Raw genomic sequence first — 57,319 nt, forward strand, 5'->3', positions numbered from 1 at the left:
CCTGATTTAATGCTTTCCATGGTTCAAATAAGTTATTAATCACGATTAATGATTTATTTGAGCTGTGGAAGGTAAACGCGGTTCTGAATGTCTCTTAAAACCTGTCTCAAATATTGACTTCAATCCAAAATAGTTCAGTTAGAGAACTATAACAGCACTACTGTAATTTTTTGCGGGTGTAGTTCAGTGGTAAAACCACAGCCTTCCAAGCTGTTGTCGCGAGTTCGATTCTCGTCACCCGCTTAGTTATCAAAAAGAAAAAAACAAAGAACATCTAACCAAAAAGTTTCGTCAATGATTGTTTTAAATTCGATTAATGGGTAAATTGGCATTGATTTTGATCATTATATGAAACTTCAAAAAGATCTGATGATTCATTAATGAAAGAGTGCTAAAACTACGTAAAAAAACAGGTTCACACAATGTGAGCCTGTCTTTATTTTTATAATCTAATGCGTTGACCAACGCGAATTAAATTTGGATTGGAAATTTGATTGAGCTGCACTAGCTGTTCTACGGAAGTATGATATCGTAGTGCGATTTCTGATAACGTATCTCCCGCTTTGACGGTGTAGACCTTCGGAATGGCGGCATGTGTCACTACAGGTTTTTGAGTAACGGTAAACAGACCGCTAAAATCGTAACTAATATCCTGATTCAATCCGTGCCACCGATCAGAAAATTGCCAGGCAATTGCATCATTAATGCCCAGATCAGTCACACCGAAACCAGCCACCCATTTATTAGTGAACTGTTTCGGATCCAAAACATTTGTGGTGAAAAACGACTTCATTGCATAGATTCCAGTCGTTGAAAAACCGAGTTGGTGAACACGTTGAATCAATGCTTTGGTGGCCGCCGTGTAGTCAGGCGCACTATGGACTTCTGCATCAATAATCATCGGCGTGGTTTTAGGCAGTTTTAATTGCCGCGTGACCTTGATGAACCAGTCAGCTTCGGCCTGCGCATCAGCAACGCTCGTGTAACGGGCAAAGTGATACGCACTGACTTTCATACCGGCTTGCTGAGCGTGTGACAGTTGATTAGCAGCTTTGGGATTTTGGTAGGCGCTGCCTGGATTTGAACCCTCAGTTAATTTGACTACGGCGCCTTTGACACCGAGATGGGCAAGTTTGGTAAACATCACCAAGTTATCTGGCTGGTGACTTGAAACATCAATAAATAAATTTCTCATGATTAATTCTCCTTTAAACATTCAGTAGTTGGGCTTTCCGACGAACTTGTTGTTGCCACTTATAGACAGCCTGGCGCGTCACACCATAATCAGCAGCAATTTCCGTCAAGGATTGCTGCTTGCAGACGACACCGAGCAAGTAGCGTTGTTCATTTTTGGAACATTGTTTAAATAGACGTTGAAAAAAATCGTCACTAATAATTTGAAATTCAATGCTGCATTGATCATGTGCGTCAAAGACAATTGCTTCTTTAACCTCATCAGGTAGTAGTTCATTATCTAATGAAAACTCGTGATGGCTATTTTGACGTGTACGGCGGCGTAGCTGATCCATCAAGCGCCAGTAAATAAACCAGTAAGTTCGGCGCAGAAATTTCTGCGGATCAGCATCGATATCTTCTGAATACTGTTGATAGGATTGGACAAATAGTAACCGTCCTTCCTGGACAAAATCATCGTAATAATCTAATTGTTGGGTCACATTAAGCCGTTTCAACACACCATAAATCACTAATTCATGGTCGTCTGCAGCTAAAAAAGTAAATGCGGCTGAATTCGTTTGGTTCAAAAAATCACTCCTAGAATTTTCAGCCAAGGCCTTGGTTGTGTCCCTAGATTAAAAAATAATCGGCATTGGTGCGAATTGGGAATTTAATCAAATTTCGACAAATTAATGGTTTTCAGGATATTAATAAAAAATAATCGACATGATAAAAATAATAGTTGAAATTTATCTCAATTTTCGGTAATTTATTATTTGACGAATTTTAAAACGGTCGTCGCAAAATAATAAATATCGGAGGAATTTGATGTCATACTCATCTAATGGTCAAACGATCATCAATCTTGAGCAATTCAAACTAGAACAGGCAGACGCAATTTGTAACGGGGCAGAAATTTGCTGGAAAGACACGTTATTTTTTCGGCAGTATGTAGAAAACGATGAACCTTTCACATTAATTGTCTATGCCGATGGCAGAAAAATTGTGACGCACAAGCCGGTGCGCCAGGTCATGTCCAAGTTTATGAAAGAACATCGAATTTATGATTATGATATTAGGTGCCAATTTGCGTATTTAGAATTAAGTGGGTCATTACCCTGTGTAGCTGGCAGATATCGTTTGTTTTCTGCACTGGGTGCCAGTAATCTTCAGTCCACTTGGATTAATGATCAATTTGTCTTTTCCTATGATGAAAAAGCAGGTCAACAAATGTTGCAGGTGGTCTTTAAGACGGATGATCACCTTACAATTTGTTTTGATGCTTCATTGGCGACTTTTAAGCGCAATCAACAAACAGCACGAGCAATGAGTAGTTTTCAATTAGTGATTGATCGCCAGGTCAATATTTTGCATGGCAGTGTTGATGAGCTTTGCAAACAAAACGGTCATATTGCTGAAGATGAAGCTAGTGCAGGAGCATCTAAATACAATTTAGATTTTTATGATGATTTTCGCGTCCGTTTCTACTATAAATGTGGGTATGAACAGGAATATGCGGTGGATGCACCACCTGAAGATATTCAGCGTTTTATTGCGGGATGCCATCGTCCGGTTAATTATTGGTAATGTGTGGGTTATTGAATAAAGTGATGAATTAAATTAAGCCGTTGGGAGTAAAAAAATTAATAGTAATTATCCTACCATTAAGCCATTATAATTTTGTCATTATATTTTAACTTGACTCACAAGGGCTGACGTATGAAAATGAGACAGGTAGTGTTTTAAAAAATTAATTAGCGATTGGAGCTAAATGCATGAGTAGCAAAAGAAGACATCACCAAAGTCGCGGCAAGAAATTTGGCAAGATCGTCCTCGCACTAGTGGGCGTCTTGGTGCTCGTCGGTTTGGTGTTCGCAGGAATTGCTTGGCATAACTTAAGTGTCACAACTGGTGATATGTATCAAACATCGGGAGCCACGAAGAAGCGAAATGCCAGCAACGTGTTGAAACAAAAAAAGCCCGTATCGATTCTGTTATTAGGAACCGATACCGGTGATCTTGGTCGAAGTGATAAAGGTCGAACAGATACGATGATTTTAATGACCATCAATCCAAAGACCAAAAAAACCACAATGACTAGTATTCCGCGGGATATGAAAGTTAATTTGCCAGATTATCCACAGTACTCACCTGCTAAAATCAACGCGGCGTACGCGTTTGGTGGTGTGAAAGAAACGATTAATACAATTCAGGATTATTTCAAAGTACCAATCGACTATTACCTGTTAGTCAATATGGGTGGTTTGAAAAAAGCCATTAACCAAGTTGGCGGGGTTGATGTGACTTCACCACTAACCTTTAGTTATAATGGCTCCAGTTTTACTGAAGGCCAATCAGAACATATGAATGGTCAAACAGCCTTGAACTTCTCACGGATGCGTCATGAAGATCCACAAGGAGATTATGGACGTCAGACACGCCAACGGTTAGTAATTACGGCGTTATTAAGAAAGTCGATTTCTTATAAGACAGTTTTGAACCGCTCGTTTTTGAAGTCTGTTAGTTCACAGTCACGAACTGACATGAAACAATCGCAAATGACAAGTTTGGCATTGAACTATCGTGATGCTACCAAGACTGTGAAATCTAACCACGCGCAAGGAACTGGTAAAAATATCGGCGGCCAAGCGTTTGAATTAGTTGGTAATGATCAACGTCAACTGGTATCAAATACCGTTCGCGATAATCTCGGCTTAAAGCGGGTTGATTTAACCAATTAGCCGCTCGTCAGCACATTAGTTTCACGACTAATGTGTTGGTATAAGGCAGGAAACAAATTTTTGCCTGAATGATCGGTTGGTTGTTAAAGAATCGAAAATATCAGGGAATTAGCCGGTTTTTATTTTTTATGAAATTCGTAAAAAATAGAAACCCCCTTTTGTGTGAAACACGTAGTTCCAGTATTTTATTAATGATAATATGATGTAGATACCGTTGGGTTTTGGAGGTAAAAATGGACAGTATGTTAGATATCCGACAAATGTTTGGCATTTTACGCAAGCACTTGTTGTTGATTGTGTTAAGTATGATTGGCGTGGCTGTAGTTGCGTTTGGGGTGGCTGAATTTGTGATGACCCCTAAGTATGAATCGACAGCTCAAATTCTAGTTAACCAAAAACACGATGAAGCAAATTCTGCAGCAGCATTACAAACGCAGCAAGCAGATGTACAAATGATTAGTACCTATAAAGATATCATCACCAACCAAGTGGTGCTAAAAAAGGTCAGTCATAACCTGAAAAATCCAACCAAAGTGATTACACCGGCTAAAAAAGCCAAGTATAAGACCTTGGCAGATGGCACAAAACGGCTCGTTCGTGCAGCAAAGCCCGCGGTGACCGAAAACTCAGGCAAAAAGTATGATATGTCAGTGACAGATTTAAAAGATGCAATTTCAATTACCAATCAACAAAATTCTCAGGTTTTTGCTTTAAATATTAAAACCGATGATCCTGACAAGTCGGCAGCAGTTGCCAATGAAATTGCAGCTGTCTTTAAAAGTAAAATTAAAAGTATTATGAGCGTTAACAACGTGACAATTGTTTCAAAAGCCACGGCAGATACGCAAAAAGCATCACCAAACGTGAAATTGTTTGTGGCCGCAGGGGCAATCATTGGACTGTTACTCAGTGTCGCCTATGCCTTTGCAGTGGAATTAACCGATACAACCGTTCGTGATGACGAATTTCTTGTTCGCGAACTCGGGTTGATTAACCTGGGTCAAGTGGCTGAAATTCACTTATCAAACAAAGAACAAAAGAGTGTTGTTTCATCACAAAGTTCACATAGTCGTAGCGGTAGCCGCCGTGTCCGTGTCTAGGGGAGGAAAATTAGATGTCATTATTCCATCGCGCTAAAAAACCGTCAACAGACACCATGGAAAACGGGGTCAAGTTGATTACAGTTGCACGTCCAAAAGACGTTGTTTCAGAGCAATTTAGAACCATCCGCACCAACATTGATTTTTCGTCCGTTGACAAAAAATTGCATACATTGTTATTTACTTCATCTGATATTAGTGAAGGTAAATCAACGGTTTCAGCTAATACGGCCGTTACTTTTGCAGAACAAGGCAAACGTGTTTTATTCGTCGATGCCGATTTAAGACGACCAACGCTTCATTCGACATTCGGCTTACCAAATATTCAAGGATTAACCACTATTTTGGCTAACCATGATGCTGATTTTCATGAATTAATTCATGCTTCAAGTGTGGAAAATCTATTTGTGTTAACCAGTGGTCCAGTGCCACCTAATCCAGCGGAACTATTGAGTTCATCACGTATGTTACATTTCTTAGAATTGTTCCAACAAGAATATGACATGGTAATTTTTGATGTCCCACCAATGCTGCAAGTGACTGATACCCAAATCTTATCAGCGCACGTGGACGGCGTGGTACTCGTCATTCGCCAAGGTGTGGCGCAACGACTTGCTGTGAAACGAACAGTGGAACTATTAAAGCTTAGTCATGCACATCTTTTAGGATATGTTCTCAACGATGTGGCACCTAAAAATGGCTACGGATACGGTTATGGATATGGTTACGGTTATGGGTATGGTGAATCGTAACAAATAGTACCGATTTTGTTTGAAGGGGGATGGGTAAGCATGATTGATTTACATTGTCATTTACTACCAGGTGTTGACGACGGCTCTAAAAGCTTACGCGTCTCACTTCGGTTAGCAAGAGAAGCCGTTGAAAACGGCATTGAATATGCATTATTAACGCCACATCATATGAATGGTGTCTTTGTTAATCACAAACAAGATGTCATTGAAAAGACGCAGGCGTTTCAGGCTGAACTTGATGCTGCAGACATTGCATTAACCGTTTTTCCCGGGCAAGAAGTGAGGATTAACGGTAACTTACTACAAGCGCTGGATGAAGACGATATATTGTTTGCTGATGAAGGTGGCCGTTACCTTATGTTGGAATTTCCCGACGATGACGTGCCGAACTATACCAGTGAAATGATTTTTGAAATCGAACAACGGGGCATTATTCCGGTGATTGTGCATCCAGAGCGCAACACCAAAATTATGAAGTATCCAGACATCTTACTACGATTGCTTGAAAAGGGGTGTCTCACTCAAATTACGGCAAGTAGTTATGTGGGAACCTTTGGTGATAAAGTTAAGAACTTTAGTCACCAGTTGATTGAAGCAAAACAAGGATATGTTTTTTCATCTGATGCACATGATCTGGCAAATCGTTCTTATGAAATGCGACAGGCTTTTGACCTATTAGAAAAAGAATTTGGCGAAAGTATAAGCCAGGAATTCGCTGAAAATGCTAGAGCCATGGTCAATGGCGATGACATTGTACCCCATCAACCTTGTCCGATCAAAGAAAAAAAGAGGAAACGGTTCGGACTGTTTTAAGAAATTAAAATATAAAAATCACAAATGTTCAGTTACTATGGTTGGTTAATACACGAGAGGAGGAAAATATTATGTATGTTAATGTATTCAAACGGATTTTTGATTTCATCACAGCTATGTGTGCATTAATCATTTTATTTATTCCCTTCTGTATCATTGCCATTATCATTAAAGTAGATTCGCACGGAGCTATTTTTTTCAAACAAGACCGTGTTGGAAAAAATGGTGTAACATTTAAAATCTATAAATTCCGTTCTATGTACGAAGAAGCACCTCATGAAAAGGCCACAGCAGAGCTGGAAAACGCCCATGAACAAATTACTAGTGTGGGTAAGATTTTACGCAAAACAAGTATTGATGAATTACCACAATTCATTAACGTTTTGCGTGGTGAAATGAGTATGGTGGGACCACGACCAGTTATTTGTAAAGAAGTAGAGTTAATCGAGATGCGTCATAATAATGGTGCTGAACGAGTTTTACCTGGTTTAACTGGACTGGCACAGGTTCATGGACGTGATAATGTGCCTAATATTAAAAAAGCAAGTTATGATGGTGTCTATGCGATGTCAATAGGTTTTCGAACAGATGTTAAAGTTGTTTTGCGAACGATTTGGTATGTGATTTTACACGTAGGAGTGCACGAGGGTAAGAGAAGTGAAAAAAGAGCTACGAATGATTTCACTATTCAAAATAAAAGCCAAATAGAAAATAGATCCAAGTAATAAAGTAAAACAGATGATGCTCTGGCTTGCTAAGTAGAAAGGACAAATATGAGCAAAAAAGAACTACCTAATTTCTCCGTTTTAATGTCGGTTTATTTTAGAGAAAAACCAGAATATTTAAAACAAGCAATAGATAGTATTTATACTCAATCGATTCATCCAAAAGAAACGGTTATCGTTAAGGATGGACCTTTAACTGTTGATTTGAATAAAACTTTAAACAGGCTACAACAAGATCACGATGGTATTATTGTAGTCACATTGAAAAAAAATCAGGGGCTAGGAGAATCTTTAAAAGTAGGAACACAATTTATAACGACAGATTACATAGCTCGTATGGATTCTGACGATATTTCTACCAAGAACAGATTTGAAGTTCAATTAACAGAACTTCAAAATAAGCCTGATGTATCAGTATTAGGCGGTCAACTTCTTGAATTCGTGGATGATACAAAAAATGTTGTTGGTGAAAGAAATGTTCCAGTTGAATATTCAGAAGTGAAAACGTTTTTTAAATATCGAAGTCCAGTAAATCACCCTACAGCTATGATAAGAAAAAAGGATTTATTAACAGTCGGAGGATATGAATCGTTTGAAAAACTAGAAGATTATTTTTTATGGGGTAAATTTTTGGCTAAAGGTTATAAAATTGAAAATAGTCAAAATGTGCTTTTGTATATGAGGGTGGACAAAGGTATGTATTCTAGACGAGGTGGATATCGTTATTTCTTTAATTACTGTAAATTAAAGAACTTATTTTATAGATGGGGACTGATAAATCGCTTTGAACTTATTGTTGGGAACTTTTTGATGTTTTTAAACACTGTAATCCCAAATCAACTACGAAAATTCGTGTATTCCGAAGTAATACATAAAAAGAAATGATGAAATAATTTATGAACAAGATTTTTTACAAGAGAACCACAAGGCACATTTCATATAGAACTATTGTATAATTCAATGGTTGAATTTTACTTCAGAATGCAAATGTTTAGATTCAAATAATATAAAATTAGATAATTTTTTGAAAGTAGTTTTGAAATATAGACTAACAATTGTTTTAAAGAATTTAAAACTTTCAATAAAATCTAGATACGATCACTGTGGGGGACATCAAGAATGCCAAAAAAAGAGTTTTTAATTGATTTTGTTGTTTCATGGGTAGATGGATCCGATCAAAATTGGTTAAAAAAAATGCAAAGTTATTCAGACGAAAATATTGATGACAAAAAGCGAATACGTTTTAGGGACTACGGAACTTTGAAATATCTATTCAGATCGATTGAAAAAAATGCGCCTTGGGTAAATAAAGTGTATCTAGTAACTGATAATCAAATACCAGAATGGTTTAATGAAACACAGAATAAATTAGTCCTAATAAACCATGAAGATATTATTGACGACAAATATTTACCTACATTTAATTCAAATGTAATTGATTTTAATTTACACAAGATTAAAGGGTTAAGTGAATATTTTGTATATTTTAATGATGACATGTTTTTAAACAAAAAAGTGAAAAAAGAAGATTTTTTTGATCATAATGGAAATTCAAGAGATACATTAGGTTTAAATGCAATTATGCCAATTGAAGATTTTGATCATATTCATGTAAATAATTTAAGCATCGTGAATAAAGAATTTCATAAAAGAAACACTCTAATTAAGAAAAATTTTTTAAAATTATTTAATTTAAAAAATTATGAATGGAACCTTTTTAGTTTACTTTTGTTACCTTGGCCAAGATTTACGCGTTTTTATGATCCGCACACTCCGGTATCATATAGAAAATCAACTATAAAATATGTTTTAAAGAAATATCCGAACGTTTTGGAAGATACAGGTCAGAATAAGTTCAGGTCCGCGAATGATTATTCATTATGGATTGCTAGATATTTTCAAATGTTAACTGGTGATTTTTCAGTTCGTTCAGCACATTTCGGTAAAAGATATAACCTAGATCAGTATGTAAAAATTGGTCATGATATTGATAACTCTACACATAAAGTGATCTGTATTAATGATACTGTGGATTTAAGTGATGATGAATTAATAAAAGCTGAAAGGCAAATAAATTCAAAATTTGAGGCAAAGTATCCTAACAAATCGAGTTTTGAAAAATAACAAATGGAGAATACAAGTGATTGAAAAAAATGAAAACAAAAAATATAACAACATTCTCTATCTTTTAAATATAGTTTTTTTTTGCGTGAACATTGGGTACTTAGTTATTTATAACAGCAATCTTAAAATTAGCTATCCTAGCCCTACACTGAAATATATAAGTTATGGGCTATTGTTTTTAAATTTAAGCAGTGGATTATTTTATATTGTTTTTTCAAAAATCAAACTTTTAAGATTAATATTTTTGATTTGTCTCCTCATGATAAGCACCGTACTAATTATTAAGGGACAATTGGCAGTTGCAATGGTGTTCATCTATGCTGTCTGTGCACAATATTTTTCATTTCATGATGTTGTGAAAATTTATTTTGTTGGCACATTAATCGGTTTTTTATCTGTTGTTGGATTAGCAACTTTAGGGTTTATATCAATGAGAGATCCTCGGCAAGGTTTGTTAACATTTGGATTTCAAAATCCAAACACTACAGGTCTCTATGTTGCATTAATGTTAATGTATTTGATCATTCTAAAGAATAAAAATATACTTTTAAAATTTTTATTTGTTTTGGGAATGATGGTTAACATCTTTATATTGAATGATAGTACGGCTACATTGATGATGACTATATTTGTTGTGTTAGCAATTGGGTATAAATTAGTAGATAAAATGTTCCATTTAAAAGTTATCGCTTTTTTTTCTAGTCTCATACCATTCTTATTATGGATTGCGTCTATTGGAATTGCCAAAAATTATGGTTATTCGAATTTTTTCATGAAATTAAACGAACTTTTAACCAACAGGCCATATCTGTGGAATTTTTATTATACGAATTTTCCCCCGAAGGCATTTTTGCAAAACATTAATCCAAACGACATTTATTTAAGTCAATTACCAAGCAACGGTGCATTTGATGGTGCGTATATTTCGTTTACAGTTAATTATGGTTATGTGTTGGCTTTAATGCTTACTTTTTTACTTTGTTTGTTGATATGGAGATCAATTAAAAATGAAAATAAATGGTTGGTAATTTTGACCCTTTCTCTTGTATTTACAGGATTCACTGAAGGAATATTGTTTTCAGCATTTCAAAATCCAATAATTGTTTTAGCAGTGGCTATTTACGCAAAAGAATGGTTTATTGACTCAAAGGAGATTAAAAGTTGAAAAAAAGAATTTTATTAACAGGGGTTGGTGACAAAATTGGTGGAATTGAATCTTTTGTCTCTTTAATTTTGAAAAACCTTCATGATGACTTTGATTTTTCAATTTTAGCTGCGACAGAAAACCATGTGGCAAAAGAAGACTTGTTTCACAAATACAATATAAAGGTCTACTACGTTAACAATATATTTGGCATGAAAAACGTGCTAAATAGAAAAGAAACGATGATTAAATTTTTGCAGATGAATAAATTTGATATAATTCATATCAATGCAACTACACTGAATACGGAATTTATTGCTGAGGCTGCGGATTGTTTAAATATTCCGAGTGTATACCATGTGCATAATGCCTCTCCATCAGGACATAGTAAGTTAAGTAAATTAATCACTTCAATTATGTCAATCTTTTTTAAAAGAAGATTAAATAAAATTGACAAAATTAAATTTGTTTCTGTTAGTAAAGAGGCTGCTGATAAAGTGTTTGGACCGCGTATTGAAAGCGAAATAATTGTAAACGGAATAGATACTGAAGAATTAAAATTTAACGAACAAAACAGAAAAAATTATAGAGAGAAATTATCTATCAAGGATGATGATAAAGTTCTGATCATGGTAGCGAGATTAATGCCCATTAAAAATTATCACAAAGCCGTAAATGTGGCTCGAATGATGATAACTAACAAAGAATTGAACCATTTCTTTATTGTAGGCGACGGTCCTGAATATAATCAAATCAATAACGAAATTCGCGGAATGCGAAATTCAATACACATGCTTGGCGAGAGAACTGATATTGCAGAGTTATTATCAATGAGCGATGTGATGATATTATCATCATTTTCTGAAGGACTATCAATAAGTGTCATTGAGGGCCAGGCTGCGGGACTTCCCGTCGTTGCATCTAGAGGAGTGCCTGAAGTTACAAATGTTACTAATGAAGTTGCATTTTTGAATGTAACAGAAAAAGATGAAATTTGGTCAAAAGCAATTGAGAATTATTTACATATGAGTGTTGATAGGGATGACATGAACGAAATTGTAAAAAATTCAAAATTTTCAAAAAAGAAATTTATTCAATCAATTATTGAGTTGTACAAATAGCGAGGAAAGTTAATGAATTCAAGAACAAGTAATTCAATAAAAAATTCAACATTTGCGTTTGTGGGACAAATTGTTATTTTGTTGCTTCAATTTGCTAGTCAAACCGTATTTGTCAGAACTTTGGGCGCAACTTATGTTGGTGCGAATGGTCTGTTCTCAAATCTATTAACTCTGCTTTCGTTTGCAGATTTAGGAATAGGGGGAGCAATCACCTATTCCCTTTATAAGCCGATTGCTGATAATAATCATGAAGATATTATTGCGATAATGAATCTATTCAAAAATGCATATCACTCCATTGGCAGTTTTATTTTTTTCGCTGGGGTTGTATGTTCATTTTTTGTAGATCATTTTGTGAACAAAAACTCAACAATTCCTAATTTGCAGGTAATGTTCATTCTATTTGTGACAAATTCTGCTGCGAGTTATTTCTTTGCCTACCTTAGATCGTTTCTGATTGCAAATCAACAAGGCTATGTTGACACTTTAAATAGAGTTTTATTTACCTCCTTGCAAACTGTATTTCAAATTATATTTTTGATACTAACGCATCAATATTTTGTTTTTTTGACAATTCAAATTATTTTTACAATTTCATCTAATGTTGCATTACAAAGAAAAACATTGAATTTTTTTTCTTTTTTAAAAACTAAAGAAAAGAAAAAAGTTCCTCAAAAAACAGTGAGCAAAATTAAGAGAAATATTCTCGGAGCAATTGCTTCGAGACTTGGAATTGTTGTGTCTAATGGAACCGATAATTTAATTCTGTCAACATATATTGGACTAAATTTGGTGGGTAAGTATACGAGTTATCTGCTGATTTTAAACAGCGTTCAAAATATCATTACACAGGCTTTTAATGCTGTGGTTTCAAGTATTGCGAATTTTTCGATTTTAAAAAGAGGCGTTGAAGAAGATGACGTTTTTTTTAAATTACAGTATTTGGCCTTTGGAGCAGCTTATGTAATATCACTTTCAATGTATTTTATTATGCAGAGCTTTATTAGTATCTGGATTGGAAAATCTTTTCATCTTAGTCAATTTACGCTGAGGCTATTAATAACTGTTTGGTTCATAAACGTTAACAGGTTGAGTGTGCAGTCATTTATAACGGCGCATGGATTGTATTGGGAAACAAAATGGAAATCAGTTGCAGAGGCCTTGATCAACCTATTAGTAAGTTTAACTTTAATTAATTTAACTACTTTAGGGGTAAATTCAGTTATCATTGGTACGCTCGCGGCTTGTGTTTTTGTAGATATATGGTGGGAACCTTTATTACTATTCAAATTTGGATTAGAAATTGGTAAAGTGAAGTATATGATTAAATATTCAAAATATACTCTACTGTACATAGTTTCTGTCCTGGTTATAAAATATACAAATGTTACATCTTTCGTAAGTCAGACATCATTTTTTAATGTAATTATCTGGGCAGTAATTAGTTTTGTTTTTTTTGCTGCAATTTTTATGTGCTTTAATGCTTTTTCAAAAGAACAACGTTTTTTTATTCAATTATTGAAGAGAAAAATTTTAAAATAAAAACTTTAATTTTAAAAGTATTTTTTTAAAATTAAAATAATTTATTTGAATAGATCAATAGGGAGCACACTATCGTTTTGAAAATTTCTTAGTATAATTTGAATTAATCAAAATATATCTGAAAAAAAGTTTAAATTGTTGTAAACTAATAAATAATTAAAACTCATGAGGTGTGACATGGTACTTTATCTGACATTTTTAGCGATTTTATCACTAATTTTTTTAATCATGCTATTCGTTAACTACCGACGCACTAAAATCAACGGCCGCCCAGAACACCTAGCTGCTGTTCGCATTGCGGTCAGTTGGATTTTGTTGATAACACTGGTGTCTAGTGGTGGAGGGGCGGTTTATGCTGCCATGCATCACAATAAGAAAGCGAACGCACCAAAAACTGAGAAGGTCACCAAGAAAGCAGCTAGACTTGATGCCTTGAATGTTGAATTCACGCCCCAAAAGCCGGCGTTAAAAGACGGTAAGGTGAAAGTGAAATTTAAAGTTTCAGAAAAAACCAAGGTCAAGATCGTTCAACTCGACGGTAAGAAAACAGTCAAAACGTTTGATAATGCTAATAAAAAAGCTGATGCACAATTCGAGTATATATTTAAAAAAGACGGCAAGTATAATGTGATTGCCACTAGAAATGGTCAGAAGATGGTTCACCATTTGACGATTAAAGCTCAAAAGAAAGATGAAAAGAAATCATCATCAAGCAGTAGTGAAAGTGAAGGTAGCAGTAGTAACTCATCTTCGTCATCTTCAACTACAGGTAGCACAAAGAGCAAATCAAATGGTAACCAATCAACCGGTTCAACTTATAATGGTCGCTATGTACCAAGTGGCGGCTATGGTAGTGGAAGTACAGGTGGTTCTGCAGGTTCTGGTAATGATGGCGGCGGTACTGGAACAGCACCAGCCACAAGCGACAACACTGCACCCGCAGCGTCTGATTCAGGCGTGACTGAAGAATATGTTCCTAGTGGCAATTAATTTTTTGAACACTGAACAATGAAACTTTGATGAGGTAAAAAATATGATTTGGTATCTAATATTTTTAGCAGTCTCTTCGTTGATCGCTTTGATTGTCAACTTTTTGAATATGAAAGAGAGTTTGCTAAGTAGACAAAAAATGAAGTTTGGTCGGTTGAGAGTATTAAGCAACTGGCTATTGCTCGTTATTTTTGTTGGTAGCCTCGGTGGGGCAGGCTTTGCTACATTTAAGGGGATGCCTTCATCTGAGAACAGTGTGAAAACCCAGCATGCTCAAACGACATCAAGTAGTAAACATACAGTTAAAAAGACAAGTGTAAAAGCTGATCAGTTGAGTGTGACTTATTCACCTAAAAAACCGATTGTTTCTGGTGATTCTTTGACTGTTAAATTTAAAGTGCCAGCTAAGGCCAAACTCGAAATCGTGGGTCATTATTCTGGTACCACTTATAAGACCTTTACCAATCACCATAACAAAGTGACTACTTTCAAGTACAAGTTTAAGGCTGATGATACGGGAACTTTTGATTTGGTCTTGACCAAGAACGGTCATAAGACAACGAAGAAATTCACTGTTAAAAGTGCTGATGACACGAATCAGTCAACACAAACTTCTTCAGCAACGTCGAGCAGTTCCAGTTCTAGCTCGACTGGCAAGAGTTCAAGTGGCGGTAGTTCTAAGAGCGGCAATGGTGGTAGTAGTGGCTCAAGCGGTGGAGGCGGCGGTAGTACGACGCATTCAACTCCAGGTGGTTCACATAGCTATGTAACAACTAGTTCGTATACCACAACAACGACGACAACCACTACCACGAATCCTGATGGATCTTCAACGGTAGAAACACATACAAGTCGTTCGAATTAAAAGGCTGTGTTAAACAGTCTTTTTTTATGGTTCAAACGCAAAAATTATGACACATGGTTGCTAATTGTGTTTCTCGATTTAGGATGGACTGTGTTATATTGGTGTAGAGATAAATTTGAGATGAGGTAAATAGAATGATTGCGTATTTAATTTTTTTGGCAGTCTTTTCATTGATTGTTTTAATTATTGGCTTTCTCAATATCAGAGCGAGTTTAAAAAATGGTCGTGAAGTTAAATTTGTGAGAGTCAGAGCGTTACTCAGTTGGGTATTAGTCTTTATTTTTGTGGGTAGTATTGGCGGTACCATCTACCTATCAGTGCATGATAATGAATTACCAAGTAAAACAACCAGCAATACCAAAACACAAAAAGCGAGTTCGTCATCATCGACATCAAAGACAGCCCCTAATTTAAAAGTAACCTATTCACCAAAAGAGCCGATTATTTATAATGACGGCGTGGAAGTTAGTTTTAAAGTACCAGCAAAAGCTAAATTAGAGATTGTCGCTCATTTTTCAGGGTTGACTTATAAAACATTTACCAATCATACAAATAAGACTAAATACTTTAAGTTTAATTTTGATGAAGCTAGTACCTTTGATTTAGTTGTCACCAGAAATGGGCATAAGAAGACCCAAAAGATTACGATTGAAAAAGCAAACGGTGGGCAAAGCAATCAAACCGCCACTAGCACCGTTAGCAGTTATAGTTCATCAAGTAGTTATGAACAGACTAGTTCACAACCGACGACGAACAATACTCAATCTAGTAACACAGCAACCACGGGAACTAATAACGCACAATAAAATCTGAAAGGCTGTCTCGACAGCCTTTTTTGATTATATAAAATTCCATTAAGCTCCCGGCAATTGGTCATAGAAACTATTATTTGGTAATATAATAAAGGTTAAAGTGTTAAAAAATGGACCAAGATTAAGGAGAACGGCTATGAAAGTGATGGTTGTCGACGACGATAAAGAAATCGTTCAGTTATTAGAAATTTATATTAAAAATGAAGGCTACGATGCAGTCGCAGCCTATGACGGCAAAGAAGCCCTAACAAAACTCAATACCAATCCAGACATTGATCTCATTATTTTAGATATTATGATGCCTGAAATGGACGGGATTGAGGTTGTAAAACAAGTTCGTAAAGATTCCCAGATTCCAATTTTAATTTTATCCGCAAAAACGGCAGATATGGATAAAATTCAAGGATTAATTACTGGGGCAGATGACTACGTTACTAAGCCATTTAACCCACTTGAAGTGATGGCCCGGGTTAAATCATTACTTCGTCGAAGTCAAAACGATGTGACAAACGACACCCCTGATATTTTAGACGTGGGTCCACTGACAATTAATAAAGATTCTCATGAAGTTAAAACCTTAAACGGTGATACGATTCAATTGACAGCGCTCGAATTTGGTATTTTATACTTGTTAGCTAGTCACCCAAACCGTGTGTTCTCAGCAGATGATATTTTTGAACGTGTTTGGCAACAAGAAAGTATCGTTTCAGCTAAAACCGTCATGGTGCATGTGAGTCATTTACGTGACAAGATTGAAGAAGCAACTAACGGCGAGAAGGTTATCGAAACTGTATGGGGCGTGGGATACAAAATTGAGGCGCGATAGTTAGAGGAGAAACACAGTGAAATTAACGGCTGGGGAAAAAAGTTCATTGATTTTTGAGGGGATTACGACTGTAATCCTCTTATTGCTGTTGAATCTTTCTATCATTGTGATTATCGAAGAAACAGTGCGCCACAATCCAGGACTAGAAAATGGTATTTTTATCATTAAACAGTCCTTGACCATTGGCCCTTACCAGGCGCGCATATGGAGTTATCAACGCTGGTTACTCGGCTTTATGATTATCATTGACGTAGTTGTTTTGTACTGGCGCTTAATTCGCCGCTACCGTCAATATCAAATGCATCACATCATTTCAGAACTCCACTACATTGCTCAAGGTCACTTTGATCACCGCATCCCATTTCGCCTTAAAGGTGATCAACAGCGTGTGGTAACCAGTGTGAATTCATTGGTTGATAGTGCGATTCAATCGATGGATGATGAGCGCAAAATTGAACAATCCAAAGATGAATTGATTACCAATGTTAGTCATGATCTACGGACACCATTAACTTCGATTATTGGCTATCTAGGCTTAATTGAAGATAAACAATACCATTCTGAAGAAGATTTACTGAAATATACCCATACAGCCTATGAAAAGGCTAAACAAATGAAGGCCTTAGTTGAAGATTTGTTTGAATACACTAAGGTGCGACAAACTGAAGCACCAGTGAACATTATTAATGTTAATCTGGATCAAATGTTAGAACAACTGGCTGCTAGTTTTGAACTTGAAGCTTCTAAAAAGAATATCGAGATTCGTTCGACTACTAAACCGGCCAATCTGATGATTGAAGCTGATGCTGAAAAGTTAGGGCGTGTTTTCAGTAATTTAATTGCAAATGGCTTGAAGTATGGCCAAGAAGCAACCTACATTTCTCTGAATGCCAAGCAAATTGATGACAACGTGGAAGTGCGTGTGTCTAATGATGGAGCTGAAATTCCACAAGAATCTCTTAATCACTTGTTTGAACGTTTTTATAGAGTGGAAGAATCAAGGTCTAAAGCAACCGGTGGGACTGGGCTAGGCCTTGCAATTGTCCAAAGCATTGTTGATCTTCATCATGGAACGGTGAAGGTAGAATCTAACGAACAAGAAACTAGTTTTATCGTGACATTACCAATCAATCGAGCTTAGAAGAGGTTAGTTATGCAGATTTTGAAACGCGGCACCATTTTGATACTGGCTGTCTTAACAATGGTCAGTACCTTTTTTATGGGCTTTTTGCCCCCAGTTCAGGCTGCAGTAACAGTTGACGCCACAGCAGCACTGACAGTGGATGAACAGACTGGCCAAATTTTATTTGATCAAAATAGTAAACAGGTCTTGCCGATTGCATCTATTTCTAAGATGTTAACAGTGGCGGTGATTGAACAAGAAGTTCAAGAAGGTAAGTTAAAGTGGGATACGCCGGTTACGATTAATCAAACCATTGCGGATATTTCGAATAATTCTGAGTTTTCGAATGTTGCCTTACAGGCCAATCAAAAATACAGTGTTGACCAATTAATGAATGCGACCTTAATTCGTTCCGCAGATGGTGCAGCCTTAGCGCTGGCAACAATGAACGGCCAAACGGTTGCTAGCTTTAATGAGAAGCTGCAGGCAATGGCCAAAAAAATGGGGATCAACGATGCTAAAATCTATAATTCGGTTGGGTTGGATAATGATGACCTTGGGACGTTAAAGCTCAATAATGTGCCAGACGAAGCCGAAAATGCGATGTCCGCACGCGACGTTGCGAAGTTGGCCACGTACGTGATTAAACATGATCCTCATGTTTTGAGCATTACAGAAAAAACAAAGGAACAGTTTCATTCTATTGATGGTTCTGATGTTGTTAATACGGAAAACTTGAATGAGATGTTACCAGGTAATAAACAGGCATTGACTGGTTATACTACCGATGGTCTAAAGACTGGGACGTCGGATGCTGCTGGCGATTCGTTTGTCGGCACTGGGACCTATAAAGGCCATCGATTAGTCACAGTAGTGTTACATGCCAACCACGACCGGTATGTTCAAACTAGCTCAATGTTAAAGACTGTTTTTGCGGAATACCAGCCAACGGTGTTGAATAAAATTGCCAGCGTGAAAAAACTAATGCACCAAAAAACGCCAACAGGTCAACAAGCATCGACCCAGTTGACGTTAGCGAACAATGAAACTGTCTGGCTAACCAAAAAAATGTCCATAAAAAATTGGACAGTGACAAAACACGTTAGCAAAGCGGCCGTCACGGCGCCTTTTAAAAAGAATCAAACAGTCGGTCATCTGACAATCAGTCAAAAGAAAATTTCATTTTTGACGAGTAACCACAATTATCAGGCGCAGTTAGTAACGACCGAAAAAATGGCGAAAACAAATTGGTTAGTTGCCACCTGGCGCCAAATTTTTAGTTGAAATTAATAACCGAACTTAGGGTGTATGTTTCATCAAATTATTCGTTTCAATCAATCAATTTTGCCAATTTTGATTATTTGATATATCAGATGAGAAAAAAAGCGAACATGTTTTTTTATGTCGTCTACAGACAGGACTCACAAAAAGTTAGCAACTATTCATTGTTTTAAAAACATGTTAAAATAGATTTTGTATTGTGTAATAAAATAGTCCTTTTTTGTAATCTTAGCTTTGCTATTATGTTTTTTATTTGGAGGAGCTTTCTTGACACTTAAAAAGCCAAAAAACTGGTTAGAGGTTTTGAAGATTTCAATGCCTCTGTGCTTAAGCTATATACCCATTGGGCTAGCGTGTGGGATCTTACTTCACGCTGCCGGGTTTAACTTCTTAATGACATTTTTGGTCTCCATCGTGGTCTTTTCCGGGGGAGCACAATTTCTGATTGCTTCACTCTTAACCATTAATGCACCAATGATGTCAATCGTTGTGACACTATTTTTCTTGGAACTACGTTACGCTTTATTAGGTTCCAGCCTTTCACGGTATATGAAAGGACAATCACAACATTTTATCTGGCTCTTCTCTGTTTCACTGAACGATGAAAATTATGCCGTCAATTATTTAAAATTTGCGACGGATAAATATTGGACACCACGCCAAGCCTTGATGGTTGAGCATTATTCACTGGCAGCTTGGGCAATTTCAAACTTAATTGGTAGTTTGATTGGTAGTGCGTTAGTGATTGATCTGGAAATTGTCGACTTTGCGCTCACTGCTTTGTTCTTATACATGATTGTGATGCAAGTCAGAAATCGCTTGATGGTCATCATTGGTTTGTTGTCAGCAGTCTTATCGGCATACTTCCTAGTCGTCACTAAGAGTACGATTGGCTTGATTATTTCAACGGTGATTGCCTCATTCGTTGGTTTCTTAGTTGAATCTCAAGTTCGTAAACTTAAAGACAGTGAACTCGAAACGTTTCTGTTTGGTAAGGTGCGCGGACCTGCGAACACCCGTAAGACGATTGAAGATAAGCAAGAAGATAGCTAGTGGAGGATGACCATGGATAGTGTCTGGTTACAATTACCCGTTCTAGCAGGGACGGTTGTCAATAAAATGAACACAATGGATCACTTTATTTTAGTGATCCTAGCTGCCATTGCCGCATTTATTCCGCGTTACTTACCAATGCTGTTTTTCTCTACAAGGGAAATTCCAGAGTGGTTTAATGAATGGATGAAATACGTGCCGGTTTGTTTATTCACGGCACTGGTAGTGAAAGGAATTTTCATCACTACTGATGGCTATAAGTTTGTTTTGTTCGGTCACGTTAATTACATTATTGCCGCCATTATTGTCATGGTGGTGACTTATCTAACGCGGTCAATGGCCTTATCCGTGATTGCTGGGTTGATTGCCGTGTTCGTGCTAACAATTATTCTATAAATAAATAAGACCTTTGATGAATTAATCATTAAAGGTCTTTTAAATTACTTTGTTTCGTACATATAATCACGTGTCATTGGTAGCACTCGTCCAGAAGGTCCTTTGGTCATCAAGTATTGAATGACATCAATATTACCTGATTGGAAAGAAGCGGCACAAGCTTGGAGGTAGAGATCCCACATGCGCGTGAAACGCGTACCATGCATACCATCAATTTCATCACGATTGCCATTGAAATTAGCATCCCAAATTTCGAGAGTGCGTTGGTAATGGCGACGCAGTGGTTCCATGTCGTCAATTTGCATGTCGGCTTCCACAATGTGGTCTAAGTTCTCAGTCATGCCAGGTACATAGCCACCTGGAAAGATGTATTTATTAATCCAACCATTGTAAGCCCCACCTTGTTGGCGAGTAATACCATGAATTAAAGCAACACCGTCATCTTTTAAGTAACGATTGACATCTTGGAAGTATTCGCCAAGATTTTCTTTACCGACGTGTTCAAACATGCCCACTGAAGTGATGTAATCCCATTGCTCGTCACCGAGCTCACGATAATCTTGCAAACGAACTTCGGCCACGTCATCCAAATCGAGTTCGTGGATCCGCTTTTGCACCATGTCATATTGTTCTTGACTCAGTGTGACCCCGGTGACCTTGAGCCCATATTCCTTAGCAGCAGCGAGCATTAATGTTCCCCAGCCACAGCCAATATCGAGGAAGGTTTTTCCTGGTTCTGGATTGAGTTTTCTCAAGATATGATCAACTTTATCTTTTTGTGCTTGTTCCAAATCATCATGATTGCCATGTGTGAAGTAGGCACATGAATAAGTCATGGTTTCATCAAGCCACAGCTTGTAAAAATCATTGCCGACGTCGTAATGACTTTGAATATCAGTCTTACTGTCTTTTTCAGAATGACCTTGCTTTGGTAGAAATTTGATGAATTTTGAATTATGGAAAAAGCTGCCAGCTGATTCATAGGCCGATTCGATTAATTCTTGAATGCTACCGTCAATGTCAATTTTGCCATCCATGTACGCTTCACCAAGCGCAATCGAGGCATTACGAGTAATTTCTTTAACTGGCACCATTTCGTTGAACGTAATCGTTACGCGCGGGTCGCCTTCTCCATACACATCGCTTTTACCATCCCAGTAGTTAACTTTGATGGGGATGTTGAATGAATTTTTCAGAAATGTTTTATAAAACGTCTTTTCTAACATAAAATCCAAACTCCTTCTCTTATATATTTTTAATCTTGATTAGTATACGCTTTAGATTATGAAAATGGCAAAGAATTCATCATATGAATGTTATAATATTTGAATGTTATAATATTTTTTGAGTATGAGAATGAAGGGGATGGCAGTTATCAGTCCGTGGCAAAAATTTATTGGAAATGTACCATTACGACGTTTCAGCGTTTTGGCGTTGATCGTCTTTGTCCTATGGTTAGCTCGATCAGTGATGAGTACGGTCTTGCTGACGTTTATTTTTACTTATTTAGTGACGCATTTAGTGCGGATGATTCAAAAAAAGGTTAAGATACCGGCCGCAATTATTGTGTTAGTCACCTACGCTTTGATTATTTTAGCGTTGTATTTCGGTATTACCAATTATTTACCGAAGTTGATTGATCAAATTGTAAAAATGACAACGTCGCTGATTGATTTTTATAATTCGCAAGCAAAAGCGAAAGGGACCAATGAGGTCATAAAATTGATCAACAATTACATCAGCACGTCTAATATTTTCGATCAAGTTAAAAAAGGTGCGGTCGTCATTGTTGAATACATTACCAGTGTCGGGGCTATGGCGGTCACGTTTGTAATGTCGATTATTCTTAGTTTCTTCTATACAATTGAACTCAAACAAATGAATGAGTTTTCTAGACGTTTTTTGGATAGTGATTTTGGCTGGTTCTTTCAAGACATTTCTTTTTTTGGTAAGAAGTTTGTCAATACGTTTGGTGTTGTGTTGGAAGCCCAGTTCTTTATTGCGATTGTCAACACGGCACTCACAACCGTTGTTTTGATTTTCATGAACATGCCACAAATTTTGGCGCTATCAATCATGGTTTTCCTATTGAGTTTGATTCCGGTAGCCGGCGTGATTATTTCATGTGTACCGCTAAGTATTATCGGCTATTCAGTCGGTGGCATTCATGATGTGATTTACATTTTAGTGTTGATTTTGATTATCCACACGCTAGAAACTTACATTTTAAATCCTCAATTTATGTCGAGTCGCACTGAACTACCTGTTTTTTATACGTTTGTCGTGTTACTCATTAGTGACCGACTGTTTGGTACCTGGGGCTTGATTGTCGGAGTACCAATCTTTACGTTCTTGCTCGACATTTTAGGCGTCAAGTCAGTCCACAAGAAAATCAAGCTTCCGCGGTTGAAATCCGACTAAGTTAATAAAATCACTTTCGATTTTTGGCATTTCAGAGTAGAATATAAAAGATAATAAGAAAGAAAGAGGTCATTGAAACTATGGCAAAACTTGTATTAATCCGTCACGGACAAAGCGAATGGAACTTATCTAACCAATTTACTGGTTGGGTAGACGTTGATTTAAGTGAAGAAGGCGTAAAACAAGCCCAAAACGCTGGTAAAGCAATTAAAAAGGCCGGCTTGGAATTTGATTATGCTTATACTTCAGTATTGAAACGTGCCATCAAAACCTTACACTATGCATTGGAAGAATCAGATCAAATCTGGGTTCCAGAAACTAAAACTTGGCGTTTAAACGAACGTCACTACGGCGCTTTGCAAGGCCAAAACAAAAAAGAAGCTGCCGAAAAATTCGGTGAAGATCAAGTGCACACTTGGCGTCGTTCATACGACGTGCTTCCTCCATTGTTAGATGCTAACGATGAAGGTTCAGCTGCTCAAGATCGTCGTTACGCTAACTTGGATCCTAAGTTGATCCCTGGTGGCGAAAACTTGAAAGTTACTTTGGAACGTGTCATGCCTTTATGGGAAGATGAAATTGCACCTAAATTATTAGACGGCAAGAACATCATCATCGCTGCCCACGGTAACTCATTGCGTGCCTTGAGCAAGTATATTGAGCAAATCTCTGATGAAGATATCATCAACTTGGAAATGGCTACAGGTCAACCAGTTGTGTATGACTTTGATGAACATTTGAATGTTTTAGGTAAAGAAAAATATTAAGATCGTGATTCATTAGATCTGGTTGAGCACTCACTTTGGTGAGTGCTTTTTTTATTTAATCATTAGTATAGTTAAAATGCATACATTTTAATTCAAGATAGGTATTAGACATGATGAATGAACGCAGTTATTCTTAATTTATTGAGAAAAAGAGTGGTAGGTGAATGATTTGAATACTTCAAATGATATTTTAAAACGTGCTCAGGCGGGTGGCTTGATTGCATATGATGACCCTGACTATGGAAAGATTGATGCAGTTGTTGAAGAAAATGCGCAGCTGACGGCACGATTTAATAATAGTTATCATGATCCAGAAGGACGACGCCGTTTGTTGAGCCAAGTATTTGGTTATGAAGTGCCAGCAACAACAATTATTAACGCACCATTTAATACAGACTTTGGTCGTCACACCCAGCTGGGTGAACGAGTTTTTATCAATAAAGACTGCATGTTTGTTGACCTTGGGGGTATCACGATTGATGATGATGTCTTAATTGGGCCACGTACCATTTTAATTTCGGTCAATCATGTTGAAAAACCTGAACAACGACGCAGTTTGATGACCAAGGCGGTTCATATTAAACAACATGCTTGGTTGGGTGCGAATGTAACAGTATTACCAGGGGTCACGATTGGTGAAAATGCCATTGTCGGAGCTGGGTCAGTTGTTACTAAGGATGTTCCTGATAATACGATAGTTGTTGGTAATCCAGCTAAAAAAATAAGGATGACTGCGCAGTAAAGCATAGAAGAGTTAAAATGGAGTCGATGTCTGGTTTACGTGTTAAGTCGCAAACATCTAACGTTGTATTGAAATAAGGAGTAGATAAAAAATGAAAAGTACATTATTTGTAAAACCCGGTGAAGTAACCATTAAAGATATCGAAAAGCCAACCATTCAAGCAGATGACGATGTGATTATCCACGTTGTTCGCACCTGCGTGTGTGGTTCAGATTTATGGGCTTATCGTGGCTTAGAAGACAAAGAACCTAATTCAGAAAATACCGGTCATGAGGCGATTGGAATTGTGGAATCAGTAGGGGATGCAATTACTAGTGTCGTTCCCGGTGATTTTGTGATTGCGCCATTTACACATGGCTGTGGTCATTGTGCGGCTTGTCGTGCCGGCTTTGATGGTGACTGTCAGAATCATACAGATAACTTCAGCAACGGTATTCAAGCTGAATATGTCCGTTTCCAACATGCTAACTGGGCCTTAGTTAAGATTCCTGGTCAACCAGCAGATTACAGCGAAGAAATGTTAAATTCATTATTGAGCTTGGCTGATGTTATGGCCACTGGTTACCATGCTGCACGTGTGGCTAATGTGAAAACTGGTGACACCGTGGTTGTCGTTGGTGACGGTGCTGTTGGTTTATGCGGCGTGATTGCAGCCCAAATGCGTGGTGCTAAGCGCATCATTGCGATGAGTCGTCATGAAGATCGACAAAACTTAGCATTGGAATTCGGTGCGACAGATATCGTGACTGAACGTGGCGATGAAGCAGTTGCCAAAGTCATGGCGTTGACGAACAATGCCGGTGCTGACGCCGTCCTTGAATGTGTTGGTACTGAACAATCAAATGACACAGCTATGCGTGTTGGTCGTCCAGGTGCCATTGTTGGTCGGGTTGGCTTGCCACATGAACCAAAAATGGATATGACCCAGTCATTTTATAGCAACACGATTATTGCGGGTGGCCCAGCGTCAGTGACGACTTATGATAAGACAGAACTTTTGAAAGCTGTTTTGGATGGTCAAATTCATCCAGGGAAGGTCTTTACTAAGTCATTTGCATTAGATGACATTGATGCAGCATATCAAGCAATGGCCAATCGTGAAGCCATTAAATCATTAATTGTGATTCAATAGAAGAAGTGATTAAGACTTCTAAATGAATTAAAACTTTTAATATAATTTAAATACGCCATTATAATTTGAACTTTTGTTTCGATTATTATGGCGTATTTTTATTGTACTTAATTAATTAAATTTCCGTAGTTATTAAATGGCATTAATCTATGCAAAATAGTATGTACAAATGAAGCTATTTGTGCAATGATATGTGCAGATGGTTGACAATTAATCCACTTAATTGATTCGTCACCATAACAATACTAACAACTGATTAAAAAAATTGTCATGATGGGGTTTGGGTATGATAAGGAGGTCATTATCCGATGGTAGGCAAGAATAATTATCAAAAGGCCGTGAAGGCCAATTTGCAAGAACATCATAAAGCGTACAAGGTTGGTAAAAGGTGGGTCTACGCTAGTATTTCTAGTTTAGCGTTTGGCTCAATGCTGTTTTTCAGTGGCCAACTGACTAGTTTTGCTGATACAACGACGGCTGATGCAACTGCTAATAGCACCACGAGTGCAGCCATTGCCGATAGTTCGAGTGTGACGTTAAAAACTGTTGCTAGCTCAGCAAAAAATAATAGTAGCGCTGTTACTAATCAAACGGCTGTAGCGTCTTCGTCAGCGGCTACTTCATCAGTGGCAAAAACAACACTCAATAATCCAACTGATAGTGAATTAGCAGCAACTAAAACGAGTGCTGCGGCCAATTATGCTGTTACTGCGTAACCACAAGAGGTGAACGCCATTGCTGGTACACCAACGACTGCCAATAAAATCAAAATTGAATCTGACGTAGCAACTCTTGGTAATGGAACCACACCATTGAATTCGGGAAATGCTGTAACAGATTATACAGTCACAGTTACATTTTCAAATGTCAAAGCTGGGGATGTCATTACCTACACGTTGCCCACTAATTTGGATCTATTAAAATATATTTCAACTGTCAACATGGTTGCTGGAACTGGTACAACTACTGTTACCAAAAATGATGATGGAACAGTTACCATTACGGACACAATTGCACAAGATTTAGTTGGAATTAACATTCAAACCAGTAAAGTCTCTTCATATAACAATAACGCAGACATTACGATATCACCTGATCAAATTGGAAAGACGGTGGTCGGTTATATTACCAGTACCTATAACGGAGTTGCAGATGGATCATTTGCAATTACACAAACGTATACACCTTCAATAACGATTCCGACTTCACCAACTCGAAGAGATCCAACACCATCAGTTGTCAGCTCAGTCTTACCAAATACCGATTATGTCTATAAATTTGCACTCGCGGAAACACCTGACTTTATTGCTGTTGGCGGTGATTCATTTGCGCAACCAAGTCAACAAGTTCGAAAAATGTTGAATACTGGCGGTGCTGTGATTACTATTCCAGTACCAAGTTCATTCGTATTAAATTCGTCATTAACTACTGACTTGAATGGCTTGGGTAGCTCAACGACAACGATTACCCAAGCAGGTAAGGGTGCAGATATCATTATTACTGTGCCTGCTGGTAACGGTGTATCCGGAGGAAATCTAAACCCATATTATTTGGCAGGATCATATGATATTACGCAGACGTCATCGAATCAAACGGTCACTGCCACATCAGGTGCCACAATCAGTCAAGTTGCACCCAATGGTATGATGACAGCTACAACGGCCGATAATTCAGTTTGGACAGAACAAATTGCGGCAGCTGATCAGGCAGATACCGAAACAACTGCAACTGTTAGTGGTAAGGGTAACTCATCAACAGCTGTTGATAAACTAATTTTAAATGCGGGACCAGATGCGCCACAATACATTAATCAAGTAACTGTTAACACGGATTCTGCCTATGAAATCACAGATGCTCAAATTACTTTCAATATTCCAGATGGTATTGATGGTACTGGATTCACAGTACCTAAATCGAATGATAGTTATACGAATAAAAATGGTCAATATACACGTGGGACGACTGAATACAGTTACACGGTCACACATGCAGATGGAACTGTCGAAACTGGCACTGTCGCTGACGGTGACACATTTACATCTAGCAAAACTTCACCAATTCGTACCATCGTTCTAACACCTAATTATTTAGCTCCAGGGGCTGGAGTTTACTCATTTAATCTCATTGGAACTTTATCGGATAATTATGATGATGGAACCGCAGTTGCAGTTGGCGATCAGTTGATTTTCACACAATCCGTTAACTATCCAAGTAATCAAAATGCCAATGATCCAATTACAGCAACTAACACTGAAACAGTGGTGGAAGGTGTTGCTCAATTGCGGGGTTATTTGCAGGGTAAAGATTCTCAAACGACTCCTGGTAGAGGAGCAGGCTCATACTTGGCTAACCAAACTGGTAATTGGGGGCAGACAACTAATTATGTTTATGAACCAATTATGTACTTTGTTTTGCCATCATATGCCTCAGTTGATTATGTTAAGGTACCTGAAGCTGATTTAGCCGGCGGGGTCAAAGTCAGTTATTACACGACTGATACCGGCGCAAAGGGTGTCAAAATCGACTATTCTGGTACTGGTCTTTATATGAATGCCGGCGCTGGGACAGGTGTATATGGAGTAGCATTGGACGCTTCGCCAATCGATACCGTGGCTGGATCATATCCAAGTTACTACTACATCTATTCACCACAAACAACGATTGTCACTGGCGCTAAGAATGCACCAGTTACAGATTTAACTTTAACTGATGGGGATGCTAACGCAGTCCTTGTTTACAGCCCAAACTGGAAGATTGAAACGGTACGATCGACTACCTCTTTCAATTTTGGCCAAGGTAATCAAGATTCAGAAGCCGTCACAAGTGGAACCTCCCAAGTGACTGGCGATTCAACCATTAATTTTTACACCAACATGGTTAATTCGTTGGCTGCTGAAACAACGAATACTTCTGAAGTAATTAATTTACCAACAATTGGTGATTCCTCAGGATCGACTTATACGTTTAAATTAAATGGACCAATTGAACTACCAAAATCATTTACAAATGCTGCCAACACAGACAATCCATTGAGTAAAGATGCCAAGGTTCTGTACAGTGTTTCTCTTTATGATGATACTGGTACAGCTACAAGCCCTGATACGACAGGCTACATGACTGCCGATGAGCTCACTGCAGCTGGGTATGATTGGTCAGATGTACGTTCTATTTATATCGATGTTGAATCAATTCCAGTTGATAATTCAACTGGTCGAATTAAGATTTCTGGGACAACCGATGATTTTCCAAAGCAAGTTGGTAAGATTGGTTATCTCGAAAGTATTTACTACGCAAACGAAGCCAATCCAGCAGTAGGTAAACAAGCAGCTTCGGTAGCCATCATTGGAACCTCAGATGTTAAAGCACAATTCCACTATGTCGACAATTCAGGAAACGATGTTTATATTCCATTGCCTGACCTCACTAAGACGTACAATGATGATGTTGATACGATGAATGCCACTGATTTTCCTGCCAGTGAAGCAGATTTCAATGCGACTGACCTGGCATTGATTCCAACTGACTATAAGCTAGCAACTAACGCAGATGGTAGTTTGCAACAATCTATTATTAATTCGGACGTTCCTAATTATAGTGGTTTACCAAATGATACAGCTGCATTTGGTCAAACAGTAGTTTACTATTTCGATGGAGATACTGTAACCTACGAACTGACAAATGGTAAAGCTACAGCCACCGTAACCTATGTGGATGATGATAATAATCAATCTGTCGTCGGTAAACCATCTAAGATTACTGGCTTAATTGGTACAAAAGGCACTTACACGGCAACACCACCTACGCTTTATGACCTCGCTCCTAAACAAAGTAATAAGATCGATTATGTCATTGCTACAGATGGCTCTGATGACATTACCGTTCACTTGGTTCATCAACATGAAACCGGAACGGCAACTAGTACCTATACCGTTAAAACAGCGGGATTGCCAGTTGATAAAGCTATTGCAGATGATTCAAAGACTGAAAATTGGACCACTGATACAGATAAAGTGACAAACGTTGTCACTTATACACCAACTGACAAGTCAATTGAGGTTACACCAACACAAGTTGCCGGCTATTCTGTCACACCTGCAAGTCATACCTTTACATTTACTGAGGACACGACTGCACCAACAGACCAAGAATTCACATTCGAATACTCAGCTGATCCACAAACATTGACGATTAACTATGTCGATGTTTCGACTGGTAACCAAGTTGCCACTGCTACAAAAGATGGGACAACTGATGAACCTGTTGATTATACAGCAGATCAAGTTCCAGCTAACTATGTTTTGGCAAAGGGACAAGCAGCAACTGGTACGAAGACATTGACCACTGATCCAGCTAAGAATGTGGTAGTCATTAACGTGGCACCATCAGTGGGTCATACTACCAAAACAACGACGCAAACTGTGAAGTATCTGCTACAGGGTACTGAAACCCCATTACACGCGGAAACAACGCAAGTCGTTACTTGGAACATTTCGACCAATGCTGTTACTGGGGATGTCATTGCCACACCTCAAGGGCTGTACGCAGAAACAACAGCGCCAGTAATTGCCGGTTATACCCCAACAACTGGTAGTGTGCCATTAGATAAGTTAGTTGCAGGCACTACATTGCCAGAAGACACGAGTGCTACCATCTTCTATACTGCCAATGGTCAATCATTAGCGATTACCTACGTTGATGATTCAACGCATACGACAGTAGCCAGTGATTCAGTACCGGGTAAGACAAATGAGTCAGTTAATTACACGGCAGATAAGATTCCTGCTAACTATGTCTTAGCAATTGGTCAAGCTGCAACTGGTTCGCAAACATTAAGTGCTGATGCAACTAAGAACACCGTTACTATTCATGTGGTTCCAGTTATGGAACATAGCACACAAGACACCACGCAAACGGTAAATTACGTAGTTGCTGGCACAACACATGCTTTGCATGAACCAACGACGCAAACAATCACATGGAATATTTCAACTAACGCTGTCACGGGTGAAGTGATTGCCACGCCACAAGGCGCTTATGCCGCCACTGGCGCACCAACTATCGCAGGCTACACACCTGACAAGACAAGTGTTGCGGCAACGACACCAACTGCAAGTACCAAATTGCCAGAAAATACTAGTGCCACGATTAACTACACGGCTGACCCACAAACACTGACCATCACGTACGTTGACGATTCAACCAAGACGTCGGTTGGTAATGATTCTGTAGACGGTGTAACGGATCAAGACGTTAGCTACACAGCAGACAAAGTACCAGCTAACTACACTTTGGCTATTGGTCAAGCAGAGTCTGGTACACAAACATTGAGTGCGGATGCAACGAAGAATACTGTTACCATTCATGTTGTCCCAGTGGTTAACCACACCACCCAAGACACAACACAAACGGTAAACTACGTTGTTAGTGGCACTGACACAGCATTGACGGACCCAACGACACAAACAATTACGTGGAACATTTCCACTAATGCGGTTACTGGTGAAATCATTGCCACACCACAAGCTGGTTATGCGGCAACGACAGCACCAACAATTGCCGGCTACACACCAGATAGGAAAACTGTTGCAGCAGATAATCCATCACCAAGTACTACAATGCCAAAAGACAGTACTGAAACAATTAACTACACAGCTGATGGTCAAACATTGACGATCAATTACGTAGATGATTCAACTCATACAAACGTTGGCACAGATACTGCAACTGGTGTTACAAATGGCACGGTAGCTTATCAGGCAGATAAAGTACCTGCTAACTATGTATTGGCTACTGGTCAAGCAACGTCTGGAACACAAACCTTATCTGCTGATCCAACCAAGAACGTCGTGACGATTCATGTGGTTCCTGCTGTGGCACACACAACACAAACCACGACGCAAACAGTTAACTATGTTCTTGCCGGAACAACGACAACTATGCAAGATCCAACCACACAACAAATTACTTGGAACATTTCAACCAACCAAGTAACCGGTGAGATGGTTGCAACACCGCAAGGCGGTTATGCAGCCACTACAGCACCAACGATTGCCGGCTACACGCCAGATAAAACAAGTGTGGCCGCCGATAATCCAGTCGCAATGACAACCTTGCCAGAAGATAGCAGTGCAACGATTAGCTATACTGCTGATCCACAAACCTTAACCATTAACTATGTGGACGGGGCAACTGGTAAGACAGTGGCTACAGACACAGTTCCTGGGACCACCGATGAAGTAGTAAATTACACTGCTGATAAGGTCCCTGCTAACTATGTTCTAGCAAACGGTCAAGGAACAACTGGTACACAAACATTGACTGCTGATCCAGCTAAGAACGTAGCTACAATTAAAGTTGTTCCTGCTGTAACACACAGCACACAAGTAACAACGCAAACAGTTAACTACGTGCTTGCAGGTACCACAACTGCATTGAAGACACCAACCACCCAACAAATCACTTGGAACATTTCAACTGACCAAGTGACAGGTGACATAATTGCAACACCACAAGGCGGTTATGCGGCAACTACAGCACCAACGATTGCCGGCTACACACCAGATCAAACGAGTGTGGCAGCTGATAATCCAGCCGCAATGACAACATTGCCAGCGGACAGCAGTGCAACAATTAGTTACACCGCAGATCCACAAACATTGACGATGTTACTGGTGCAACAATTAGTACGGATACAGCCACTGGCGTAACGGATCAGACCGGCACCTATACAGTGACAGTTCCAGCTAATTATGAATTGGCGACAGGTCAAGCTGGTACGGTAGCCTACACGTTGAATGCAGATAGTGCGAAGAACAATGTCGAAGTTCATCTGACACATCATATCAGTCATACAACGACGACAACGACACGTACTATTAACTACTTGGTTAAGGGTTCGGATGCACAAGTAACCGACCCAGATGTTCAAACGATTACTTGGAACGTTTCAACCGATGATGTTACCAATGCTAGTGTTGCCACGCCACAAGATGGTTATGCCGAGGTAACAGCACCAACGATTTCTGGGTATACTGCTGATACGCCGGTGGTAGCTGCTGAAAATCCAGCTCCAACCTCTGCAGATCAATTAGCAGGCGAAACGGTGAATGTTTATTACATCCTTACTGAAACAGATGACAATGGTGAAGGCGATAACGGCACACCAAGTCAACCAACTGATGAAGGGACGACGACACCAACCGATACCAATAATGGTCAAATTACTGTTCCAACCAAGACGGGAACACCAGCTGGTACGCAAGCAGTTAAAGTGACTGGAACTCAACAAACTAAGGCAACTGCAAATAAATTGCCACAAACTGATGAAAAGGCCAATAGTATGGCAATCATTGGATTAGGATTGATGAGTTTCATGAGCTTTATGGGACTTGCAAGAACTAAGAAGCACGACTAGCTTGTAGCAAAGTTAGTTTGAAACACACAAAAGGCACACCTTTATAGGCGTGCCTTTTGTTTTTGTGCTAATTTTTACCAAGGGTTAAGTAAAAAAACTAGTCATACCAATATAAGGCAGACTAGTTAAGTGTTATTTAATTTTACCACCGCGTTTTGCAATTAATTTTTTACCATAATCACTGTCATAAATCTGATCTAATTTGGTTTGGAATTCATCACGCGGAATTGCTTCGCCAAACAGTGGACTGCCAGGTTCGAGTAGCAATCCAAACCGTAATGGTCCAAGATCGAGCGGATCAAAGCCAAAGTCACTAATGACTTGTTTGACGGTTGGCCGAATGGCATCATGATCGGTGGCAAAGGCCATTGCTCGGCGAACGTCTGGATGACGATCAACTTCAATTTCTAGATCATGGTAGCCCATATGATTGAATGCTTTAGCAACGAAACTATCTTTCAGATGGTCTTGCATGACTTCTGATGAAGAATGCGTGAAATTGGAAATATCATTATGAGTCCCGTCCACCTCAACCCAATAGTTGGTGGCATCAAGCACAATTTTACCTGCCAGAGCCTTTGGATCTAGCTCTTGATAATGACTGAGTGGGATGGCCAAGATGATGATATCAGCTTTTTGAATCACTTCATCGGTACTTAAGGTACTGGCACCGGGTGCGAGAGTATCGATGACCCATTTTAAGTCGTCCACTTTGTGACGGCTACCAATTAAAATGGGTAAATCAGCATTTACGCCTAATCGAGCAAGGGTTGAGCCTAATTTACCAGCACCAATAATGCCAATGGTTTGTTTTGTCATTACTTGTCGCCTCCTGCTCCTAACAATTCCTTCACGCGTGGAATAACTTTTTCACCGTAGTTTTTGATAGTCGCCTCACGTTGATGAAGCAGTTGACCACCAGTTCCATACACTAAATCAAAGCGTTGCATATCCATGGCACTCATGCTTTTGGCAATCTTAATGGCAACCTGTTCTGGCGTTCCAACGTAATAAGAACCTTGATCAATTTCGAATTCAAACCGATCACGAGTCATTGGTGCCCAACCACGGTCAATTCCAATGCGGTCCATTTCGGCTTTAATATACTTCCAACCCACTTCGATAGCTTCTTGCTCGTCATCTAAGATAATACCGTGGGCATGCATGCCTAGTGGGTGAGCCGTCTTACCAAATTGTTTAACGGCTTTGTGATACAAGTCCACATAAGGGCGGAAACGAGTTGGTTCACCACCGATAATCGCAATGACGACAGGTAGGTCGTAGTAAACGGCGCGGATGATTGATTCAGGTGAACCACCCACTGCCACGCTGGTCGCAATGGTTTCATCTTTTGGTAATTTAGGATAAATTGGTGTATTGGTCAGTTTTTGGGTGAACTTACCATCCCAATTCATTGGTTTTTTCTTGAGTAATTCTTCCCACATGGCAATTTTTTCTTCAAATAAAGCATCATAGTTTTCGAGATCATAACCATAGAGTGGGAACGATTCAGTAAATGAACCACGGCCAAGCATGACTTCTTCACGACCGTTCGAAAGGGCATGTAATGTACTGAAACGTTCAAAAACACGAACAGGATCGTCACTACTAAGGACAGTCACTGCAGTACCAAGTTTAATATTTTTGGTTACTTGTGACATTGCGGCAAGCACAGTTTCTGGGCTGCTAATTGCAAATTCAGGGCGATGATGTTCACCAAGGGCAATCAGGTCAATGCCAAGTTCATCAGCCATGTGGGCTTCTTTGACCACTTGTCGTAATGTTTCTTGGCCCGTCATTTGTTTGCCATCATCAGTAAATCCAATATCACCAAAAGTGTCGAGTCCGAATTGATATTTTCTATCTGCCATGAGTAAATCCTCCGTTTGTACTTACTTTTTGTAAGTAAAGTAATTTATTGTTATTTTACCTGATTTAATAAAAAAAGCAACTAATTATGTTATCGAAGAAAAATGGATTAGAGTTTCATGAAAAATTGACTTGTTCGCTTTTTGCATAGTTAAAGCCTGTTAAGGTGGTTATTGTAGAGATGTTAGAGCGGCAGTGATGTGATTAGAATTTGGAGGTGTTGCCAATGCAATATCAAAAAAGATTCGAAAGGATTACTTTATGTGTTAATTGGATTTGCAGCCATTCTGTTTGGAATTGCTGCAGTTCTAAAGGCGATTGCAGCAGTGATATTAGCTGTTGCATAGTTGATAAAAACACAAAAAAAGAGCCGACTCTAACTTTTCGACAAGCAGACGGTTCTTTTTTGTGTAACAGCGAAATGAACTAAGCTGTCCCTCTACATCTTTACCACGAGCTCATTATAACATGGCTCGTGGTATTTTTGAATCCATAAACAAGCATACTCTGGTATACTGTTATCATTCACACTTTAGGAGGTGGTAGAATGATACGTCTCGTATCTTCTAGTGCAGAGGTTGACGTCCGTTAACCGAATCACTAGACAGAATTCTCTTTCTAATGATTCACGTTTGTAATGAAAGGAATTCTCTATGACAACTAAAATTCAACCTTACCAATTTATGCAACTGCAAGAAATTATGAATGATCTCATTCACAGCTATCAATCACTGAGCGATTTTCGCACCATAGAAACGGTACAGGCCATCGCGGTCGAAAAAATTCAAGATACGATTCCTGATTTAAAAAGCGAAGCCCAAGAAATCGGTGAATTTGCATTGACTGCGCAATTGCGGCATCGCTCAGTAGATCAATTTTTTGAAACTTTCAAAGACAATGTCATCCCGTTTGTGGCCCCGAGTCAAAAACAGGTTGAAAAAGTTTTTCGGAAGGTCAAAAAATTAAAAGTACCTGAATTTGCATCGATTGATTTACGTGACTACACGTACTATGGCTGGAATGATATTGGTAGCCAACGAAAATTTATTCTCTATTATGATGAACATGACAAACTAGCTGGCGTATACGGCAGTATGTCACCCACAGTGGTGAAAGGTTTTTGTGCCATTTGCCAACATGAATCAAATGTGGCGCTATTTGCAACGACAACCAAACATGGTAGTGAAGGACAATATACTAAAAAAGGAAATTATATTTGTACTGACAGCACACGCTGTAATCATCAGCTTTGTCGCCGAGCTGATTTAGATGCATTTGTTGCAAGTGTTAAATAGTTGATAAAACAAGAGCCACCGCAAAATTATGCGGTGGCTCTTGTTAGTTAAAATTTGAATAATATTAGGTGGAGATGATTGGCATGGTAGTTTGAAGTCAGTATAGTAAGGCAAAACAGTCGGGGAGTGATTTAATGAAATTCCGCTCATTAATTTTAAAATTGATTTTATTGATCATTAGTTTAGGTGTGATTGCAGTTGGTGCAGTTCCACTGCCAGCGATTATTCATGGCCTCTTAACCACAGCGCCACATCATTTGCGTTTTGTCGGCTGGCTTTTAATTATTGGACTTTATGGTGTCATTATTAGTTTTTTGAGTGCCGTATTTTTCGCATTTCGCCTGCTGAGATTAATCGATCGCCAAAGTGTTTTTAACACAAAAGCAGTCGGCACCATCGCGGCTGCTAAATGGAGTTGTACAGTCATGTTTGTGAGTGCATTATTGTGGTTGCCGTTTATTTATTCAGTGGTGCAACAAGAAGACGCGCCAGGATTAATGTTAATGGGATTGGTACTCATCATGGTGCCACTAGTAATCGTTATTTTCTTAGCCATCATTCAGCGCATATGGCAAGCTGCAGTCAACGAGGTAACTAATTAATTAACTGATTAATTTCTAAGAGATCTGCAACTTCATATGTGGGTTGATAATCACCGTGATTTTCAGCCGCAGTCGGATTAAACCACACGCTATCAAGTTGAGCCTGGTTAGCCCCAGCAATATCGGCAGTCAACGAATCGCCGATCACCAACATCTCGCTAGTTGGCACGGTTGGCAGTTGGTTAAACACAAAATCAAAAAACCGTTCATCAGGTTTACGAAAACCGATATCCTCTGACAAAAAAATTTGATTAAAGTATGGTTGTAAATGAGCTGCACTCATTTGGCCAAGCTGTTTAACCTTGGTCCCATTTGAAATCACGTAAAGTTGATGAGTCGCTTGTAGCTGATTTAATAACTCATTGGCATGAGTAATCATGTGACTTTCGTGATTGAAAAATTGGCTAAAGTGCTGTTGCATGGCAACACCATCGACGGTCATGCCGAGATGTTCAAAAAATAGGCGAAATCGATTATCAAGTAAATATTTGCGATCAATGGTCTGTTGTTCAAACTGTTCCCAAAGATTTTCGTTTAGTTGATGGTAGTAGTTGAGGTCTGCTGGCGTTAGAGTAAGGTTTAAATCGATGGCTAATTTAGACAGCGCAGCTGATTCGTTAGCGGTGGTATCCAGCAGGGTGTTATCAATGTCGAACAATAAGGTTGAGTAAGCCATGACAAATGCTCCTTTGAGTTAATAGATCCAATATACCGTCAATCTTGATACCAATCAATAGTCGAGACTCATTAGTAAAATCGTGGTACGATATTAGTAATATTAATGCGAAAGGAATTTGCATCTGATGCTTTCACCACAAATGGGAAAAATTATTATGCTGATCATCAACGTGGCCTTTTTGGCATGGGCTTACAAGCTGTTGATGGGTCAATATGAAGATGAATCCAAGTATCAAGGTTCGGTGGGGATGTTGTATAAATATTTTCATCAGATGCAAGATGCAGTGAATAAAACTGGAGAAGGGAACCGACAGTTAATGAAGCAGGGCTTAAATTTCATCGGCGTGCCATTACTGTACACATTATTTTCAAACTGGGTGAGTCAACGATCGCTGACTGCCAGTGTGTGGAGCATTATTGGTAATGCGGCGCTCCTTTTGATTTTTGGCATGCTATTTCTCTTTTCATATCGCATGATTCGGCTCAATGAATTTTATCCAGATAAATGGGCGCAAAAACGACAATGGTTTAGTGCTTCTGGGCAAGCAATTGCTAAATTGATTGCCAGCCGCAATACACTGACTGAATGGGAACAAACTGTTTCGACATTGGCCAGAGATTTTGATGAACAGCAATTAGCGGGTAGCCACGATTATCAAATTAAACAGCAAATCAATCTCATCATTGCGAATCATGAACAACTGGGCCGCAAAGAAATTGGCGCCATTTTGCAACTTCAACAAAAGTTAAGTTCACCTGTGCAATACACGGATGAGGAAAAATTAAAAATTGCCATGTATTTCAATCAGGCAGATCAAGTGGTTGCGGTGATGGCCGATATGTACAGTAAAAAATCAGATGAAGAAAAACATCAAGAATTTTTAGTCAATAAAAAAACGCAACAAGTCACGTTCATTATTATTGCGCTCGTGACGCTGTTGCCAACATTATTATAAAAAACGAGTTGCAGCTTAATTGTGCAACTCGTTTTACTTTATTTTTTTAGTGCGGTTAATAGGTCATCTTTTTCAATCCGAGGTTCATCACTTTCAAAAAATAGGGCAGTTGTCCCTAATCCGGTATGACTAACTAGAGTAGCTCCTAGATGAACAACTTCAATATGGGCATCAGGTAGCTTTTCTAAAATTTTATCTTTTAGATACTCACCCATGCTGAGACTATCGCTAGTCGTGATTAACATGTTGATTGGTTCGGTTGGCGAAACATGTTCCAGTGCTGTTTTTACCATATAAGCAAAACTCTTTTTCTGAGAACGAATTTTGCGGAGATTGACTATTTTACCAGCTAAATCAAGGCCTAGTACGGGTTGCACTCTGAGTAATTCACCAACTAAGGCACTGGATTTAGATAAGCGACCACCACGGACTAAATATTCCAAGTTAGTGAGGGTAAAGAGATGATAGATATTGGCGCGATGATTTAACAGCCATTCAGAAACCGTATTAATCGTCCAATTATCTGCGCGTTTGAGGGCGGCCTCTTGCACTAACAGGCCTAAGCCACCACTACCGCCTAAAGAGTCAACGATATGAATGACCGCATCGGGAAATTTTTCTAAAACGATGTCTTTAGCTTGTTGGGCTGCTTGAACAGTGCCACTCATGCCTGAAGAAAAGCCAATGTAGAGAATTGGCGTACCTTCTTTGGCGTAGGTGGTGAAACTGGCCACAAAATCACCCATGTTAACTTGGGCAGTTTTCGCAAATTCGCCATCCCGAATTTGTTGGTAGAATTTGGAAAGTTGATCAGGATCTTTAGTATCTTTGAATGATTTATCCGCAATTTCAATCGCAATTGGCATGATTGAAATATCCTGTGCTTCAATAAATGCTAATGGTAAGTCACACGATGAGTCTGTAATTAGTTTAAACATAGTGAGCTCCTTTGCGATTGAACGCAGCTAGTCAGTAAGACTAGTTAATCTTGTTTAGCTAAATATATAATAATTTAGGCCATGAATCAACTTTAACTGTATCAAAATTATGACCGGTACACTATTAATTTATCGATTAAAATAAAATAATTAAACTATAAATGTTGTTAAATCAGGGTTAGCGAGCGATGAAAACTTCGGCAAATAAAATTTTTTCCAAAAAAAGGGTAAAAACATTTGACTTACTTTTTGTAAGTGAATAGAATGGTCACTGTTGAATCTTAGAAAATTTACTTGGAGGTAGATCATTATGGCAATTACAAATGGTTACGAACAAAACGAAAACGAAAAAGAATTAGCAATTTTAAACTTACCAACTTTGGAAGAAGAAGCAAAAAAGATTATTCCAACTGGCGGTTTTGGTTATATTTCTGGCGGTTCAGAAGATGAATGGACACTTCGTGCAAACCGCAGTGCTTTCACGCACAAGCAAATCGTGCCCAAGGCATTGAGTAATATTGAAGATCCACAAACTGATACGACTGTCTTTGGCTTGAACCTGAAAACACCAATCATGATGGCTCCTGCCGCAGCACAAGGTTTAGCTCACGTCAAAGGAGAAGTTGATACAGCTAAAGGTGTCGCAGAAGTTGGTGGCTTGATGGCCCAAAGCACTTATTCATCAACTTCAATTGCGGACACTGCCGCAGCTGGTAATGGTGCCCCACAATTTTTCCAACTTTACATGAGTAAAGATTGGGAATTTAACAAGTCATTATTGGACGAAGCTAAAAAAGCCGGTGTTAAGGCGATTATTTTAACCGTTGACGCGACAGTTGATGGTTATCGTGAAGCTGATATTATCAATAACTTCCAATTCCCAATCCCAATGGCTAACTTGACTAAGTTCAGTGAAGGCGATGGTAAGGGTAAAGGAATCGGTGAAATTTACGCATCAGCTGCGCAAAAGATTGGTCCTGCAGATGTTAAGCGCATCATTGATTACACTGATTTACCAGTGATTGTAAAGGGAATTGAATCAGCTGAAGATGCCCTTTATGCAATTGGTGCCGGTGCCGCTGGCGTGTATGTTTCAAACCATGGTGGTCGTCAATTAAATGGTGGCCCAGCTAGCTTTGACGTCCTAGAAGATGTTGCCAAGGCAGTTAACCACCAAGTTCCTGTAATCTTTGATTCAGGTGTTCGTCGTGGTTCAGATGTCTTTAAGGCAATCGCAGCCGGTGCAGATTTGGTTGCTATTGGTCGCCCAGCCATTTATGGTTTGGCACTCGGTGGTGCCCAAGGTGTCGCTAGCGTCTTCAATCATTTGAATGATGAACTTAAAGTTATCATGCAATTAGCTGGAACAAAAACGATTGCAGATGTTAAACATGCACCATTATTAAACATCAAATATTAAATCTTTGAAATAAGTAAGGAGTTTCGCAATCGCGAAACTCCTTTTTGTTATTCATGAAATCGTTTGTGTAATTTAGCTTCACTTTGTGATAACAATTCTTCGGCGTCAATATCATATTTACTGCACATAATCAAAATTTGATCAAGTGCGTCACCCAACTCTTCATGAAGATTAGCCTCTAATTGGTCTGGTGCTTCATTTTTTTCACCCGGGTGATCACGGCCAATTTCTAAAGCGCGAATAGCACGTGACAGTTCGCCGACTTCTTCTGTGAGGTAGTTTAGTCTGATAAAAGGTGAATAATCAAACCAGTGGTGACGTTGATAAAAATCAACTAACCAAGCTTGATGGCTCGCAAGTGTCATGGTCTTCCTCCTCAATCATAATTAGTTATATGATCAAGCATAAGCAAATACGTTGTATAATTGAAGAATAATCGATATGCTTAAGAGAAACTAAAACATTGGGTGAATTTTAGATGTCTGGAACAACATTAAATATCGAATACGACTCAGCCTACCATTTGACATTAGATCGTTACTTGCCAAAACGATTCCCGGTAGCAACGATTATTGTCATCCATGGTGGCGGTTGGTTTCGTGGCGACAAACAAAAAGATGCAGACTGGGCCAAAACGTTGGCAGATTATGGTTATGAAGCACTAGTACCGAATTATCGCCTCACACCGACAGCCTATTACCCGGCGCCATTAGCTGACATGGATCAATTGATGGCTTGGATTAATAAACAGCCGGAATATCAGGATCGCCACATTGGCGTGTTTGGTTCATCAGCCGGTGGTAACATGGCAGTTGAACTTGGTATCAAATATGGTATTCCATGCGCGTCATTATCCGGCATTTTGGATATTGAAGATTGGCTTGCGCAACATGAAAATGTTGTTGCAAAACCAGATCAAACACAAGATTTTGACAATACCGCCAGTGCCCAAATCAACCAAACAGGGGCCAATGATAGTTTTTATAAATGGTTTGTCACTAACTATTTTCAAGGTGAGATTCCGCGTTACCACGAGGCAACGCCCGATCAGCATGTTACCAAGCAAACAGGCCCAATGTATTTAGCTAATTCAGTCAGTGAATTTGTCCCTGTTTCGGGAATGTTGAACATGGCGACTGCATTGACTGAAAATCAAGTGCCTTTTACAATGCGATTATTGAAAGGTTCTCAGCATGCTAAAGGTTATTTAGATGATGTGGCTGCCGATGTATTAAACTTTTTTGAACAAATGCTATAAGTAAGTTGGTATCAATGATGATACCAGCTTTTTTTGTGTTTAAAATTAGAATTTCCTCATAATACTCATTGACATTTAATAATTTCAAGAGTAAATTACAAGCAACTTGTTAATGACATAGATTCAACAAGTGTTTTTAGAGGGGGCAATACATATGAAATTTACAGTTATTGGAGCGGGAGCCATGGGCTTACGCTATGGTATTTTATTACAGGATGCAGGTAATGAAGTTGATTTTATCGATGGTTGGGATCAAAACATCGCTAAAATTCGCGAACAAGGTGGGGCATATGTCTCACGTGATCATGAAGATAAGCATCTAGCGAGTATTAGCATAAGTACACCTGAAGAATATGATGGCGATCCAGATTGCTACATCTTTTTCATGAAGCAAATGCAACTCGCTGACATGTTGAAACGCTGTCAGCACTTCTTCAAACCTCATCAATACGCGTTTACCTGTATGAACGGGATGGGGCATATCGATAAGTTAGCACAATATTTCGAACCAGCCAAAATCATTGCCGGAACGGCACTTGTGGCGACCGTGTTGAACGGGCCAGGGGATGTTGATTTTATTGGCAAACGAGGCGCTGGGTCGATGAATATGGCGAACTACACTGAAAAACCTGATGAATTCACGCACGCCCTCTTTAATGAGTTGGAAAAAGCCCAGTTCCATCCAACTCTCACAACAAATTTCATGGGAACGCTGCTGGCCAAAGTAGTGTTCAATTCAGTGGTCAATACGATTTGTACGATGTTTGAAATGACGATGGGTGAATATGCCGCTTATGATGGGGCCGAAGAAATGGCCCAACAATTAATTGACGAAGCATATGACGTCTGTGAACGTGCCGGGGTTAAATTGATTAATACCCGGCAAGATGAAGTGGCTAGCATTATGTATGTTAGTAAAGAAGCAATGCCACTGCATTATCCTTCAATGTATCAAGATATGCATAACTATCGCCCAACCGAAGTTGATTATATCAACGGTTATCTGGTGAAATTAGGCGATGACCATCGGTATAATGCCAAGACGCATCGCTTCTTAACACATGAAGTGCACTTGGCTGAACTTGGTAAGCAACGCGAATTGAAACAACAAGCTAAATAACTAAAATTAGGGGTCTCACTTTGGGTGAGGCCTTTTTATTTGGCTGCATTTGAGTGGCTTGCCCTGATTTATTCATGGTAAAATAATAGTAATAATAAGGCTTAAAGGAGGATATCATGAAAAACAAAACCAAGTTAGTGATTACGTTAACGGTGGGTGTTTTGGCATTAATTTTGGCCTTTGTTTTCCATTTACCTAAGGCGGCGCAGTGGTTGGCGACGATTGCGGGTTCCGTGGTGGCCATCCTGATGCTGATTGATATGGTAAAAACACTACGCTCAGGTAAATATGGGATTGACCTGCTGGCCATTTTAGCCATTGTGGCTACTTTAATTGTTGGTGAATACTGGGCGAGTTTAGTGGTGTTAGTGATGTTAACCGGTGGCGACACCCTGGAAGACTATGCTAGTAAAAAAGCGGGACAGGAACTTAAATCACTGCTGGATAATTCTCCGCAAACCGCTCACCGACTCGTGGACGGTAAACAACAAGATACTGCTGTTGAAAATGTGCAGGTTGGCGAACAGTTAGTTATTTTGCCCGGTGAACTAGTGCCGGTTGATAGTAAGATTGTCGCCGGATTATCTGAATTTGATGAATCTTCTTTAACTGGTGAATCACGACCGGTCACTAAACAAGTTGGTGAAACAGTCTTGTCAGGCTCCGTTAACGGTGACGCGGCCGTTACGGTGACGGCCGTTAAAACTGCTGAAAATAGTGAGTACCAAGCCATTGTGAAACTGGTTCAAGCTTCGGAAAGCCAACCAGCGCATTTCGTGCGCATGGCGGATCGCTATGCCATTCCGTTTACCATTATTTCAATTGCCATCGCCATTGGCGCATGGTTGATTTCTGGTGACCCGATTCGTATTGCGGAAGTGCTCGTGGTTGCTTCACCATGCCCGTTGATTCTCGCAGCACCAATTGCATTGGTAGCGGGTATGAGTCGAACGAGTAAAAACGGGATTGTCGTAAAAACAGGAACAACCATTGAAAAATTAGCACAGGCCAAGTCAATTGCCTTTGATAAAACCGGTACGCTCACACGTGGTCATCTCGAAGTTGATGAGATATTTGCCCAAGCACCCTATCAAAAAGACGAAATTATTCATCTAGCTGCCAGTGCTGAACAACGCTCGGGGCATATTCTGGCGCGGTCATTAGTGCAATATGTTGGTGCAGACACACTTAGTAATGTAACGAATCTACAAGAAGTGACTGCTCAAGGTATTGAAGCAACGGTGGATGGCAAACGTATCAAAGCTGGAAAATTGAAATTTGTGACTGACGAAGACATTCAACCACTTGAAAAAACCGCTGTTTACGTGAGTGTCGATGGTAAATTTGCCGGCTGGATTTCATTTACGGATCAATTACGCCCAGAAACGAAGTTAACAATTGATGAATTGCAAAGACTAGGGGTCGCCCACCGAATTATGTTGACGGGTGACCAGACTAAGATCGCTGAAACCATCGGCAGTCAACTGAATTTGAATGAGATTCATGGTAATTTGCTGCCGGCTGATAAAATCAAAATTTTACGTCAAATTGATCCTGAATACCGACCAAGTATTATGGTTGGAGATGGTGTGAACGACGCGCCTAGTTTGACGGCCGCGGATGTCGGCATTGCTATGGGGGAACATGGGGCCACTGCTGCTAGTGAATCCGCTGATGCTGTGATTTTGAAAGGTGATCTAACAAAGGTTGCTAGTGCGGTAGTCATTAGTCAAGATACCATGAGAATTACCAAGACGGACGTCATCACGGGTATCATTATTCTGATTGTGTTGATGTTGATTGCAGCCACGGGTGTGATCCCAGCACTCGTTGGTGCCATGTTCCAAGAAGTGGTTGATATGATCACCATTCTGTTGGCACTCCGGGCAAAGAATGGGAGTCGTCGCAGTCAAACTGAAATGGCTCAGTTACAACAAAAATATCAAACAGCAACCAAATAAAAGATCTGAGATTGATGTCTCAGATCTTTTTTTGATATTTTAACAAAACTTGACTTGCGTCAATTTTATTTATTCGATTTGACCTTATGATATAGTCATCAAATCGAAAAGGAAGTTGTAAAGATGAAATTTCAAATGTGGATTCAAAAACATACCAATCAAATTACACTAGTCACTGCCATTTTAATTGTGGTCGGCTATCTTGCTAAGTTCGGATTACAAAACGTTGTGATTTACAATGTGGCACTAGCAATTGCTTCAATCATTGCTGCAATTCCGATTTTCATTCACGCCTACCAAGCATTACGGGTTAAAACCATTAGTATTGAACTGTTAGTTAGTATCGCGGTTCTGGGTGCGTTCATTATTGGTGAATACAATGAATCAGCGATTGTCACTTTCTTATTCTTATTCGGTAGTTATTTGGAAGAACGGACATTATCAAAGACGCGTCAATCAATCAAATCTTTGACGCAAATGGCACCAACCACTGCACTAGTTCTCGATGCAGATGGGAACAGTGAAGAAGTTGATGTAGATGATGTTGAAAAAGGTGATATTGTTCTAGTGAAAACCGGTGCTTCAATTCCGGTTGATGGCAAAGTTGTGGAAGGTCATGGTTACACAGATGAGTCAGTCGTGACTGGTGAGTCCAAACAAGTGGCTAAAACACAAGATGATGAAGTCTTTTCAGGGACGTTGTTGAGTGATGGTTATTTAAAAATCGCTGCCACCAAAGTGGGCGATGACACGACATTTGCCAAAATTATTGAATTAGTCGAAGATGCTCAAGATACAAAGTCACATGCTGAAAAATTTATCGATCGGTTCGCGACTTATTACACACCAGCTGTTTTGATTATTGCCGCACTCGTCTTCTTAGTTTCACGTGACTTTAAGTTAGCGATTACCGTTCTCGTTCTCGGTTGCCCAGGAGCTTTAGTGATTGGTGCGCCGGTTTCAAACGTGGCCGGGATCGGCAATGGGGCTAAACGGGGTATCCTAGTTAAGGGTGGCGAAGCAATGGATCGCTTCTCTAAAATTGATACTTTTGTCTTTGATAAGACTGGAACATTAACCTTAGGCAATACTTCAGTTTCTGCCATTAAGACTTATGACAGTGAAGAAAATGCCGCTCTGAGCCTCGCTGCTAAAATTGAAACTTTATCAGATCATCCACTCGGTCGCGCCATCGTTAATGAAGCAAATAATCGCCAAATTGATCTTAACGCGATGCAAATTAGTGATAATCAAACCGTTAAAGGTCAAGGAATTCAAGCAACGATTGATGAACAACCGGTGTTAGCTGGTAACCTAGCTTTAATGGAAGCTAATCAAATTCAATTGAGTGACCAACAAACTAAAGATTTAAATGAACTCCAACAAACTGGTAGTTCAATCGTGATTATCGCAGTTGGCAAAGCAGTCAAAATGATTCTAGGTGTCTCAGATATTATTCGTCCAGGGGTTGCTGACCAATTGGCCCAATTACGCAAAATGGGCGCTAAGCACTTAGTGATGTTAACGGGTGACAATCAAGTGACAGCTCAATATGTGGCTGATCAAGTAGGTATTGACGAAGTTCACGCGCAATTAATGCCAGAACAAAAGGTCGAATTTGTCAAACAGTTCCAAGCAGCAGGTCGGACAGTCGCCTTTGTTGGAGACGGCATCAATGATAGTCCTTCGATTGCTACTGCTGATATTGGGATTGCGATGGGTAGCGGGACTGATGTGGCCATTGAAACTTCAGACGTTGTTTTAATGCAATCGAATTTTGAAACATTAGTACATGCATTTGGGTTAGCCAAAAAGACAGTCATCAACACAAAGGAAAATATTGTAATCGCTGTCGGCGTTGTGGCCTTTCTATTACTTGGATTAGTAGCCGGTTTTATCTACATGGCCAGTGGGATGTTTGTTCATGAAGCAAGTATCTTAGTTGTGATTTTCAATGCTATGCGCTTAATTGGTTATGGCCAAAAAAAGACAACTCAACCAGTGAATCAATCAGTTTTAGCAAAATAAATTGAAAAACTTGATTTGCGTCAATTTTTTTCCGACGCATACTCGTTACAATAAAGATAATCAAAGAACAAATGGAGGAATGAATGATGAAAAAAGCAATCTTACAACTCGGAGAATTAACCTGCCCATCATGTTTAACTAAGATTGAACACGCTGTGGCTGGTACCAATGGCGTTGATAGTGTCAAAGTACTCTTCAATGCAGGCAAAGTTAAAGCTGAATTTAATGCTGACCAAACGAGTGCTGACGATTTGGCCGATGTTGTCGAAAAATTAGGCTACAAAGTTCAAAACGTGAAGGTTAAAGATCTATAAACAAAGGAGTAAGCAGATGACACAAAATATTGATGACTTATATGCAGCAGAGCTCAAACAAACCGATATCGATCATCACACACCAACGGCTGGTGCCATGACAGGCCATATTTTAGCCAATTTAACGATCAACAATACTAAGTTGCACCAGGCAATGTGGTATGTGAAAGGACCAGCTAGTTTACAATTAAAATCGTTATATGCATCTTTAATAGAAGAAACACGTCAACAATTTGATCAATTAGGCAAGCTGTTGCTTGATGAAAACGAGCTCCCACCTTCGAGTACAGAGGAATTCGTAAAATACAGTATGTTGGAAGAATCAGGTAAAAATAAGTATTTTGATACTGAACAATTAGTGGACGTGACGGCACATGATTATGCCACCCAAAATATGTTCATTGATCGCGCCATTAAACTGGCTGATAAAGAAGAACGACCAGCGCTGGCAGCATTCTTGATCCAGTTACGAGGGCAAAACAATCACACGATTCAAACGCTCCAGGCCTTTTTAGGCAAGAATGCGTGGGACGGATTAGTCGAAGAAGACGACGATGAAGACTAAATTTGTCACGAATCAGACAAAAAAGCATGAAAAAAAGCTAATTTTAGCATTAATTACTAGATTACAAGTTACTGTGGGCTGTAACATTTAAAAAAGCAAAATGCTGTTCTATACATTGCTAATAAGATTGACCTAGCAATATTTGAAGGGCTTCCAAAAACACGATTTTACTGAAAAATAAATACTGAAGAGATTGCGTGGAAGAAACATTTGTTTCAATCCACGCCTTTTTTATGTCGAAGAATACGAATCAGGCGAAAAAAGAAATATTGCTGTTATTGGTTTGTAACATTGAGCCTGTATAGTACGTGATTGTCGAACAGAAATAGACACAAACAAAAAGGAGTTTTTTATTTTATGAATTTCAAGAGTAAAGTTGTTAAGTTTTCAGCAGCCATTTTAGGTACAGTTGCATTTGGTACATTCGCTGCTGCTACAAGTGCCAGTGCGGACACAATCTACACAGTACAAGCAGGCGATACACTTTCAGAAATTTCTTACAAGTATGCCAACGATCTTAGTTTGGTAGACACATTAGCACAAAAGAATAATATTGCAGACAAAAATTTAATCGTTGTTGGTCAAAAATTAATCATCAAAGATGATGGCGAAATTCGTCCAGCTACTCAAGCAGAAGTTGAATCAACACCAGCTGCTAACAGCAGTGCTGCAACTTCATCAAACAGCTCAAATACTGCAGCTGCTAGCTCATCAAGTACAGCTAGCCAAGCTACAACATCAAGTTCAAGCAATTACACCAGCTCAGCTACAGGCAACGATGCCTCAGCTAAAGCTTGGATCGCTGCTCGTGAATCAGGTAATTCATACTCAGCACGTAATGGCCAATACATTGGTAAATATCAATTGAGTTCAAGCTACTTAGGTGGCGACTACTCAGCTGCTAACCAAGAACGTGTCGCTGACAACTATGTTACTAGTCGTTACGGTTCATGGTCGAATGCTCAAGCTCACTGGATTTCATCTGGCTGGTATTAAAGAGCCGAGTAACACGAAATATAATTTTTGAAGATTAATTAAAGCCAATTATCATGTTATCATGGTAATTGGCTTTTTTTATTGATTCAAAAACACGTGTTTTTTTAAATATGAAAAAAATAAACATGATGTCTTAATAAAAAATTATGATGTCATAAATTAATATTAATGATACACTGTTAACTAATATGAGATTAATATCGAGATAAAAAGGAGTACCCAAATGACAATCGTTTTAGCAATTATCATTGCCCTATTTGGTGCACTTGTTCGGACAGTATTTGGTTTTGGTGAGTCGTTAGTGACAATGCCATTACTAATGTTGATTGGATTAAACTTGCAACTTTCGACTGCATTAGTTGGTGCCTTAGGACTACTTGTAGCATTACCAGCCAGTTTCAGAATTCGCGAACACATCGATTATCCAACAGTCATTAGATTAGTGATTGGCTCGTTATTCGGTGTTGTTTGTGGTGTGCTATTAATTAAGTATGTAGATCCTAAAATCATTAGAGTAATATTAGGCTTTTTTTTACTACTTTATGGAGCTTATAGTCTTTTAAATTCCTTATTTCAACGTGAAAGATCAGCCCATTTAAAAAGCAATTATTTTGATTATTTAGCTGGATTACTCTCAGGAACGCTGGGAAGTGCGTTCAACAGTCATGGTGTGATTGTCGTGATTTATGGCACCATCAAAAAATGGCCGCTCTTAAAGTTACGCGCGGTGACACAAGCTCATTTTGTCTGTGTTGGAATATTGGTGGTTATTAGTCAATTCTCCGCCGGTTTTTGGAGCTGGGATGTAGTCAAATTATTGTTAATTATTTTGCCTTTATTACTCATCGTCATTCGCTTTGGAAACTGGATTACAACGGTCGTTCATCCAGATACTTTGGTTAAGTATGTATATGGTTTATTAATCATTTTTGGTATTTTAATGTTAATCCAGTAAATGAAAAAATCATTGTATTAGAAATGTTCGTGGGGTAGAATGTTTTTTGTATTGAAAAGAGAGGAGCTTTGACATGCGTAAATATGTTTCAGAGTTTTTGGGAACGTTTCTACTTGTATTTTTGGGAACTTCATCAGTTGTGATTGCTAAAGGCGGTGTTTTGACAATCGGGCTGGCCTTCGGGTTAGCCATTACGATTTCGGCCTACGCTTTTGGTGGTATTTCAGGTGGCCATTTTAATCCAGCTGTGACAACGGCGATGCTGATTAATCGAAGAATTGAAGTGGTTGATGCTATTTTTTATATTATTGCTCAAATTATTGGTGCAATTTGTGCCAGTTTCTTTGTTCAAGTCTTCGTAAAAGCACTAGGATTAAAGGCAACTGCCCTTGGTCAAACTGATTTCACTACGATTGGTGCAGGCACAGCCGTACTTGTGGAAGCCTTAGTGACATTTTTATTCTTAATGATTATTTTAAATGTGACTAGCGACGATCATGGTAGTTCAGACTTTGCCGGCTTAGTGATTGGAATTGCTTTATCATTCTTAATTATCATGGCCTTGAACTTAACGGGTGGTTCTTTAAATCCTGCCCGTTCAATCGGACCAGCTATTTTTGCTGGTGGTACCGCGATGTCACATTTATGGGTTTATATTGTTGCCCCAGAAATTGGTGCAATTTTAGCAGCCTTTTGTTCACAACTTTTAGGTAGTGAAGAATAAAAAATAAACGAATTGTCGATAACTGCCGCAAACTAGGTTTGTGTCAGTTTTTTGTTTTTAAAATTGGCTTGAAAAATTAAGGTGAGACTGTTAATTTGATTTGTAGTGATTACAAGGGAGGCGGGGTAGTTGAATAATAAAACTAAAGGCATCATGTTAGCAATTTTGGGTCCTTTTTTATGGGGCGTTTCCGGGAGTATTGCCCAATATTTATTCTCAAATTATAACGTGGATGTCCACTGGTTAATTACGATGCGCATGTTTATTTCGGGCTTCGTTTTAGTGAGCTATGCATTATTAACTGATAAAACAGCTACACTTGCGCCATTGAAAAACAGATCGTCGATTCTACCACTGGTTGGTTTCAGCATTTTGGGAATGTTTGCGTCACAATATACATATTTTATGGCAGTTAAAGTGAGCAGTGCTGCAACAGCAACAGTACTCCAGTTCCTATCGCCGGTTCTAATTATTGTCTACCTAGCAGTGACAACTTGGCACTTACCGAGAAGAATTTACGTTTTAACAGTGTTGATTGCGATCCTTGGGACATTAATTTTGGTTACGCATGGGCAATTCACTAGTTTATCATTACCCTTTTCTGGGGTTGTCTGGGGTTTGGCGTCAGCCGTTGCCGGCGCCGTGTACACATTGATGCCACGTAACTTACTTCAAACTTTTGGATCGATTCCAATTGTTGGTTGGGCAATGTTATTTGGTGGTCTTGTTTCAATTGTTGTCTTTCAAACTTGGCAAAGTTTTCCAAAGTTCGATCCACACTTGTATCTGTATGTCGCTTTTGTGGTGTTCTTCGGCACCATGTTAGCATATTTGTTTTATTTACAGAGTTTAAATTATATTGAACCGACCGTTACCAGTGTTTTGGGAGCGTTCGAACCATTATCTGCTGCTGTCATTTCAGTGCTTTTCTTGGGTGTCGCTTTTGGCTTTTCAGAAGTGCTTGGTACTACATTGATTTTAAGCACGGCTGTGATTCAATTTTGGGCTAACCGTATTCATCCTACCTTGGGTTAATATTAGATTATTATTCGGAGTTTCATTTAAACTTCATTATTTAGTCATAGTCTTTCGCTAGAATAATGCTATTGCGTCTTAAATAAATGTGATTACGTGTGGGCACGGCATTTCACGAAACGTGATTTTATAGTGTAACAAGACAGGTTTTGTCACAACAGGATGGTTTGTGATACACTCGTGTTAATTAATTTTTCTGAGCTATCGATAGATGGCTCATTAAATAAGGATAGGTGAGGATAGGCTCGATGGATGAGAAACAAGGAATTAAAACAAAAGATTTTTTAAAACAACTAAAAGAAAAAATGAAACCACATTATGCACAATCACTAGGTGTCTTACTTGGACTCTTTGTGCTCGTAGTGGCTACATTTATGATTTTTGGTATTGCGGCTTACTATGTTATGCGGACGTTAAGTCTAAAAGTAATGATGCTGATGTACGGTATGACAACGATGTCATCGCTGATTTTATGGGGCGGTGCACTGATTTTGATCATCATTTTATATTTTGTGGTGATGATTTTTGTCTACTTTTTCCAAACAGCCATTCAATTCAAGTTTCAAGATATTGTTAAGGATGACAACAACAGCATTACGATTAAAGGTATCTTTGCTCAGTTCAAGCAATTGAGAAAAAGCCAATTATTGCGCTTATTTTTGTGGACAGGTTTGTTCACCTTCCTATGGCAATTACCGTTTTCACTGGTTAGTGACCTTTTACCTAAAACAGGTGTACTTTCTATCTTGACGGTTATTATTCGCTTGGCAGGCTATGTTGTGGCATGTTGGAAAGGCATTGAATATAGTCAGGCTTTATACTTGTATCGTGAAAAGCAACCTAGCTTTTTAGGACAATCCATGCGGCATGCTATTACAGCAAGTCGTCGTTTTATGGGTGGCCGTAAGTGGAAGTACTTGTGGTTAAGTATTGTTATGGCCTTACCAATACTTGTTTGGGCTGGAATTTTAGGTGGTGTCACCTACTGGGGTATTTATACTTGGACTCCAGTTGTGATGTATTTAGCACCGATCATTTTGGTACTTGGTCTCTGGGCATATTTACCGGTTATCTTTGTCTTCAGTCCGCTGTTTTATGAACTGAATAAAGATCATGTTGATTTAGATAGTACTTTTAAGGATACGTTTAAGGAGCTACCTGAATTAAAAAATCAAACAACTGAAACAACTAAATAATCAAAAAAACGCTTGAAATCATTATGATTTCAAGCGTTTTTTATTAATTGAATTAGAAAACTTTCATGTCTGTCCAAATGGTTGGCAGCGTATTGAAATTGTAATCTGCTAGACCAGCAGCAATTTTATTGCCAGTAAACATGGCTGTGTGTGAACGAGCCAGCATTAAATTGAGTTCATTTTCTGGTTTAAATTGAACCATGACTATGGGGATGTGCCAAGCCCAGGCAGCACCAATTTCAAAAATCGTCCCAGCATCTGGTTCTAAGTTTTGTTCTTCATACTTATAATCTAAAATACCAACAACGACATCGGCGCGCTTGACCTGCCGCATATCTGTGGCAAACACAGAATCTTGCCATTCTGTCGAAGCAAATGGCAAACTTTCTTCTTGATGTTCCTGAGGGTTATAGATCTCGTCAGAATCGATTGATTTGTTTTTCTTTAGGGCTGCCATGATAACGTCGATGCGTTCTTTTTGTTGATCGGAGAAAAACGGACTCGCTAAGTAAACTTTATTTTGATACATGAGACACCTCGTAAGATTTTTTTATTGTTAACTTCTAATATACTGGTTATAATCATCGTTGCCAACTGCAAATCGGGCTTGATGAATTGTTGGCTTTTCGAGTTCATCAACGATAGCAGCGGCCAAGTTACCGCTAGATAATGTGGAAACGCCATCTTGATTGAACATGGCTTTGTCATCATCATTACGACGATAATTTGTCTTTGGGCCATCTGAATAATTTAATGCGGGTGATACTGCTACCCAATTGACATTGGTGACGGTTTGCAGAAAATGAAGTTCATGAACTTGCATTTGCGGGGTATCAATCCAGGATTGAGCACTAGGATCTTTTTTGAAACGATCAATAAATAACTCACCATCAGGAGCTTGCAGACTGGCGGCACCGACAACAAATAAGATTCGTGGCTGTGTTGTGTTTCTCAGAATACGGATTAAATGAGCGGCCATATCAATATGCAGGTAGCCCAAGTTTTTGTTGCGAGGGACATTGAGTGCGTTGACTACCACATCAAAGTCTTTTAGTTGATCAAAAGTCAGATCAAAAACGTCACTTTCAATGATTTGTTGAGTTTGTAGCAAATCTTCTGCCTTTTGACGATTACGGACAATTGCGGTAACGTCATGGCCACGACTTGTTGCTTCTTTAAAAAACTGTTGTCCAGTCATACCGGTTGCACCTAAAATACCAATTTTCATGATGATTACTTCCTTTCGTGTTCTTTGAAATAGTTCTCAACATTCTTATAAGGAATAACCCAAATCAGGGTAACTAAAAAACAGCCAATCAAACCAAACGGTGGAAACATCAAAGTGATTAAAAAGGTTAAACATGACCAACCAAACGTAAAGGTGTCTTTTTTGCCTAATGCACCAGCAATTTTAGGATTGCTTTTGACAATGCAGTAGCGCAAAATCATCCAAGAAAAGCTGTAAAGCATATATAAGGAGACATACAGCAGTTCCGCAAATTCAGATCCCCAATGTTTATCCACAGTAGCTGTGACAAACGGAAATAATGAGACCCAAAATAATAAGTTCGTATTGGCCCATAAAATGCCACCAGTGATTTTTTCAGTAACTTGAAACATGTGGTGATGGTTGTTCCAAGTCACGGCTAAAATAAAAAAGCTAAATAAATACGATAGAAGTTGTGTACGAATATCCCACAAGCCTTTTAATGAAAGATCAGATAATGGCTGTAGTTCTAAAACTAAAATGGTCATGATAATGGCAATTACCGCATCGGTAAATGCCTCCAAGCGCCCTTTTGACATAAGAATCTCCTTTATATAGAACAAACGTTATGTTTATTATATTTTTTTTGCTGTTCAAAGTGCAAATTTTTTGTGTTTTGCCGAAATTTAATTAATTTTATTTTTGCCTATAAGGTGATAGGTAGACGTATACTTAAAGGCCTGAACTAAATTTGAAATTAATGATGTTTAATAATCTCTTAGTCTTTTAATAACAGGATTAATGGCAACTTAACAAGTGCATAGTGACAACGATTGAATTGAGAATTAAAAATTTGATGAATAGCATTAGTTTATAGTAAAATTGATGAGAATCATTATTTAATGCTAATTTATTCACAGAATATTCACACCTTAGTTTTAATATGCTAAGTATAGAAAGCGCATACAGAAAAACGAGGTGACTAAACATGTGGTTAGAAACAGAATACAATTATCATCGCTTCAACGTAACTTGTGGTACATGTCCAATGGTCGAAAATGGATTCTGCGGACAAGTGATCAAAGAATACGTCAACACATATTTAATCGAACTAGATATGAGAACCATTAATCCACTCGATCGAAAGTCGCTGATGCAAATTAAAGATTTTAATGGTCGAGTGGTTATTGCTAAGAAATACGTCCACGCAGTTGGCCAGATTGAGAAAGTCGAAGAAGTCGCGCAATAAACGATAAATCAAATTGACTTTTGACATCAAGCAGGCTAAAATCAATTCATAATAAAAGTGATGAAATAATATAGTAGAAATTGGTGTGGACATTCAGAAAAATCAGCGGGGCTGTAAGCTGATTCAAGACTAATTTTGAATTACAATTATGGAGCTTTAAATAATCGGATCGTTGCGTTATAAACGGAGAGTGAAAAACAATTGTTTTTAATTCAAGGTGGTAACGCGGAAATTTCGTCCCTGACTTCAAGTTGAAGTCGGGGATTTTTTATTGGTCCGTAATCTAGGAGGAAGTTATGAATATTATTGACGAACTGAAGTGGCGGGGTGCGTTGAATCAAACGACAGACGAACAACAGTTAAAGGAATTGACAACGGAAAAAAAGATTGGCTTATACTGTGGAGTTGATCCAACGGGTGATTCATTGCATATTGGTCATTTAATTCCATTCATGATGTTAAAACGATTCCAGCTACAAGGACATCATCCAGTAATCGTCATCGGTGGAGGAACTGGAGCAATTGGGGATCCATCTGGTAAAAATTCTGAACGTGTTTTACAAACAATGGAACAAGTTCAACACAATAAAGCGTCTTTAACAGCGCAAATGGAAAAATTATTTGGAACAGATAACTTTACGATCGTTGATAACTTTGACTGGTTATCCAAACTATCATTGTTAGATTTTTTGCGCGACTACGGTAAGTTATTTAATGTCAATACAATGTTGAATAAAGAAGTGGTTTCAAGTCGTTTGGAAGTCGGAATTTCATTTACTGAATTCACATATCAAATTTTACAATCAATCGATTTCCTTCATCTCTATCAACATGAAGATGTTCAATTGCAAATTGGTGGTGCTGATCAATGGGGTAACATTACTGCCGGAATTGATTTGATTCATAAAATAGAAGGTTCAGAAGCAGTTGCTCATGCATTGACGATCCCGTTGATGCTAAAAGCAGATGGAACCAAATTTGGTAAGACAGCTGGTGGTGCAGTTTGGCTGGATCCAGAAAAAACAACCCCTTACGAATTTTACCAATTCTGGTTAAACCAGGATGATCGCGATGTTGTGAAATATTTAAAGTACTTCACTTTTCTAGATGAACAAGAAATTGATGATCTTGCTAAATTAGTTGAAACACAACCAGAAAAACGCGAAGCCCAAAAACGCTTAGCTCAAGAAGTGACTGAATTCGTGCATGGTAAAGAAGCAGTAGTTGAAGCAGAACATATTAGTGCAGCACTCTTTTCAGGGGATGTTAGTGAATTGAGCGTGTCTGAAATTGAGCAAGGATTCAAAAACATGCCATCAGTCACAGCGGGCAGTAATCCAATGAATATCATTTTGTGGCTTGTTGATGAAACCAAAATTGAACCTTCAAGACGACAAGCTCGTGAAGATGTTCAAAATGGTGCGATTCGGATTAATGGTCAAAAAGTAGATGATATTGAAGCTGAAATTGACCCACAACAACATTTTGATGGCAAGTTTGTCATCGTTCGACGCGGAAAGAAAAAGTACTTCTTAGCGCGCATAGAAGGTTAGTTACGGTTGATTAAAACTAGGTTTTAAAAAAGAATTGAATTTTTTTCAATTCTTTTTTATTTTTCCCTTGACGAAGGGTCCTCTTTTCTGTATAGTTATTAATCGTTGCTGCTACAGAAATGAGCAACAAAATAGTTCAAAATAATTAAAAAAAAGATTGACACATCAGGTTAATCCGAGTATTATATTATTTGTTGCCCAACAAGGACAATGACGAACAAAGTAGACCTTTGAAAACTGAATAAAGTTTCGACGAATCAAATGTGCAGGGCTCTTAAAACGTAGATTTTAAGAGAAATAACATTTGCGAAGTCAATTCGCTAAAAGCAACAAATAAAAA

Annotated in this window: 54 protein-coding genes, 1 tRNA gene and 1 other annotated feature; of the genes, 44 read left to right on the top strand and 11 right to left on the bottom strand. The window is 38.7% G+C overall.

What is annotated here, in order from left to right:
• The first annotated feature begins 172 nt into the window (after positions 1-172).
• Positions 173-243 (top strand) — tRNA-Gly (locus ACYVQZ_RS07580).
• Between the two features lie 199 nt (positions 244-442).
• Here the strand turns inward: ACYVQZ_RS07580 and ACYVQZ_RS07585 are convergent.
• Both ACYVQZ_RS07585 and ACYVQZ_RS07590 read right to left on the bottom strand, forming a co-directional pair.
• A complete protein-coding gene (locus tag ACYVQZ_RS07585) occupies positions 443-1,195 on the bottom strand; it encodes a GH25 family lysozyme (protein ID WP_461240803.1) in 753 nt (250 codons plus the stop codon).
• A 13-nt stretch (positions 1,196-1,208) separates the two neighbouring features.
• Positions 1,209-1,763 (bottom strand): sigma-70 family RNA polymerase sigma factor, encoded by a 555-nt coding sequence (locus ACYVQZ_RS07590; RefSeq protein ID WP_461240804.1) that lies wholly within the window; start codon positions 1,761-1,763, stop codon positions 1,209-1,211.
• A gap of 241 nt (positions 1,764-2,004) precedes the next feature.
• Between ACYVQZ_RS07590 and ACYVQZ_RS07595 the strand changes: the two genes are divergently transcribed.
• From ACYVQZ_RS07595 to ACYVQZ_RS07685, 19 genes are all read left to right on the top strand, one after another.
• Positions 2,005-2,763 carry a hypothetical protein gene (locus tag ACYVQZ_RS07595; RefSeq protein WP_461240805.1) on the top strand — a complete coding sequence of 253 codons (759 nt, stop codon included), beginning with the start codon at positions 2,005-2,007 and terminating at the stop codon, positions 2,761-2,763.
• Between the two features lie 188 nt (positions 2,764-2,951).
• Entirely contained in the window at positions 2,952-3,917 is a 966-nt protein-coding gene (locus ACYVQZ_RS07600; RefSeq protein WP_461240806.1) for an LCP family protein, read from the top strand.
• 233 nt (positions 3,918-4,150) lie between these two features.
• Complete coding sequence (locus tag ACYVQZ_RS07605; RefSeq protein ID WP_461240807.1) at positions 4,151-5,017, top strand: YveK family protein; 867 nt, start codon at positions 4,151-4,153, stop codon at positions 5,015-5,017.
• Between the two features lie 14 nt (positions 5,018-5,031).
• Positions 5,032-5,769, top strand: a complete 738-nt coding sequence (locus ACYVQZ_RS07610; RefSeq protein ID WP_461240808.1) for a CpsD/CapB family tyrosine-protein kinase — start codon at positions 5,032-5,034, stop codon at positions 5,767-5,769.
• Positions 5,770-5,808: 39 nt separating this feature from the next.
• Positions 5,809-6,582: a tyrosine-protein phosphatase gene (locus ACYVQZ_RS07615; RefSeq protein ID WP_461240809.1), complete on the top strand. Its 774-nt coding sequence runs from the start codon at positions 5,809-5,811 to the stop codon at positions 6,580-6,582.
• A gap of 71 nt (positions 6,583-6,653) precedes the next feature.
• Positions 6,654-7,307 (top strand): sugar transferase, encoded by a 654-nt coding sequence (locus tag ACYVQZ_RS07620; protein WP_461240810.1) that lies wholly within the window; start codon positions 6,654-6,656, stop codon positions 7,305-7,307.
• A 48-nt stretch (positions 7,308-7,355) separates the two neighbouring features.
• Positions 7,356-8,192, top strand: a complete 837-nt coding sequence (locus ACYVQZ_RS07625) for a glycosyltransferase (protein ID WP_461240811.1) — start codon at positions 7,356-7,358, stop codon at positions 8,190-8,192.
• A gap of 234 nt (positions 8,193-8,426) precedes the next feature.
• Positions 8,427-9,431 carry a stealth family protein gene (locus ACYVQZ_RS07630; protein WP_461240812.1) on the top strand — a complete coding sequence of 335 codons (1,005 nt, stop codon included), beginning with the start codon at positions 8,427-8,429 and terminating at the stop codon, positions 9,429-9,431.
• A gap of 16 nt (positions 9,432-9,447) precedes the next feature.
• On the top strand, positions 9,448-10,596 hold the full coding sequence (locus ACYVQZ_RS07635; protein ID WP_461240813.1) for a hypothetical protein: 1,149 nt from the start codon (positions 9,448-9,450) through the stop codon (positions 10,594-10,596).
• Complete coding sequence (locus ACYVQZ_RS07640; RefSeq protein WP_461240814.1) at positions 10,593-11,696, top strand: glycosyltransferase; 1,104 nt, start codon at positions 10,593-10,595, stop codon at positions 11,694-11,696. Before ACYVQZ_RS07635 ends, ACYVQZ_RS07640 begins: the two co-directional genes overlap by 4 nt.
• 12 nt (positions 11,697-11,708) lie before the next feature.
• The gene (locus ACYVQZ_RS07645) at positions 11,709-13,238 is read left to right on the top strand and encodes a lipopolysaccharide biosynthesis protein (RefSeq protein ID WP_461240815.1); all 1,530 of its coding nucleotides are present in this window, start codon (positions 11,709-11,711) and stop codon (positions 13,236-13,238) included.
• Between the two features lie 177 nt (positions 13,239-13,415).
• Positions 13,416-14,228, top strand: coding sequence for a hypothetical protein (locus ACYVQZ_RS07650; RefSeq protein ID WP_461240816.1), 813 nt, complete (start codon positions 13,416-13,418; stop codon positions 14,226-14,228).
• A gap of 43 nt (positions 14,229-14,271) precedes the next feature.
• Entirely contained in the window at positions 14,272-15,093 is an 822-nt protein-coding gene (locus ACYVQZ_RS07655) for a hypothetical protein (protein ID WP_461240817.1), read from the top strand.
• A 134-nt stretch (positions 15,094-15,227) separates the two neighbouring features.
• Positions 15,228-15,899 carry a hypothetical protein gene (locus ACYVQZ_RS07660; protein ID WP_461240818.1) on the top strand — a complete coding sequence of 224 codons (672 nt, stop codon included), beginning with the start codon at positions 15,228-15,230 and terminating at the stop codon, positions 15,897-15,899.
• A 142-nt stretch (positions 15,900-16,041) separates the two neighbouring features.
• Entirely contained in the window at positions 16,042-16,731 is a 690-nt protein-coding gene (gene croR / locus ACYVQZ_RS07665; RefSeq protein WP_461240819.1) for a response regulator transcription factor CroR, read from the top strand.
• A gap of 16 nt (positions 16,732-16,747) precedes the next feature.
• Entirely contained in the window at positions 16,748-17,872 is a 1,125-nt protein-coding gene (locus ACYVQZ_RS07670) for a sensor histidine kinase (protein WP_461240820.1), read from the top strand.
• A gap of 12 nt (positions 17,873-17,884) precedes the next feature.
• Positions 17,885-19,138, top strand: a complete 1,254-nt coding sequence (locus ACYVQZ_RS07675; protein ID WP_461240821.1) for a D-alanyl-D-alanine carboxypeptidase family protein — start codon at positions 17,885-17,887, stop codon at positions 19,136-19,138.
• Between the two features lie 312 nt (positions 19,139-19,450).
• The gene (locus ACYVQZ_RS07680) at positions 19,451-20,188 is read left to right on the top strand and encodes an AzlC family ABC transporter permease (protein ID WP_461240854.1); all 738 of its coding nucleotides are present in this window, start codon (positions 19,451-19,453) and stop codon (positions 20,186-20,188) included.
• A gap of 66 nt (positions 20,189-20,254) precedes the next feature.
• Positions 20,255-20,584, top strand: a complete 330-nt coding sequence (locus ACYVQZ_RS07685) for an AzlD domain-containing protein (protein WP_461240855.1) — start codon at positions 20,255-20,257, stop codon at positions 20,582-20,584.
• Positions 20,585-20,628: 44 nt separating this feature from the next.
• On the opposite strand, the gene ACYVQZ_RS07690 is transcribed toward ACYVQZ_RS07685, so the two are convergent.
• On the bottom strand, positions 20,629-21,810 hold the full coding sequence (locus ACYVQZ_RS07690; RefSeq protein WP_461240822.1) for a class I SAM-dependent methyltransferase: 1,182 nt from the start codon (positions 21,808-21,810) through the stop codon (positions 20,629-20,631).
• 139 nt (positions 21,811-21,949) lie between these two features.
• Here ACYVQZ_RS07690 and ACYVQZ_RS07695 point away from each other — a divergent pair, with 139 nt between their 5' ends.
• From ACYVQZ_RS07695 to ACYVQZ_RS07725, 7 genes are all read left to right on the top strand, one after another.
• The gene (locus ACYVQZ_RS07695) at positions 21,950-23,005 is read left to right on the top strand and encodes an AI-2E family transporter (protein WP_461240823.1); all 1,056 of its coding nucleotides are present in this window, start codon (positions 21,950-21,952) and stop codon (positions 23,003-23,005) included.
• Positions 23,006-23,085: 80 nt separating this feature from the next.
• Entirely contained in the window at positions 23,086-23,772 is a 687-nt protein-coding gene (locus ACYVQZ_RS07700) for a 2,3-diphosphoglycerate-dependent phosphoglycerate mutase (protein ID WP_461240824.1), read from the top strand.
• 160 nt (positions 23,773-23,932) lie between these two features.
• Positions 23,933-24,514, top strand: coding sequence for a sugar O-acetyltransferase (locus tag ACYVQZ_RS07705; RefSeq protein WP_461240825.1), 582 nt, complete (start codon positions 23,933-23,935; stop codon positions 24,512-24,514).
• Between the two features lie 91 nt (positions 24,515-24,605).
• The gene (locus tag ACYVQZ_RS07710) at positions 24,606-25,646 is read left to right on the top strand and encodes a zinc-binding dehydrogenase (RefSeq protein ID WP_461240826.1); all 1,041 of its coding nucleotides are present in this window, start codon (positions 24,606-24,608) and stop codon (positions 25,644-25,646) included.
• Between the two features lie 308 nt (positions 25,647-25,954).
• The gene (locus ACYVQZ_RS07715; RefSeq protein WP_461240827.1) at positions 25,955-26,362 is read left to right on the top strand and encodes a KxYKxGKxW signal peptide domain-containing protein; all 408 of its coding nucleotides are present in this window, start codon (positions 25,955-25,957) and stop codon (positions 26,360-26,362) included.
• Positions 26,363-26,371: 9 nt separating this feature from the next.
• Positions 26,372-32,353, top strand: a complete 5,982-nt coding sequence (locus tag ACYVQZ_RS07720) for a mucin-binding protein (protein WP_461240828.1) — start codon at positions 26,372-26,374, stop codon at positions 32,351-32,353.
• A 23-nt stretch (positions 32,354-32,376) separates the two neighbouring features.
• Positions 32,377-33,060: an LPXTG cell wall anchor domain-containing protein gene (locus tag ACYVQZ_RS07725; protein ID WP_487247581.1), complete on the top strand. Its 684-nt coding sequence runs from the start codon at positions 32,377-32,379 to the stop codon at positions 33,058-33,060.
• A gap of 132 nt (positions 33,061-33,192) precedes the next feature.
• Here the strand turns inward: ACYVQZ_RS07725 and ACYVQZ_RS07730 are convergent, their stop codons facing one another.
• On the bottom strand, positions 33,193-33,879 hold the full coding sequence (locus tag ACYVQZ_RS07730) for an NADPH-dependent F420 reductase (protein ID WP_461240829.1): 687 nt from the start codon (positions 33,877-33,879) through the stop codon (positions 33,193-33,195).
• Positions 33,879-34,931, bottom strand: coding sequence for an LLM class flavin-dependent oxidoreductase (locus tag ACYVQZ_RS07735; RefSeq protein WP_461240830.1), 1,053 nt, complete (start codon positions 34,929-34,931; stop codon positions 33,879-33,881). The genes ACYVQZ_RS07730 and ACYVQZ_RS07735 overlap by 1 nt, the downstream gene beginning before the upstream one ends.
• 651 nt (positions 34,932-35,582) lie before the next feature.
• Between ACYVQZ_RS07735 and ACYVQZ_RS07740 the strand changes: the two genes are divergently transcribed.
• Complete coding sequence (locus tag ACYVQZ_RS07740) at positions 35,583-36,224, top strand: FusB/FusC family EF-G-binding protein (RefSeq protein WP_461240831.1); 642 nt, start codon at positions 35,583-35,585, stop codon at positions 36,222-36,224.
• 134 nt (positions 36,225-36,358) lie between these two features.
• Positions 36,359-36,826 carry a DUF2975 domain-containing protein gene (locus ACYVQZ_RS07745; RefSeq protein ID WP_461240832.1) on the top strand — a complete coding sequence of 156 codons (468 nt, stop codon included), beginning with the start codon at positions 36,359-36,361 and terminating at the stop codon, positions 36,824-36,826.
• On the opposite strand, the gene ACYVQZ_RS07750 is transcribed toward ACYVQZ_RS07745, so the two are convergent.
• Positions 36,819-37,502: a YjjG family noncanonical pyrimidine nucleotidase gene (locus tag ACYVQZ_RS07750; RefSeq protein WP_461240833.1), complete on the bottom strand. Its 684-nt coding sequence runs from the start codon at positions 37,500-37,502 to the stop codon at positions 36,819-36,821. The genes ACYVQZ_RS07745 and ACYVQZ_RS07750 overlap by 8 nt on opposite strands.
• Before the next feature lie 127 nt (positions 37,503-37,629).
• Between ACYVQZ_RS07750 and ACYVQZ_RS07755 the strand changes: the two genes are divergently transcribed.
• Positions 37,630-38,460 (top strand): hypothetical protein, encoded by an 831-nt coding sequence (locus tag ACYVQZ_RS07755; protein ID WP_461240834.1) that lies wholly within the window; start codon positions 37,630-37,632, stop codon positions 38,458-38,460.
• A gap of 38 nt (positions 38,461-38,498) precedes the next feature.
• Here the strand turns inward: ACYVQZ_RS07755 and ACYVQZ_RS07760 are convergent, their stop codons facing one another.
• The gene (locus ACYVQZ_RS07760; protein ID WP_461240835.1) at positions 38,499-39,398 is read right to left on the bottom strand and encodes a DegV family protein; all 900 of its coding nucleotides are present in this window, start codon (positions 39,396-39,398) and stop codon (positions 38,499-38,501) included.
• A gap of 310 nt (positions 39,399-39,708) precedes the next feature.
• Between ACYVQZ_RS07760 and ACYVQZ_RS07765 the strand changes: the two genes are divergently transcribed.
• Positions 39,709-40,818, top strand: a complete 1,110-nt coding sequence (locus ACYVQZ_RS07765; protein ID WP_461240836.1) for a lactate oxidase — start codon at positions 39,709-39,711, stop codon at positions 40,816-40,818.
• A gap of 47 nt (positions 40,819-40,865) precedes the next feature.
• Here ACYVQZ_RS07765 and ACYVQZ_RS07770 read toward each other — a convergent pair whose 3' ends face one another.
• Positions 40,866-41,183 carry a MazG nucleotide pyrophosphohydrolase domain-containing protein gene (locus ACYVQZ_RS07770; RefSeq protein WP_461240837.1) on the bottom strand — a complete coding sequence of 106 codons (318 nt, stop codon included), beginning with the start codon at positions 41,181-41,183 and terminating at the stop codon, positions 40,866-40,868.
• Positions 41,184-41,296: 113 nt separating this feature from the next.
• Between ACYVQZ_RS07770 and ACYVQZ_RS07775 the strand changes: the two genes are divergently transcribed.
• From ACYVQZ_RS07775 to ACYVQZ_RS07825, 11 genes are all read left to right on the top strand, one after another.
• Entirely contained in the window at positions 41,297-42,076 is a 780-nt protein-coding gene (locus ACYVQZ_RS07775; RefSeq protein WP_461240838.1) for an alpha/beta hydrolase, read from the top strand.
• Between the two features lie 154 nt (positions 42,077-42,230).
• A complete protein-coding gene (locus ACYVQZ_RS07780) occupies positions 42,231-43,196 on the top strand; it encodes a ketopantoate reductase family protein (RefSeq protein WP_461240839.1) in 966 nt (321 codons plus the stop codon).
• Between the two features lie 116 nt (positions 43,197-43,312).
• Positions 43,313-45,157 carry a heavy metal translocating P-type ATPase gene (locus ACYVQZ_RS07785; RefSeq protein ID WP_461240840.1) on the top strand — a complete coding sequence of 615 codons (1,845 nt, stop codon included), beginning with the start codon at positions 43,313-43,315 and terminating at the stop codon, positions 45,155-45,157.
• A gap of 123 nt (positions 45,158-45,280) precedes the next feature.
• Positions 45,281-47,185, top strand: coding sequence for a heavy metal translocating P-type ATPase (locus ACYVQZ_RS07790; protein WP_461240841.1), 1,905 nt, complete (start codon positions 45,281-45,283; stop codon positions 47,183-47,185).
• Between the two features lie 83 nt (positions 47,186-47,268).
• A complete protein-coding gene (locus tag ACYVQZ_RS07795) occupies positions 47,269-47,499 on the top strand; it encodes a heavy-metal-associated domain-containing protein (RefSeq protein WP_461240842.1) in 231 nt (76 codons plus the stop codon).
• A 16-nt stretch (positions 47,500-47,515) separates the two neighbouring features.
• A complete protein-coding gene (locus ACYVQZ_RS07800; RefSeq protein ID WP_461240843.1) occupies positions 47,516-48,064 on the top strand; it encodes a ferritin-like domain-containing protein in 549 nt (182 codons plus the stop codon).
• Positions 48,065-48,421: 357 nt separating this feature from the next.
• Positions 48,422-49,060, top strand: a complete 639-nt coding sequence (apf, locus tag ACYVQZ_RS07805) for an aggregation-promoting factor (protein ID WP_461240844.1) — start codon at positions 48,422-48,424, stop codon at positions 49,058-49,060.
• 223 nt (positions 49,061-49,283) lie between these two features.
• The gene (locus ACYVQZ_RS07810) at positions 49,284-50,015 is read left to right on the top strand and encodes a sulfite exporter TauE/SafE family protein (RefSeq protein ID WP_461240845.1); all 732 of its coding nucleotides are present in this window, start codon (positions 49,284-49,286) and stop codon (positions 50,013-50,015) included.
• Between the two features lie 73 nt (positions 50,016-50,088).
• Positions 50,089-50,739, top strand: coding sequence for an MIP/aquaporin family protein (locus tag ACYVQZ_RS07815; protein WP_461240846.1), 651 nt, complete (start codon positions 50,089-50,091; stop codon positions 50,737-50,739).
• Between the two features lie 129 nt (positions 50,740-50,868).
• On the top strand, positions 50,869-51,774 hold the full coding sequence (locus ACYVQZ_RS07820; protein WP_461240847.1) for a DMT family transporter: 906 nt from the start codon (positions 50,869-50,871) through the stop codon (positions 51,772-51,774).
• Positions 51,775-52,022: 248 nt separating this feature from the next.
• Positions 52,023-52,970 (top strand): hypothetical protein, encoded by a 948-nt coding sequence (locus ACYVQZ_RS07825; protein WP_461240848.1) that lies wholly within the window; start codon positions 52,023-52,025, stop codon positions 52,968-52,970.
• A gap of 52 nt (positions 52,971-53,022) precedes the next feature.
• On the opposite strand, the gene ACYVQZ_RS07830 is transcribed toward ACYVQZ_RS07825, so the two are convergent.
• The 3 genes from ACYVQZ_RS07830 to ACYVQZ_RS07840 are packed head-to-tail and all read right to left on the bottom strand — an operon-like array spanning position 53,023 to position 54,776.
• The gene (locus tag ACYVQZ_RS07830) at positions 53,023-53,499 is read right to left on the bottom strand and encodes a nucleoside 2-deoxyribosyltransferase (protein ID WP_461240849.1); all 477 of its coding nucleotides are present in this window, start codon (positions 53,497-53,499) and stop codon (positions 53,023-53,025) included.
• A 27-nt stretch (positions 53,500-53,526) separates the two neighbouring features.
• Entirely contained in the window at positions 53,527-54,198 is a 672-nt protein-coding gene (locus ACYVQZ_RS07835) for an NAD(P)-dependent oxidoreductase (RefSeq protein WP_461240850.1), read from the bottom strand.
• A gap of 5 nt (positions 54,199-54,203) precedes the next feature.
• On the bottom strand, positions 54,204-54,776 hold the full coding sequence (locus ACYVQZ_RS07840; RefSeq protein WP_461240851.1) for a TMEM175 family protein: 573 nt from the start codon (positions 54,774-54,776) through the stop codon (positions 54,204-54,206).
• A 389-nt stretch (positions 54,777-55,165) separates the two neighbouring features.
• Between ACYVQZ_RS07840 and ACYVQZ_RS07845 the strand changes: the two genes are divergently transcribed.
• Both ACYVQZ_RS07845 and tyrS read left to right on the top strand, forming a co-directional pair.
• Positions 55,166-55,426: a hypothetical protein gene (locus tag ACYVQZ_RS07845; protein ID WP_461240852.1), complete on the top strand. Its 261-nt coding sequence runs from the start codon at positions 55,166-55,168 to the stop codon at positions 55,424-55,426.
• Between the two features lie 51 nt (positions 55,427-55,477).
• Positions 55,478-55,671 (top strand) — a binding site (T-box leader).
• A gap of 51 nt (positions 55,672-55,722) precedes the next feature.
• Positions 55,723-56,979, top strand: coding sequence for a tyrosine--tRNA ligase (gene tyrS / locus ACYVQZ_RS07850; protein ID WP_461240853.1), 1,257 nt, complete (start codon positions 55,723-55,725; stop codon positions 56,977-56,979).
• The last annotated feature ends 340 nt before the right edge of the window (positions 56,980-57,319 follow it).

It is taken from the genome of Paucilactobacillus salsurae (assembly GCF_054784995.1).

Excerpts from the sequence above, each read along its gene's own strand:
- tyrS (WP_461240853.1), top strand. The coding sequence starts at position 55,723 with ATGAATATTATTGACGAACTGAAGTGGCGGGGTGCGTTGAATCAAACG.
- ACYVQZ_RS07745 (WP_461240832.1), top strand. The coding sequence starts at position 36,359 with ATGAAATTCCGCTCATTAATTTTAAAATTGATTTTATTGATCATTAGT.
- ACYVQZ_RS07730 (WP_461240829.1), bottom strand. The coding sequence starts at position 33,879 with ATGACAAAACAAACCATTGGCATTATTGGTGCTGGTAAATTAGGCTCA.
- ACYVQZ_RS07685 (WP_461240855.1), top strand. The coding sequence starts at position 20,255 with ATGAACACAATGGATCACTTTATTTTAGTGATCCTAGCTGCCATTGCC.
- ACYVQZ_RS07770 (WP_461240837.1), bottom strand. The coding sequence starts at position 41,183 with ATGACACTTGCGAGCCATCAAGCTTGGTTAGTTGATTTTTATCAACGT.
- ACYVQZ_RS07620 (WP_461240810.1), top strand. The coding sequence starts at position 6,654 with ATGTATGTTAATGTATTCAAACGGATTTTTGATTTCATCACAGCTATG.
- ACYVQZ_RS07740 (WP_461240831.1), top strand. The coding sequence starts at position 35,583 with ATGACAACTAAAATTCAACCTTACCAATTTATGCAACTGCAAGAAATT.
- ACYVQZ_RS07680 (WP_461240854.1), top strand. The coding sequence starts at position 19,451 with ATGCCTCTGTGCTTAAGCTATATACCCATTGGGCTAGCGTGTGGGATC.
- ACYVQZ_RS07835 (WP_461240850.1), bottom strand. The coding sequence starts at position 54,198 with ATGAAAATTGGTATTTTAGGTGCAACCGGTATGACTGGACAACAGTTT.
- ACYVQZ_RS07675 (WP_461240821.1), top strand. The coding sequence starts at position 17,885 with ATGCAGATTTTGAAACGCGGCACCATTTTGATACTGGCTGTCTTAACA.
- ACYVQZ_RS07735 (WP_461240830.1), bottom strand. The coding sequence starts at position 34,931 with ATGGCAGATAGAAAATATCAATTCGGACTCGACACTTTTGGTGATATT.
- ACYVQZ_RS07840 (WP_461240851.1), bottom strand. The coding sequence starts at position 54,776 with ATGTCAAAAGGGCGCTTGGAGGCATTTACCGATGCGGTAATTGCCATT.
- ACYVQZ_RS07645 (WP_461240815.1), top strand. The coding sequence starts at position 11,709 with ATGAATTCAAGAACAAGTAATTCAATAAAAAATTCAACATTTGCGTTT.
- ACYVQZ_RS07600 (WP_461240806.1), top strand. The coding sequence starts at position 2,952 with ATGAGTAGCAAAAGAAGACATCACCAAAGTCGCGGCAAGAAATTTGGC.
- ACYVQZ_RS07595 (WP_461240805.1), top strand. The coding sequence starts at position 2,005 with ATGTCATACTCATCTAATGGTCAAACGATCATCAATCTTGAGCAATTC.
- ACYVQZ_RS07815 (WP_461240846.1), top strand. The coding sequence starts at position 50,089 with ATGCGTAAATATGTTTCAGAGTTTTTGGGAACGTTTCTACTTGTATTT.
- ACYVQZ_RS07830 (WP_461240849.1), bottom strand. The coding sequence starts at position 53,499 with ATGTATCAAAATAAAGTTTACTTAGCGAGTCCGTTTTTCTCCGATCAA.
- ACYVQZ_RS07775 (WP_461240838.1), top strand. The coding sequence starts at position 41,297 with ATGTCTGGAACAACATTAAATATCGAATACGACTCAGCCTACCATTTG.
- ACYVQZ_RS07610 (WP_461240808.1), top strand. The coding sequence starts at position 5,032 with ATGTCATTATTCCATCGCGCTAAAAAACCGTCAACAGACACCATGGAA.
- ACYVQZ_RS07615 (WP_461240809.1), top strand. The coding sequence starts at position 5,809 with ATGATTGATTTACATTGTCATTTACTACCAGGTGTTGACGACGGCTCT.
- ACYVQZ_RS07630 (WP_461240812.1), top strand. The coding sequence starts at position 8,427 with ATGCCAAAAAAAGAGTTTTTAATTGATTTTGTTGTTTCATGGGTAGAT.
- ACYVQZ_RS07825 (WP_461240848.1), top strand. The coding sequence starts at position 52,023 with ATGGATGAGAAACAAGGAATTAAAACAAAAGATTTTTTAAAACAACTA.
- apf (WP_461240844.1), top strand. The coding sequence starts at position 48,422 with ATGAATTTCAAGAGTAAAGTTGTTAAGTTTTCAGCAGCCATTTTAGGT.
- ACYVQZ_RS07810 (WP_461240845.1), top strand. The coding sequence starts at position 49,284 with ATGACAATCGTTTTAGCAATTATCATTGCCCTATTTGGTGCACTTGTT.
- ACYVQZ_RS07625 (WP_461240811.1), top strand. The coding sequence starts at position 7,356 with ATGAGCAAAAAAGAACTACCTAATTTCTCCGTTTTAATGTCGGTTTAT.
- ACYVQZ_RS07605 (WP_461240807.1), top strand. The coding sequence starts at position 4,151 with ATGGACAGTATGTTAGATATCCGACAAATGTTTGGCATTTTACGCAAG.
- ACYVQZ_RS07755 (WP_461240834.1), top strand. The coding sequence starts at position 37,630 with ATGCTTTCACCACAAATGGGAAAAATTATTATGCTGATCATCAACGTG.
- ACYVQZ_RS07690 (WP_461240822.1), bottom strand. The coding sequence starts at position 21,810 with ATGTTAGAAAAGACGTTTTATAAAACATTTCTGAAAAATTCATTCAAC.
- ACYVQZ_RS07845 (WP_461240852.1), top strand. The coding sequence starts at position 55,166 with ATGTGGTTAGAAACAGAATACAATTATCATCGCTTCAACGTAACTTGT.
- ACYVQZ_RS07660 (WP_461240818.1), top strand. The coding sequence starts at position 15,228 with ATGATTGCGTATTTAATTTTTTTGGCAGTCTTTTCATTGATTGTTTTA.
- ACYVQZ_RS07765 (WP_461240836.1), top strand. The coding sequence starts at position 39,709 with ATGGCAATTACAAATGGTTACGAACAAAACGAAAACGAAAAAGAATTA.
- ACYVQZ_RS07700 (WP_461240824.1), top strand. The coding sequence starts at position 23,086 with ATGGCAAAACTTGTATTAATCCGTCACGGACAAAGCGAATGGAACTTA.
- ACYVQZ_RS07785 (WP_461240840.1), top strand. The coding sequence starts at position 43,313 with ATGAAAAACAAAACCAAGTTAGTGATTACGTTAACGGTGGGTGTTTTG.
- croR (WP_461240819.1), top strand. The coding sequence starts at position 16,042 with ATGAAAGTGATGGTTGTCGACGACGATAAAGAAATCGTTCAGTTATTA.
- ACYVQZ_RS07585 (WP_461240803.1), bottom strand. The coding sequence starts at position 1,195 with ATGAGAAATTTATTTATTGATGTTTCAAGTCACCAGCCAGATAACTTG.
- ACYVQZ_RS07790 (WP_461240841.1), top strand. The coding sequence starts at position 45,281 with ATGAAATTTCAAATGTGGATTCAAAAACATACCAATCAAATTACACTA.
- ACYVQZ_RS07750 (WP_461240833.1), bottom strand. The coding sequence starts at position 37,502 with ATGGCTTACTCAACCTTATTGTTCGACATTGATAACACCCTGCTGGAT.
- ACYVQZ_RS07760 (WP_461240835.1), bottom strand. The coding sequence starts at position 39,398 with ATGTTTAAACTAATTACAGACTCATCGTGTGACTTACCATTAGCATTT.
- ACYVQZ_RS07695 (WP_461240823.1), top strand. The coding sequence starts at position 21,950 with ATGGCAGTTATCAGTCCGTGGCAAAAATTTATTGGAAATGTACCATTA.
- ACYVQZ_RS07655 (WP_461240817.1), top strand. The coding sequence starts at position 14,272 with ATGATTTGGTATCTAATATTTTTAGCAGTCTCTTCGTTGATCGCTTTG.
- ACYVQZ_RS07780 (WP_461240839.1), top strand. The coding sequence starts at position 42,231 with ATGAAATTTACAGTTATTGGAGCGGGAGCCATGGGCTTACGCTATGGT.
- ACYVQZ_RS07800 (WP_461240843.1), top strand. The coding sequence starts at position 47,516 with ATGACACAAAATATTGATGACTTATATGCAGCAGAGCTCAAACAAACC.
- ACYVQZ_RS07795 (WP_461240842.1), top strand. The coding sequence starts at position 47,269 with ATGATGAAAAAAGCAATCTTACAACTCGGAGAATTAACCTGCCCATCA.
- ACYVQZ_RS07710 (WP_461240826.1), top strand. The coding sequence starts at position 24,606 with ATGAAAAGTACATTATTTGTAAAACCCGGTGAAGTAACCATTAAAGAT.
- ACYVQZ_RS07715 (WP_461240827.1), top strand. The coding sequence starts at position 25,955 with ATGGTAGGCAAGAATAATTATCAAAAGGCCGTGAAGGCCAATTTGCAA.
- ACYVQZ_RS07650 (WP_461240816.1), top strand. The coding sequence starts at position 13,416 with ATGGTACTTTATCTGACATTTTTAGCGATTTTATCACTAATTTTTTTA.